At 67.8% G+C, this 54,653-nt stretch carries 57 protein-coding genes and 3 pseudogenes (1 of these 60 only partly in view); 31 read left to right on the top strand and 29 right to left on the bottom strand.

Translation table 11 applies throughout. From position 1 onward, the window contains the following. Nucleotides 1-163: 163 nt before the first annotated feature. Complete coding sequence (locus tag C5F75_RS28370; protein WP_180278287.1) at nucleotides 164-508, bottom strand: DUF4148 domain-containing protein; 345 nt, start codon at nucleotides 506-508, stop codon at nucleotides 164-166. A gap of 330 nt (nucleotides 509-838) precedes the next feature. Here C5F75_RS28370 and C5F75_RS28375 point away from each other — a divergent pair, with 330 nt between their 5' ends. Then, on the top strand, nucleotides 839-1,858 hold the full coding sequence (locus C5F75_RS28375; RefSeq protein ID WP_104013085.1) for an aldo/keto reductase: 1,020 nt from the start codon (nucleotides 839-841) through the stop codon (nucleotides 1,856-1,858). A gap of 125 nt (nucleotides 1,859-1,983) precedes the next feature. Here C5F75_RS28375 and C5F75_RS28380 read toward each other — a convergent pair whose 3' ends face one another. From C5F75_RS28380 to C5F75_RS28400, 5 genes are all read right to left on the bottom strand, one after another. Beyond that, the gene (locus C5F75_RS28380) at nucleotides 1,984-2,895 is read right to left on the bottom strand and encodes a LysR family transcriptional regulator (RefSeq protein ID WP_060009152.1); all 912 of its coding nucleotides are present in this window, start codon (nucleotides 2,893-2,895) and stop codon (nucleotides 1,984-1,986) included. Nucleotides 2,896-3,008: 113 nt separating this feature from the next. Continuing rightward, the gene (locus C5F75_RS28385) at nucleotides 3,009-3,791 is read right to left on the bottom strand and encodes an ABC transporter substrate-binding protein (protein ID WP_104013086.1); all 783 of its coding nucleotides are present in this window, start codon (nucleotides 3,789-3,791) and stop codon (nucleotides 3,009-3,011) included. A 40-nt stretch (nucleotides 3,792-3,831) separates the two neighbouring features. Further along, nucleotides 3,832-5,268: an FAD/NAD(P)-dependent oxidoreductase gene (locus tag C5F75_RS28390; RefSeq protein WP_104013087.1), complete on the bottom strand. Its 1,437-nt coding sequence runs from the start codon at nucleotides 5,266-5,268 to the stop codon at nucleotides 3,832-3,834. Continuing rightward, nucleotides 5,265-5,564, bottom strand: a complete 300-nt coding sequence (locus tag C5F75_RS28395; protein ID WP_104013088.1) for a (2Fe-2S)-binding protein — start codon at nucleotides 5,562-5,564, stop codon at nucleotides 5,265-5,267. Before C5F75_RS28395 ends, C5F75_RS28390 begins: the two co-directional genes overlap by 4 nt. Next, nucleotides 5,557-6,681: an NAD(P)/FAD-dependent oxidoreductase gene (locus C5F75_RS28400; protein WP_104013089.1), complete on the bottom strand. Its 1,125-nt coding sequence runs from the start codon at nucleotides 6,679-6,681 to the stop codon at nucleotides 5,557-5,559. Before C5F75_RS28400 ends, C5F75_RS28395 begins: the two co-directional genes overlap by 8 nt. 149 nt (nucleotides 6,682-6,830) lie before the next feature. Between C5F75_RS28400 and C5F75_RS28405 the strand changes: the two genes are divergently transcribed. Then, nucleotides 6,831-7,745, top strand: coding sequence for a LysR substrate-binding domain-containing protein (locus C5F75_RS28405; RefSeq protein WP_059579298.1), 915 nt, complete (start codon nucleotides 6,831-6,833; stop codon nucleotides 7,743-7,745). 86 nt (nucleotides 7,746-7,831) lie between these two features. Here the strand turns inward: C5F75_RS28405 and shc are convergent, their stop codons facing one another. Then, nucleotides 7,832-9,892, bottom strand: a complete 2,061-nt coding sequence (shc, locus tag C5F75_RS28410; RefSeq protein WP_104013090.1) for a squalene--hopene cyclase — start codon at nucleotides 9,890-9,892, stop codon at nucleotides 7,832-7,834. A gap of 52 nt (nucleotides 9,893-9,944) precedes the next feature. On the opposite strand from shc, the gene C5F75_RS28415 reads away from it, so the two are divergent. Next, on the top strand, nucleotides 9,945-10,631 hold the full coding sequence (locus C5F75_RS28415; protein ID WP_104013091.1) for a TetR/AcrR family transcriptional regulator: 687 nt from the start codon (nucleotides 9,945-9,947) through the stop codon (nucleotides 10,629-10,631). 44 nt (nucleotides 10,632-10,675) lie between these two features. Here the strand turns inward: C5F75_RS28415 and C5F75_RS28420 are convergent. Next, a pseudogene (locus C5F75_RS28420) lies at nucleotides 10,676-10,816 on the bottom strand (NADPH-dependent FMN reductase); the annotation flags it as partial. Here C5F75_RS28420 and C5F75_RS37400 point away from each other — a divergent pair. Further along, nucleotides 10,805-10,882 (top strand): annotated as a pseudogene (locus C5F75_RS37400) (transcriptional regulator); the annotation flags it as partial. The pseudogenes C5F75_RS28420 and C5F75_RS37400 sit on opposite strands and share 12 nt — an antisense overlap. A 48-nt stretch (nucleotides 10,883-10,930) precedes the next feature. On the opposite strand, the gene C5F75_RS28430 reads toward C5F75_RS37400, so the two are convergent. The 3 genes and pseudogenes from C5F75_RS28430 to C5F75_RS28440 all read right to left on the bottom strand — a co-directional run. After that, nucleotides 10,931-11,296, bottom strand: a complete 366-nt coding sequence (locus C5F75_RS28430) for a hypothetical protein (RefSeq protein WP_104013092.1) — start codon at nucleotides 11,294-11,296, stop codon at nucleotides 10,931-10,933. Further along, on the bottom strand, nucleotides 11,293-12,240 hold the full coding sequence (locus C5F75_RS28435; RefSeq protein ID WP_104013116.1) for an alpha/beta hydrolase: 948 nt from the start codon (nucleotides 12,238-12,240) through the stop codon (nucleotides 11,293-11,295). The genes C5F75_RS28430 and C5F75_RS28435 overlap by 4 nt, the downstream gene beginning before the upstream one ends. Nucleotides 12,241-12,303: 63 nt before the next feature. Beyond that, nucleotides 12,304-13,179: pseudogene (locus C5F75_RS28440) on the bottom strand (LysR substrate-binding domain-containing protein); the annotation flags it as partial. 168 nt (nucleotides 13,180-13,347) lie between these two features. Between C5F75_RS28440 and C5F75_RS28445 the strand changes: the two are divergent. From C5F75_RS28445 to C5F75_RS28465, 4 genes are all read left to right on the top strand, one after another. Further along, on the top strand, nucleotides 13,348-13,878 hold the full coding sequence (locus C5F75_RS28445; RefSeq protein ID WP_104013093.1) for a sugar ABC transporter: 531 nt from the start codon (nucleotides 13,348-13,350) through the stop codon (nucleotides 13,876-13,878). Beyond that, nucleotides 13,871-14,197 carry a hypothetical protein gene (locus C5F75_RS28450; RefSeq protein WP_059579280.1) on the top strand — a complete coding sequence of 109 codons (327 nt, stop codon included), beginning with the start codon at nucleotides 13,871-13,873 and terminating at the stop codon, nucleotides 14,195-14,197. The genes C5F75_RS28445 and C5F75_RS28450 overlap by 8 nt, the downstream gene beginning before the upstream one ends. Before the next feature lie 18 nt (nucleotides 14,198-14,215). Beyond that, a complete protein-coding gene (locus tag C5F75_RS28455; RefSeq protein ID WP_104013117.1) occupies nucleotides 14,216-15,061 on the top strand; it encodes an MBL fold metallo-hydrolase in 846 nt (281 codons plus the stop codon). A 312-nt stretch (nucleotides 15,062-15,373) separates the two neighbouring features. Further along, nucleotides 15,374-16,939 carry a methyl-accepting chemotaxis protein gene (locus C5F75_RS28465; RefSeq protein ID WP_104013094.1) on the top strand — a complete coding sequence of 522 codons (1,566 nt, stop codon included), beginning with the start codon at nucleotides 15,374-15,376 and terminating at the stop codon, nucleotides 16,937-16,939. A gap of 15 nt (nucleotides 16,940-16,954) precedes the next feature. On the opposite strand, the gene C5F75_RS28470 is transcribed toward C5F75_RS28465, so the two are convergent. From C5F75_RS28470 to C5F75_RS28485, 4 genes are read right to left on the bottom strand one after another with little or no spacing between them, the layout of a single operon-like run. Continuing rightward, entirely contained in the window at nucleotides 16,955-18,232 is a 1,278-nt protein-coding gene (locus C5F75_RS28470) for an MFS transporter (protein WP_104013095.1), read from the bottom strand. A gap of 28 nt (nucleotides 18,233-18,260) precedes the next feature. Further along, the gene (locus tag C5F75_RS28475; protein WP_104013096.1) at nucleotides 18,261-21,083 is read right to left on the bottom strand and encodes a molybdopterin-dependent oxidoreductase; all 2,823 of its coding nucleotides are present in this window, start codon (nucleotides 21,081-21,083) and stop codon (nucleotides 18,261-18,263) included. Continuing rightward, complete coding sequence (locus C5F75_RS28480; RefSeq protein ID WP_104013118.1) at nucleotides 21,064-21,918, bottom strand: FAD binding domain-containing protein; 855 nt, start codon at nucleotides 21,916-21,918, stop codon at nucleotides 21,064-21,066. The genes C5F75_RS28475 and C5F75_RS28480 overlap by 20 nt, the downstream gene beginning before the upstream one ends. Before the next feature lie 56 nt (nucleotides 21,919-21,974). Then, entirely contained in the window at nucleotides 21,975-22,652 is a 678-nt protein-coding gene (locus C5F75_RS28485) for a TetR family transcriptional regulator (RefSeq protein ID WP_059579268.1), read from the bottom strand. Between the two features lie 333 nt (nucleotides 22,653-22,985). Between C5F75_RS28485 and C5F75_RS28490 the strand changes: the two genes are divergently transcribed. From C5F75_RS28490 to C5F75_RS28500, 3 genes are all read left to right on the top strand, one after another. Beyond that, complete coding sequence (locus tag C5F75_RS28490; protein ID WP_089465948.1) at nucleotides 22,986-24,368, top strand: sensor histidine kinase; 1,383 nt, start codon at nucleotides 22,986-22,988, stop codon at nucleotides 24,366-24,368. A 297-nt stretch (nucleotides 24,369-24,665) separates the two neighbouring features. Beyond that, a complete protein-coding gene (locus C5F75_RS28495) occupies nucleotides 24,666-25,055 on the top strand; it encodes a BON domain-containing protein (RefSeq protein WP_059579260.1) in 390 nt (129 codons plus the stop codon). A 78-nt stretch (nucleotides 25,056-25,133) separates the two neighbouring features. Then, entirely contained in the window at nucleotides 25,134-25,601 is a 468-nt protein-coding gene (locus C5F75_RS28500; protein ID WP_060009116.1) for a DUF3331 domain-containing protein, read from the top strand. Nucleotides 25,602-25,606: 5 nt separating this feature from the next. Here C5F75_RS28500 and C5F75_RS28505 read toward each other — a convergent pair whose 3' ends face one another. The 3 genes from C5F75_RS28505 to C5F75_RS28515 all read right to left on the bottom strand — a co-directional run bounded on the left by C5F75_RS28505 (nucleotide 25,607) and on the right by C5F75_RS28515 (nucleotide 27,001). After that, a complete protein-coding gene (locus C5F75_RS28505) occupies nucleotides 25,607-26,056 on the bottom strand; it encodes a universal stress protein (RefSeq protein WP_258048608.1) in 450 nt (149 codons plus the stop codon). Nucleotides 26,057-26,137: 81 nt separating this feature from the next. Beyond that, nucleotides 26,138-26,674, bottom strand: a complete 537-nt coding sequence (locus C5F75_RS28510) for an RNA polymerase sigma factor (RefSeq protein WP_059579252.1) — start codon at nucleotides 26,672-26,674, stop codon at nucleotides 26,138-26,140. Nucleotides 26,675-26,770: 96 nt separating this feature from the next. After that, the gene (locus C5F75_RS28515; protein ID WP_104013098.1) at nucleotides 26,771-27,001 is read right to left on the bottom strand and encodes a DUF4148 domain-containing protein; all 231 of its coding nucleotides are present in this window, start codon (nucleotides 26,999-27,001) and stop codon (nucleotides 26,771-26,773) included. A gap of 480 nt (nucleotides 27,002-27,481) precedes the next feature. On the opposite strand from C5F75_RS28515, the gene C5F75_RS28520 reads away from it, so the two are divergent. From C5F75_RS28520 to C5F75_RS28535, 4 genes are all read left to right on the top strand, one after another. Continuing rightward, on the top strand, nucleotides 27,482-28,153 hold the full coding sequence (locus C5F75_RS28520) for a response regulator transcription factor (protein ID WP_059638998.1): 672 nt from the start codon (nucleotides 27,482-27,484) through the stop codon (nucleotides 28,151-28,153). A 145-nt stretch (nucleotides 28,154-28,298) separates the two neighbouring features. Further along, nucleotides 28,299-28,682: a response regulator transcription factor gene (locus C5F75_RS28525; protein WP_104013099.1), complete on the top strand. Its 384-nt coding sequence runs from the start codon at nucleotides 28,299-28,301 to the stop codon at nucleotides 28,680-28,682. A gap of 133 nt (nucleotides 28,683-28,815) precedes the next feature. Beyond that, complete coding sequence (locus C5F75_RS28530; RefSeq protein ID WP_060967196.1) at nucleotides 28,816-29,895, top strand: sensor histidine kinase; 1,080 nt, start codon at nucleotides 28,816-28,818, stop codon at nucleotides 29,893-29,895. Nucleotides 29,896-29,927: 32 nt separating this feature from the next. Beyond that, nucleotides 29,928-31,121, top strand: a complete 1,194-nt coding sequence (locus C5F75_RS28535) for an MFS transporter (RefSeq protein WP_104013100.1) — start codon at nucleotides 29,928-29,930, stop codon at nucleotides 31,119-31,121. 10 nt (nucleotides 31,122-31,131) lie between these two features. Here C5F75_RS28535 and C5F75_RS28540 read toward each other — a convergent pair whose 3' ends face one another. Continuing rightward, nucleotides 31,132-31,614 carry a cupin domain-containing protein gene (locus C5F75_RS28540; protein ID WP_104013101.1) on the bottom strand — a complete coding sequence of 161 codons (483 nt, stop codon included), beginning with the start codon at nucleotides 31,612-31,614 and terminating at the stop codon, nucleotides 31,132-31,134. Between the two features lie 307 nt (nucleotides 31,615-31,921). Here C5F75_RS28540 and C5F75_RS28545 point away from each other — a divergent pair, with 307 nt between their 5' ends. From C5F75_RS28545 to C5F75_RS28555, 3 genes are all read left to right on the top strand, one after another. Next, on the top strand, nucleotides 31,922-32,470 hold the full coding sequence (locus tag C5F75_RS28545; RefSeq protein ID WP_059639001.1) for an RNA polymerase sigma factor: 549 nt from the start codon (nucleotides 31,922-31,924) through the stop codon (nucleotides 32,468-32,470). Then, nucleotides 32,467-33,360: an anti-sigma factor family protein gene (locus tag C5F75_RS28550; RefSeq protein ID WP_104013102.1), complete on the top strand. Its 894-nt coding sequence runs from the start codon at nucleotides 32,467-32,469 to the stop codon at nucleotides 33,358-33,360. Before C5F75_RS28545 ends, C5F75_RS28550 begins: the two co-directional genes overlap by 4 nt. A gap of 306 nt (nucleotides 33,361-33,666) precedes the next feature. Continuing rightward, nucleotides 33,667-35,130, top strand: coding sequence for a catalase (locus C5F75_RS28555; protein WP_059639003.1), 1,464 nt, complete (start codon nucleotides 33,667-33,669; stop codon nucleotides 35,128-35,130). Nucleotides 35,131-35,249: 119 nt separating this feature from the next. Here the strand turns inward: C5F75_RS28555 and C5F75_RS28560 are convergent, their stop codons facing one another. Further along, nucleotides 35,250-36,155, bottom strand: a complete 906-nt coding sequence (locus tag C5F75_RS28560) for a ketopantoate reductase family protein (protein ID WP_104013103.1) — start codon at nucleotides 36,153-36,155, stop codon at nucleotides 35,250-35,252. A 254-nt stretch (nucleotides 36,156-36,409) separates the two neighbouring features. On the opposite strand from C5F75_RS28560, the gene C5F75_RS28565 reads away from it, so the two are divergent. Then, the gene (locus C5F75_RS28565) at nucleotides 36,410-37,702 is read left to right on the top strand and encodes an MFS transporter (protein WP_104013104.1); all 1,293 of its coding nucleotides are present in this window, start codon (nucleotides 36,410-36,412) and stop codon (nucleotides 37,700-37,702) included. A gap of 66 nt (nucleotides 37,703-37,768) precedes the next feature. On the opposite strand, the gene C5F75_RS28570 is transcribed toward C5F75_RS28565, so the two are convergent. Next, entirely contained in the window at nucleotides 37,769-38,665 is an 897-nt protein-coding gene (locus C5F75_RS28570; RefSeq protein ID WP_059579224.1) for a LysR substrate-binding domain-containing protein, read from the bottom strand. 132 nt (nucleotides 38,666-38,797) lie between these two features. On the opposite strand from C5F75_RS28570, the gene C5F75_RS28575 reads away from it, so the two are divergent. After that, a complete protein-coding gene (locus C5F75_RS28575) occupies nucleotides 38,798-39,430 on the top strand; it encodes an FMN-dependent NADH-azoreductase (protein WP_059579222.1) in 633 nt (210 codons plus the stop codon). On the opposite strand, the gene C5F75_RS37700 is transcribed toward C5F75_RS28575, so the two are convergent. Continuing rightward, entirely contained in the window at nucleotides 39,330-39,539 is a 210-nt protein-coding gene (locus C5F75_RS37700) for a hypothetical protein (protein ID WP_407641365.1), read from the bottom strand. The genes C5F75_RS28575 and C5F75_RS37700 overlap by 101 nt on opposite strands. Nucleotides 39,540-39,585: 46 nt before the next feature. Continuing rightward, on the bottom strand, nucleotides 39,586-40,203 hold the full coding sequence (locus C5F75_RS28580) for a LysE family translocator (protein ID WP_059579219.1): 618 nt from the start codon (nucleotides 40,201-40,203) through the stop codon (nucleotides 39,586-39,588). 67 nt (nucleotides 40,204-40,270) lie between these two features. On the opposite strand from C5F75_RS28580, the gene C5F75_RS28585 reads away from it, so the two are divergent. The 3 genes from C5F75_RS28585 to C5F75_RS28590 all read left to right on the top strand — a co-directional run bounded on the left by C5F75_RS28585 (nucleotide 40,271) and on the right by C5F75_RS28590 (nucleotide 42,066). After that, the gene (locus tag C5F75_RS28585; RefSeq protein WP_059579216.1) at nucleotides 40,271-41,194 is read left to right on the top strand and encodes a LysR family transcriptional regulator; all 924 of its coding nucleotides are present in this window, start codon (nucleotides 40,271-40,273) and stop codon (nucleotides 41,192-41,194) included. 202 nt (nucleotides 41,195-41,396) lie between these two features. Next, nucleotides 41,397-41,753, top strand: coding sequence for a hypothetical protein (locus C5F75_RS36505; RefSeq protein WP_146075227.1), 357 nt, complete (start codon nucleotides 41,397-41,399; stop codon nucleotides 41,751-41,753). Continuing rightward, on the top strand, nucleotides 41,734-42,066 hold the full coding sequence (locus C5F75_RS28590) for a cupin domain-containing protein (RefSeq protein WP_059579214.1): 333 nt from the start codon (nucleotides 41,734-41,736) through the stop codon (nucleotides 42,064-42,066). Before C5F75_RS36505 ends, C5F75_RS28590 begins: the two co-directional genes overlap by 20 nt. Before the next feature lie 174 nt (nucleotides 42,067-42,240). Here the strand turns inward: C5F75_RS28590 and C5F75_RS28595 are convergent, their stop codons facing one another. After that, nucleotides 42,241-42,540 carry an H-NS histone family protein gene (locus C5F75_RS28595; RefSeq protein WP_059579211.1) on the bottom strand — a complete coding sequence of 100 codons (300 nt, stop codon included), beginning with the start codon at nucleotides 42,538-42,540 and terminating at the stop codon, nucleotides 42,241-42,243. Between the two features lie 226 nt (nucleotides 42,541-42,766). Between C5F75_RS28595 and C5F75_RS28600 the strand changes: the two genes are divergently transcribed. The 3 genes from C5F75_RS28600 to C5F75_RS28615 all read left to right on the top strand — a co-directional run bounded on the left by C5F75_RS28600 (nucleotide 42,767) and on the right by C5F75_RS28615 (nucleotide 45,488). Next, nucleotides 42,767-43,255: a RidA family protein gene (locus C5F75_RS28600; protein WP_059579208.1), complete on the top strand. Its 489-nt coding sequence runs from the start codon at nucleotides 42,767-42,769 to the stop codon at nucleotides 43,253-43,255. A 621-nt stretch (nucleotides 43,256-43,876) separates the two neighbouring features. Next, the gene (locus C5F75_RS28610) at nucleotides 43,877-44,128 is read left to right on the top strand and encodes a hypothetical protein (protein WP_059579205.1); all 252 of its coding nucleotides are present in this window, start codon (nucleotides 43,877-43,879) and stop codon (nucleotides 44,126-44,128) included. A 325-nt stretch (nucleotides 44,129-44,453) separates the two neighbouring features. After that, complete coding sequence (locus C5F75_RS28615; protein WP_230951162.1) at nucleotides 44,454-45,488, top strand: helix-turn-helix transcriptional regulator; 1,035 nt, start codon at nucleotides 44,454-44,456, stop codon at nucleotides 45,486-45,488. Between the two features lie 35 nt (nucleotides 45,489-45,523). Here the strand turns inward: C5F75_RS28615 and C5F75_RS28620 are convergent, their stop codons facing one another. Then, nucleotides 45,524-45,718 (bottom strand): hypothetical protein, encoded by a 195-nt coding sequence (locus C5F75_RS28620; RefSeq protein WP_081075293.1) that lies wholly within the window; start codon nucleotides 45,716-45,718, stop codon nucleotides 45,524-45,526. A gap of 545 nt (nucleotides 45,719-46,263) precedes the next feature. Between C5F75_RS28620 and C5F75_RS28630 the strand changes: the two genes are divergently transcribed. From C5F75_RS28630 to C5F75_RS28650, 5 genes are all read left to right on the top strand, one after another. Continuing rightward, nucleotides 46,264-47,250, top strand: a complete 987-nt coding sequence (locus C5F75_RS28630; RefSeq protein ID WP_059579198.1) for a TRAP transporter substrate-binding protein — start codon at nucleotides 46,264-46,266, stop codon at nucleotides 47,248-47,250. Beyond that, entirely contained in the window at nucleotides 47,247-47,819 is a 573-nt protein-coding gene (locus tag C5F75_RS28635; protein WP_059579196.1) for a TRAP transporter small permease, read from the top strand. Before C5F75_RS28630 ends, C5F75_RS28635 begins: the two co-directional genes overlap by 4 nt. Before the next feature lie 4 nt (nucleotides 47,820-47,823). Beyond that, nucleotides 47,824-49,176, top strand: a complete 1,353-nt coding sequence (locus tag C5F75_RS28640) for a TRAP transporter large permease (RefSeq protein ID WP_059579193.1) — start codon at nucleotides 47,824-47,826, stop codon at nucleotides 49,174-49,176. 94 nt (nucleotides 49,177-49,270) lie between these two features. Then, nucleotides 49,271-50,362 (top strand): lactonase family protein, encoded by a 1,092-nt coding sequence (locus tag C5F75_RS28645; protein WP_059579190.1) that lies wholly within the window; start codon nucleotides 49,271-49,273, stop codon nucleotides 50,360-50,362. Between the two features lie 169 nt (nucleotides 50,363-50,531). Beyond that, nucleotides 50,532-52,091, top strand: a complete 1,560-nt coding sequence (locus C5F75_RS28650) for a methyl-accepting chemotaxis protein (protein ID WP_089465932.1) — start codon at nucleotides 50,532-50,534, stop codon at nucleotides 52,089-52,091. 154 nt (nucleotides 52,092-52,245) lie between these two features. On the opposite strand, the gene C5F75_RS28655 is transcribed toward C5F75_RS28650, so the two are convergent. The 4 genes in view from C5F75_RS28655 to C5F75_RS28670 are tightly spaced (at most 37 nt apart) and all read right to left on the bottom strand, a layout consistent with a single transcriptional unit that may run on beyond the window. Next, nucleotides 52,246-52,497, bottom strand: a complete 252-nt coding sequence (locus C5F75_RS28655) for a hypothetical protein (protein WP_059579186.1) — start codon at nucleotides 52,495-52,497, stop codon at nucleotides 52,246-52,248. Between the two features lie 32 nt (nucleotides 52,498-52,529). Further along, nucleotides 52,530-53,948: an FAD-binding oxidoreductase gene (locus C5F75_RS28660; RefSeq protein ID WP_104013105.1), complete on the bottom strand. Its 1,419-nt coding sequence runs from the start codon at nucleotides 53,946-53,948 to the stop codon at nucleotides 52,530-52,532. Between the two features lie 2 nt (nucleotides 53,949-53,950). Beyond that, a complete protein-coding gene (locus tag C5F75_RS28665) occupies nucleotides 53,951-54,493 on the bottom strand; it encodes a permease (RefSeq protein ID WP_104013106.1) in 543 nt (180 codons plus the stop codon). A 37-nt stretch (nucleotides 54,494-54,530) separates the two neighbouring features. Continuing rightward, nucleotides 54,531-54,653, bottom strand: the final stretch of a protein-coding gene (locus C5F75_RS28670; protein WP_060009074.1) for an ABC transporter permease. It continues 957 nt past the right edge of the window; the window shows 123 of its 1,080 coding nt (coding positions 958-1,080); its start codon lies beyond the right edge, outside the window; its stop codon occupies nucleotides 54,531-54,533.

Below are 54,653 nucleotides of genomic sequence, written 5' to 3' on the forward strand. Positions count from 1 at the left end.
GGCGACGGGCCAGCCTGTTTCGAGGAGCAGGGCGAGGGAGCTGAAGTGCAGTGACGACGCGCGGCCCGAATGCCTGTTCAGGCGATCCGGGCCGGCCATGCGGAGGGGAAGGGCGAGCGGTTGCGCGTATCGAAAGGCGTGCTCTCTTGCGCGCCGACGGGACTCAATGACCGCGATAGATCGAGTCGCGACCGTTGACCATCATCGCGCGGCCGGATTCGTCGGTGGTGCGGGCTTCGTTGCCGTAGCCGGTTTTGTCCGCGGCCGAGGCGGCATTCGGCGCGCCTTGTGCGACGGCGTTTTCACGCACACGCTTTTCGGCGGCGAGAATCGCGGCCGGATACTGGTTGTGATCCATCGCCGGGGTGTAGCCGACGGCCACGAGGCGCGCCATTTCGGCCTTCACTTCGGCGCGGGTCAGTTGATGGTCGGCCTGGTGCGCGAACGACAGCGCCGGTGCGGAAAGGATCAGTGCGACAAGCGTGGAAGTAACGAGCGTTTTCATCATGGGTACCTGTCTGGTCGAGTGAACCGCAACCAACGTCGACGACGTCGATGTCGTTGCGTGTGCAGCCAATATAGGTACGGCGGCGTCGCGGAAAAACGACTGTCGGGCTAAATCATTTTTGATCCCGAGTCACGAATCGAACGTGAATTCGGTCGGCCGCGTTGCGGGCCGGGCGTCTCGCCCGAACAGGCGCCGCGGCTCGCGATCGAAACGGGCCGCGAATCGGCCTATCAGACCTTGCGGGACTCAACTGTGTCGAATTCCGTCTTGGACAGACTTAACCCGCTTCCCTAGACTGAACCCGCTTTCCCTCGTTCCCTGGAGAAAATCATGAGTCTCGCGCTGCCCGGCCACAAGATCCTCGGTTTCGGTACCGCCCCGCTCGGCAACATGTTCCGCAACATCCCCGACGCGGAAGCCGCGGCCACCGTCGAAGCCGCGTGGCAACACGGCATCCGCTATTTCGATTCGGCCCCGTTCTACGGCGCCGGCCTCGCGGAAATCCGCCTCGGCGACGCGCTGGCGAACCATCCGCGCGACGAATACGTGCTGAGCACGAAGGTCGGCCGCGTGATTCTCGACGAAATCGAAGACGTGTCGGCGCGCGACCTCGGCGAAAAGGGCGGCCTGTTCGAACACGGCCGGCCGAACCGCATCGTCAACGACTACTCGGCTGACGCGACGCTGCGCTCGATCGAGGACAGCCTGAAACGCCTGCGCACCGACCGCCTCGATATCGTGTGGGTGCACGACATCGCGCAGGACTTCTACGGCGACGAATGGCTCGCGCAATTCGAAGTGGCGCGCAAGGGCGCATTCCGCGTGCTGAGCAAGCTGCGCGAAGAAGGCGTGATCAACGCATGGGGCCTCGGCGTGAACCGCGTCGAACCGATCGAGCTGGTGCTCGACCTCGCCGAGCCGCAACCGGACGACATGCTGCTGGCCGGCCGCTACACGCTGCTCGATCACGAACGCGCGCTGCAGCGCGTGATGCCGGCGGCGGCCGCGCGCGGCGTCGGGATCGTCGTCGGCGGCCCGTACAGCTCGGGCGTGCTCGCGGGCGGCACGCACTTCGAATACCAGAAGGCGTCGCCGGAAATCCTCGCGAAGGTGGATCGGATCAAGGCGATCGCCGCGCGTTACGACGTACCGATCAAGGCCGCCGCGCTGCAGTTCTCGATGTCGCATCCGGCCACCGTCGCGGTGATCCCGGGCGCGAGCCGTCCGGAGCGGATCGCGGAAGACCAGGCGGCGCTGAACGCGGCGATTCCGGCCGACTTCTGGCGCGAGATGCGCGAACAAGGTCTGATCGCGGCCAATGCGCCGCTGCCGGCCGATCGTCGATCCTGAAAGGCGATGACCGGAAGCGGAAGCCGCGCAAGGCGCGAGGACAGTCAGGGTCGCGAAGCGATCGTCACACTCGCGACAGGCGCGTAAGGCGCCGTGATGCAACGACGCCCCGCGCGTTCGCGCATTTATTTCGCCGCTGTCTCGACGACTTCCTCGCCGGTCAGGATCTCGCGGAAGATTCCGACCAGCGGCCGCAGATTGACCTTGTGCCATGCGGCCCACAGCGGCGTGCGGTAGCTGAACCACGGCAGCTCGCGCAGCACGACGCCTTCCGGCACCTGGTGACGCAGGCTCTGCTGGATCATCGTCACGCCGAGCCCGGCCGCGACGAGGCCGAGCGCGGCGAGCGGCTCGGTCGCTTCCACTGAAATGTCCGGCGAAAAGCCGGCCTTCGCACAGGCCGCGACGAACGCGCCGTGACGCGGCGCGCTGTCCTGCTGCGTGACGCCGATCCACGCCTGCGCGGCGAGATCGTCGGCGACGAGCGTCTTCTTCTTCGCGAGCGGATGCCCGTCGGGCATCGCGAGCAGCATCGGATCGTCCAGCACCTTCGTCGAATCGAGTTCGGGATCGTCCGGCGCGGGCGGCTCGGTGACGAGCGCGATGTCGAGGCTGCGCTCGCGCAAGCCTTCGAGCTGCGCGGCCGATTGATAGTTGTACAAAGCGATGTGAACGGACGGGCGCCCGGCGCGCAGCGTTTTCAACGCGCGCGGTAGCACGCCCGAGTGCGTGGCCGTTTCGAGGTAGCCGATGCAGAGGCCGCCTTCGTCGCCGCGACCGAGCCGGCGCGCGAGCGATTCGAGCCGGTTCGCATGGCGCAGGAACGCGCGCGTTTCGCCGAGAAACGTACGCCCGTCGCGCGTCAGACGAATGCGCTGCTGGCTGCGCTCGAACAGCGTAAGGCCGAGCTTTTCCTCGAGCTGCGCGATCTGGCGGCTGAGCGGCGATTGCGAGATGTGCAGGCGCTCGGCGGCGCGGCCGACGTGTTCCTCTTCCGCGACCGCGATGAAATATTGAAGCTGGCGGATGTCGAGCATGTCAGACCTTATCGGACTCAAGATTGGAAGATTGTGTCCCAAAGGGGACTTTCTCATGCAACCCGGACCGGATCCACTTGCCTGCGCACGACGCGGCGCGCGCACGCGTGTCGTCAATTCCCGTACATGTCGAAGTCGAAATATTTCGACTGGATCGTGTCGTAGGTGCCGTCGCTGCGAATCTGCGCGATCGCGCGGTTCAGCGCGTCGCGCAGGTCGGTGTCGGCCTTGCGCACGCCGGCCGCATCGCCGTTGCCCATGATCTTCGCGTCGTACACCACGCCGCCCGCGAACGAGAAGCCCTTGCCGCGCGGCGTCGCCAGGAATCCGAGCTGGCCGTGCACCGCATCCATCAGCACGCCGTCGACGCGCCCGGTGGCGAGATCCGCGTACGCCTGGTCGTAGCTCGGATACGGCACGACCTCGACCTTCGCGGCCGCCCACTTCTCGCGCGCATAGGTTTCCTGGACCGTGCCCTGCTCGACCGCGACGCGCTTGCCGGCGAGCTTCGCCGCGTCCGGCAGCAGCCCCGACCCGGTACGCGCGATCAGCCGCGTCTGGTTGCGGTACAGGCGGTCGGTGAAGTCGATCTGCCGGCGCCGCTGTTCGGTCGCGGCCATCGACGACAGGATCACGTCGAACTTGCGCGCTTGCAGCCCCGGAATCAGCCCGTCGAAACTGCTCGACACCCACACGCATTTCGCCTTCAGCTTCGCGCACAGCGCGTTGCCGAGATCGATGTCGAAGCCCTTCACGCTGCCGTCGGTCGCGGTCGATTCGAACGGCGGGTAGGTTGGATCGACGCCGATGCGGATGGTCGTCCATTCCTTCGCCGACGCAGGCGACGCGACGGCCATCGCGGCGGCGGCAAGGAGAATCGTGATGCGCGTCTTCATGGTCAGGCTCCGTTCGTGTGGGGAAGAGTGGGCATGCGCGTCAGCTCGGGAATTCGCCGCGCTGAAAATCGTTCGACAGTTCGAGGGCGTCGGCCATCTCGGCGACGGTGACCGGCTTGATCGGCGCGCGGATCCGGTAGTGCCCGACGTCGCCGACGCCGCGTTGCTGCACGTCGGCGATCAGCTCGCCGACCGTCGTGCCGCACCAGCGCCCCTGGCACGGACCCATGCCGCAGCGCGTAAACGCCTTCATCTGGTTCGGCCCCTGGCAGCCGAGCGCCGCGAGCTGGCGGATCTCGCCGGCCGTGACTTCCTCGCAGCGGCACACGATCGTGTCGTCGCCGGGGCGGCGCAGCGCGGCGGGCGGCGTGTACAGCGCATCGAGCAGCGGGCGCACCGCGAGGTGGCGGCGCAATGCGTGCAACGCCGGGCGTTCGCGTGCGGCCTGCCGTTGCGCATCGAGCGCACCGAGTTGCACGGCGATGTCGAGCGCTGATATTTCGCCGGCCAGTGCCGCCGCCCGCGCGCCGCCGATGCCGGCGCCGTCGCCCGCGATCCACACGTGCGGCACGCTGCTGCGGCCGCGCGCGTCGCACCGCGGCCGCCAGCATGCCGACGACTCGTCCCATTCATACGCACAGCCGAGCGAGCGCGCGAGCTGCGTCGACGGAACGACGCCCTGATGCAGCAGCACGAGCGACGTGTCGAGCGCTTGCGCGACGCCGTGCGCGTCGCGAAAGCGGATGCGTTCGGCGCGCTCGTCGCCGTCGATGCGGACGTCGGTCGCGCCGCGATAGACGGGAATTCCGGCGTGGCGCACCGCGCGCAGCATGCGCCAGCCCTTGAGCAGATAGTCGGCGCCGCGCAGTGCCGGCAGCGCATGCGGGAGCGCGCGGCGCCACGCATCGCGCGGTGTCGTATCGACCAGCGCGCGCACGCGCCGGCCGGCATTCAGCAATTGCGCGGCGAACAGCCACAAAAGCGGGCCGCTGCCCGCGAGCACGGCGTCCGTCGACGGCGCGAGCCCCGACGCTTTCAGCAGCGTCTGCGCGGCGCCGACGCCCATCACGCCGGGCAACGTCCAGCCGGGTACCGGCCACGGCCGCTCCTGCGCGCCGGTCGCGATCAGCACCGCGCGCGCGCCGATGTCGAGCGTGCCGCGCGACGGGCCGCCTTGCGTGAGCATCGCGACGGGTTCCGGCTCGAACGCGATTTGCCACACGACGCTGCGCGGCAGGTAATGCGCGCCGCTGGCGAGCAGGCCGTCGACGAGCGGGCGGCCGGCCGTGTAGTCGGCGCCGAGCCATTGCGCGAGCGGCGCCGGCGCATCGGCCACGTTGCGGTAGATCTGGCCGCCGGGCGCGCGGCCCTCGTCCGCGACGACCACCGACAAGCCGGCCGCGCGCGCGGCAGTTGCCGCCGCCATTCCGGCCGGCCCGGCGCCGACGATCAGCAGGTCGCACTGGCGGCGCGTCATGCGAGCCTCGCCTTGCCGTGCATCGTGCGCACCTGCATGCCGTCGGCGACGGGCGTCATGCAGCCTTGCACGTTCGGCACGCCGTCGATTTCGACGAGGCAGTCGAAGCACACGCCCATCATGCAGAACGGGCCGCGTGGCGCGCCGCTCACGGCGCTCGTGCGGCACGCGGCCGAACCGGCGGCGAGCATCGCGGCCGCGACGCTGTCGTGCGCGGGCACGTCGTGCGGCGTGCCGTCGATATGGATGCGCACGCGGTCGAGCATCGCGGCGGCGGGAATGAGGGATTCAAACATGCCGGGCTTCCGTGAGCGCGGCGAAGCGCGCGGTGGTAAAGGCGGACAGGTCGGCCGGCGCGGCGCCGCCGGCGATCCACGGCGCGACGAGATCGGCGTGGGCCGCCGCGAGCGTCACGCCGCTGTGGCAGATCGCGATGAATGCGCCGGGATACGTGGCCGACGCTTCGTAGACGGGCAAGCCGTCGGGCGTCATGATGCGCAGCGCACCCCACGCGCGCACGATGCGCGCATGGGCCAGCGCCGGGAACGCGGTGCGGGCGCGGCGCGCGATGTCGACCATCGCCGGGCGCGTCTGGCCTTCGTCGAAGCCGACGTCTTCGGCGGAGTCGCCGAGCAATACCGACCCTTCCGAGGTCTGCCGGACGACGAGCGTCGGATAGTCGAGAAACGGCGCGAGGCGCTCGGTGACCATGATCTGGCCGCGCAGCGGCGAGATCGGCGCGCGCAGGTCGACCATCGGCGCGAGCCGCGCGTTGTCGAGGCCGGCCGCGAGCACCACGCGCGCGGCTTCGAGCCGCGCATCGCGCGTGTCGATCTCGAAGCGCCCGGCGCGCGGGCGGATCTCGGCGACTTCGCTGCGCGGCAGATAGATGCCGCCGCACTGCTGGAACGCCTGCAGCATCGCGCGCAGCGTGGCGAGCGGATTCGCGTGACCGTCGTTCGGCGACCAGAGCGCGCCCGCGAGCGACGGCGATGCCGCGGGAACGAGACGGCGCAGCGCCGCCGGATCGAGTACTTCGTACGACAGCGCGGCTTCCTGCCGGCGCAGCGATTCGAGCAGGTCGGTCGCGCTGTCCAGTTCCGCGCGATGTTCGAACAGCTCGATGCCGCCCGGGCGCTCGAACGCGCAGTCCACGCCCGTTTCGCGCTGCAACTGCGCGGCGAACGCATGCCAGCGCTCGGACGATTCGCGTGACCAGCGCGCATACGGCAGGCAGCGGCCGCCTTTGCCCTGCACCCACACGAGCCCGAAATTGCCGCGCGCCGCGCGAAACGCGATGTCGTCGCCGTCGCACACCGCGACGCGTTGGCCGAGACGCGCGAGGCCCCACGCGATGGCCATGCCGACGAGGCCGCCGCCGGCCACGACGACGTCGAAGCGGCGCGCGGTCATGCGCGGCTCCGTTGTCGCGGGTCAGGCGGTTGCGTGTTATATCCCATGGCGGCGCGGCTCCTTGCTTTCGGTACGTTGCGAAACCGATGTTCGGACAGGCAAAATGGGCTGTCCAATACAGCTTGATCAACGATCCATAATCCAATGTTATGACCACGCCCTCGCTCAGGATTCGCCAGATCGAAGCGTTTCGTGCGGTGATGCAGCGTCATACCGTCACGCGCGCGGCGCGCGAGCTCCATATCTCGCAGCCGGCCGTGAGCCGGCTGATCGCCGATCTCGAGGCGCGGATCGGCTTCGTGCTGTTCGAGCGGCAGCAGGGCCGCTTCACGCCGACCGCGCAGGCGCGCGTGCTGTACGAGGAAGTCGAGCGCGCGTTCGTCGGCCTCGATCGCGTCGCGCAGGCCGCCGAGCAGATCCGCGCGATGCGGCGCGGCACGCTGCGCGTGGCCGGCTCGCCTGCCGTCGCGCTCGATCTGCTGCCGGAGCTCGTCACGCGGTTTTCGCACGCGCATCCGGGCGTCGACATCACGCTGCTCGCGCACAGTGCGTCGACCGTCGTCGACAAGGTCGCGTCGGGGCAGTGCGATGTCGGGCTGATCGCCGAGCCCGTTCCGCATCCGGCCGTGCGCGGCGAGCGGCTCGCGGAAAGCGCGATGCGCTGCATCGTGCCGCGCGGGCACCGGCTCGCGCGCAAGCGCGTCGTGCGGCCGGCCGATCTGCGCGGCGAACCGTTCATCTCGTTTCCGCCGAGTTTCGAGGCGCGCAGCGCGATCGACCGCGTTTTCGTGGAAGCCGGCGTGGCGCGCGTGCTGTCGATCGAGGCGCAACTGTCACGGACGATCGTCGCGTTCGTCGCGAACGGCGCGGGCGTCGCGCTGATCGATCCGGTGACGGCCGCGTATGCGGGCGAGCGCGTGGCCGTCAAGCCGTTCGAGCCGGCCGTGCCAGATCACTTCTACCTGGTGACGTCCGCGTCGCAGCCGCTGTCGATGATCGGCGATGCGTTCTGCGCGGATTTGCGCGACGCGTTCGCGCGGATGCGGACGCCGCGCGACGCGTGAGCGGGGAAGGGGGACGAAACGTGTGTCGAGCACGCCGGACGCCGGCGGGCGTGCCGGCGTGTTGCCGTGTCGGCCGGGGTTCCGGCTCAGGCGAGCGCGCTGTCCGTTGCGCGTGGGGCGGGCGCGCCGGACGCGGACGACGTGGTTGCACCCGCATCCTTCGCGCCCGCAAGCCGCCGATAACGCGCGAGTGCCCACAGCGGGAAGTACGCGGTATAGCCGTGATACTTCAGGTAGAAAATGCGCGGAAAGCCCGGCGCATTGTGCGAACGGTGCCACCAGAAGCCGTCTTCCTGCTGCACCGACAGCAGATACGCGATGCCGCGCCGCACCGAATCGGATTCGCAGTCGCCGAACGCCATCTGTGCGAGCAGCGCCCACGCGGTGCAGTTCGACGTGCTTTCGCCGCCATTCGTGCCGGCTAGTTTCGGGTCGATGTAACTGTCGTTCGTCTCGCCCCAGCCGCCGTCCGCATGCTGCCGCGCGCGCAGCCAGTCGAGCGCGCGTGCGATATAGGGCTGTGACTTGTCCTCGCCGGCGAGCGCGAGGCCGGCCAGCACGCTCCACGTGCCGTACAGGTAGTTCGTGCCCCAGCGGCCCCACCAGCTGCCGTCGGGCTGCTGCGTGCGTTTCACGTAGTCGATGCAGCGCGCGAGCGACGCGCGGTCTGCCGCGCGTTTCGTCACGCCGAAGCACAGCAGCACGCGGCCCGATACGTCCTCGGTCGGCGGATCGAGCAGCGCGCCGTGATCGGCGAACGGGATCGCGTTCAGATACATGCGGTCGCAGTCGGCATCGAACGCCGCGAAGCCGCCGTTGCGCGATTGCAGCCCGCGCATCCAGTCGAGCGCGCGCGCGACGCGCGACGCGTACGGATTCGTGCTGTCCGCGTGGCGATGCGTGCGGCCGCGGCGATCGAGCATCGCGGTGACGACCGCCGTATCGTCGATGTCCGGGTAGTACGGGTTCGCGTACTGGAACGCCCAGCCGCCCGGTTCGACGCCGGCCGGTGCGTTCTCGATCCAGTCGCCGCGCAGGTCGTTCACCTGCCGCCCGGCCAGCCAGTCGTACGCGCGAGCAATGCGTGCATCGAGCTCGCGCAGCGCGCCGGCCGATTCGCCGGCTTCCGGCGCCGCGACGCCGCGCGCCTGTTCGAGCGCCATCGTGCTCCACGCGGTGTCCCACACCGGCGACAGGCACGGCTGGCAATACATGCTGCCGTCCGGCCGCGTGACCAGCAGCTTCTCCAGCGCGTTCTCGCAGTCGCGCCGCAGCGGATGATCGTCCGGGTAGCCGAGCACCTGCATCATCTGGTAGCTGTAGACGATCGGCGGGAAGATGCCGCCGAGCCCGTCCTCGCCGTTCATCCGTTGCGCGCACCACGCTTCCGCGTGCCGGATCGCGCGCTGCCGCAAGCGCTTCGGCAGCAGCGGCTCGATAGGGCGGACGGCGCGGTCGAGCGCGAGGAACAACCGGCGCATGCCGCGCGCGGGCGGGAAGTACTGGCGCTCTTGCTCCGGCGGCGTGACGAACAGCTCGCGGATCGACACGTTGCGCGGATTGCGCGCACGCGCCTTCAGCGAGCACAGCACCAGCAGCGGCACCATCGTCGTGCGCGCCCAGTACGCGACCTTGTACATCGAGATCGGCACCCACTTCGGGAACAGCACGAATTCGACCGGCATGAACGGCGCCGCGCGCCACGGCACCTGGCCGAACGTCGCGAGCAGGATGCGCGTGAACACGTTCGCGCGCGCCGCGCCGCCGAGCGTCAGGATCGCGTCGCGCGCGCGGATCATGTGCGGCGCCCGTTCGCTGTCGCCGGCCGCCTTCAGCGCGAAGTACGCCTTCACGCTGCACGACACGTCCGGCGCGCCGTCGACGTACAGATCCCATGCGCCATGCGTGTCGAGCCGCTGGTTCGCGCGCAGGTAGCGCGCCATCTTCTCCTGGCGCACGTCGTCGATCTTGTCCATGAAATGCATCATCAGGATGTATTCCGCGGTGATCGTCGCGTCGGATTCGAGTTCGAAACACCAGTTGCCGTCGGGCTGCTGAAGGCGCACGAGTGCGTCGCGTCCGCGCGCGATGGCCGTGTCGAGCGCGGACCAGGGGGAGGGGGCGGTCTTGTTCATGCGGCGGATCATACCATCCAGCCGGAATGTTTATGTCGAGACGCGCGGTGCTACCATCCGCGTCATGAAAAAACGCCTCGAACCCACGCCGCGCGACGTGTCCGCGCCTGTCGAACCGGCTGGAACGCCCGGTGCACGCGCGCCTGTAGGATCATCGGCACCGCCCGCTACCGCTGTGGCCGGCGTGCGGCGAAAAAAAGCGCCGGACCAGGTGCGCGCGCAATTGCTGGCGGCTGCGTCGGAGATTGCGACGCATCACGGCGTGGCCGCATTGACGCTCGATGCGGTGGCCGAGCGTGCCGGCGTGACGAAAGGCGCGCTGCAATATCACTTCGCGAACAAGCAGGGGCTGCTGGATGCGCTGTTCGGGCAGGCGACCGAACGGTTCGGCGCGCAACTGGCCGAGCGGATGGCGGCCGATTCCCGCGGCGACGGCGCGGCGGCGCGCGCGTATCTGCACGCGGTGCTCGATGCCGCCAATCCGGCTGCGAGTATCGACGTGCTGCGCGTGCTGGTCGCGTCGATGATCACCGAGCAGGACACACGCGCGCGCTGGTCGGTGCCGATGCGCGAATGGACGCGGCCCGACCCGGTGCCGCTCGAGCGGGCCGCGACGCTGATGATCTGCCGGCTCGCCGCCGACGGGTTGTGGATTTCCGAACTGCTCGACAGCGTCGAGCTGTCGGCCGAATTGCGCGCGGAGATCGTTCGACAGCTCGATGCGATGAGCAAGGGTGTGCTTCCGAAGTGATGCGCGGCGCGGGAATCGGTCGTCGAATTCGGAGAAGCCTGGCGTCAGTCGCCGCGTGACTGGCCGGCACGAAGCTGGCCGGCAATCATCGCGACGCGTGCGCCATAGCGGCGGGCCGTTTCGAGATCGCCCGGCGACATTTCTTCAGGCGACGCATCGGCCGGCGTCTGCGCCATCGGCGCAATCTTTCGCCGCGCGTGCGGGCTTTCATGGACTGGATCGGGGGTGTGTTGGAGCCCTATCTGGATTAGCGGAGGGGAGCGGCGGTTCGAAGTACCGGCGGATGCGATCGCTTTGCGTCACGCAAACTTGCCGAAATCCACGGGTTCGTTGATGAATCTTCCAGTCGCCAGCAGCGCCCGCTCGATGTCCGCGACGATGACCCGGTTGTTCACCGGCGCGGTGGCACACCAGCCCCAGATATCGTCGTCGATTTCATAGTCGCCGCGATCATACGTCCAATAGCTGAAATAGCGGTCCTGCGACAAGGCGACGTGCGGGTCGTCGAGGCCGTCCGGATGCGCGAGCCGGACGGCATGCAGCGCATCCCGGAGGATCTCGGCGATATCCGGAAAGTCGGCTGCGCGGTGGTCATCGAGTATTTCGACCAGCAGATCGCTACCGTGATAAACAGGCCGAACCCGGAATCGAATCAGGTGCGTCATCGCGCGTTTTTCCGTTGCGAAAGCGCAGGATGACCCAGGCCGCCGCCATTCGACTCCCGAACGAATGCCGAAATGGCTTCCACCACACCGTTTGTCAAAGGAAGATCCGGGTTCGAATACGCGGCAAGGTTGTCGTCCAGCGTGTCCGTGTGAACGGTCTTGAGCACGTGATTGGCGTTTGCGACAATTGCCAGCCGGGCGCGTGGATTGGCGTCCTTCAACCGCTGCGCGTCCTGCACGCCCACCTGAATATCCCGCGCGCCCTGCACGATCAGCACCGGCTTCGTATAGCCAGTGAGAAGGGCGGCCGGATCGATGGCCAATTCGCTCATCAGGAACCGCTGAACCTGCGGCCTGAACAACGGCATCAGAGCGGGACCGATGTCGGCCGCGTCGACCGTCTTCCCGGCTTCGAGCGATTCGAGTATCGACATCGCGTTGCTCAGTACACCGGCATTCGCGGGGTTCGACTGCAGCTGCTGCGCCAATACCTGTCCGAGCGGCCGTCCCGGTGTTGACACGAGGATCAGACCGCAAATATCGGCGGTCTGCCGCGCCGCTGACAACGCGACCCATCCTCCCTCGCTATGCCCGAGCACCCATACGCGGCGCGCACCGGTCCGCGTCCGAATGGCGGCCACCCACGCGCCGACGTCTGCTGCGTAGTCGTCGATCGTGACGTCGTTCGCATCCGCGACCGCCGAAGCGCTACCGTACATGCCGCGCTTGTCGATGCGAACCGACGCGATGCCTCGATCGAGCAATCCTTCGGCTAGCAAACGATAGGTCGATGCCCGAATGCCGTAGGGATTGTTGCCGTTCCGGTCAGTCGGGCCCGATCCCGGCACGATCAGCACCACCGGAACATCGGCCGTCGCAGGAGACAACAGCGTGCCGCGCAGCGGGCCGGCGGGCCCCGGGGCTTCGATATCGGTCTGCATCATCCGTAAAGAGCTTTCCTGATCCGTGTCGCGATGAACGTCGGGCGCGGCATCAACGCACCAACCCGCCTCGCCCAGCACCCACTCCGCAAACGCCCGCACCGGCGCCGCGCTCAATTCGATCGGCTCGGGCAGCACGAGGCAGAAGTGCTTGGTAATCGCATTGCCGTCGGGCCAGGGCGCGACCAGCCGCCCTTGTTCAAGTTCGGACCCGACGTAAAGGCGCGGCACCAGGGCGACGCCCAGCCCGGCCAGCGCGGCCTCTATCAGCATCGAATGGAGATCGTATCGTGGGCCGACCGCCGAATTGGTCAGCTCGATGCCGGTCTCCTGCGCATAGATTTGCCACGCGTCGGGATTCTGCCGCCGGTGAAGGCGCGGCAGCGCATCCAGCGACGGGTGCGCGCCGACGCCTTCGAGAAGCGCCGGACTGCAGACGGGTACCAGCACCTCTTCCAGCAGCGGATGCAGATGCATGCCGGCCCAGGCCGGATGTTCGAAATGAATGGCCGCGTCGAATCCGCTGCCGGCCAGGAGGAAGGGCTCCATCCGTTCGGCGATATGCACGGTGACGTTCGGATGGCGATCCTGAAAGCGCTTGAGCCGCGGGATCAGCCAGCGGGTCGCGAAGGTCGGAATCGCGGCGATGTCGATGCTCGCGCCTTCGACGGGCTGCCCCATCAGATACAGGCTGTCCCGTTCGAGCCGATCCAGAATCTCGCGCACCTGTACCGCGTATCGCGTGCCGTTGGGCGCGAGCCGCACCCGGTTGCCGACGCGTTCGAACAGCGTCACGCCGAGGAATGCCTCCAGCCGGCCGATCTGGCGACTGACGGCGCCCTCGGTGCGCGCCAGCTCGTCGGCGGCGCGGGCGAAGCTGCCGTGTCGGGCCGCCGCCTCGAAGGCCAGGAGCGCGGAATTGCTCGGGATCTTGCGTCGCATCGGAGTCTCGCGGTCGGAGCGCGTTCGACCGTCAGCTTGAACAAATATCACTGAAGGCTGACTTTAAGTCGATATCTGCGCGGAAAACAGCAGATTAGCATTACGTCACTGCACTGAATATCCCGCATTCGAAGCGCGGGATGCCGATCCGTCACACAGGACAATCCGATGATCTACACCGTGGAATGCACCTTCGCCGACCCTGCCGGCGAAGCCGAATGGAACGACTTCTACAGCCTCGAAAAGCTGCCGGCCCTCATCTCGGTCAGCGGCTTTCACACGTCGCAGCGTTTCAAGGCGATCGGCGCCGGCTGCCCCGTTTATCTGGCCGTTCACACGATCGATGGTCTCGGCGTGCTGACCGGCGATGAGTATCGGCGCAAAGGCGGCGGCAATTTCGCGCGCTGGCAGCAACACATCACCGACTGGCACCGCAATCTCTACAGCGATATCGGTCGTGCGCCGGCGGTCGATGCCGACGAACTGCTCGCGCTGAGTGCCAGCGGACCCGACCCGTTGATCGGATTGGGCCTGAAGCCGCTGGCCATGCGGGCCGTGGCGCTGGAGCGGTATCCGGCGCGCCGCTGGCTCGCGGTCGTGCCGCGGAGCGATGCCCCCGTCGCCGGGAACGTGCCGGCCGGCCTCGACCTGTACGCGCCGATCACGGAGCAACTCGCAAAAGGGGCCCGCGATGCCTAACGTGACTTTCCATATCGATGCACGGCGCATGCCGCCTGACGCACGCCTTGACGAACTTTCCGGCGACTGCATCGAACTCTGTACGGATGTTCTTCAGGCGGAGCCGCGGAACGTCCACGTCATCTACGTGGCGGTTCGGCACGGATGCGGGCATCCCGTTTTCGCGGAAATCCGGTATCGCGAGGCGTCGCTTCGCTCGCCCGCGGTCATGCATGCATTCATGGAGGCGCTGGATCGCGCCGTCGTGCGCCGCACGGGCCTGACGGCACGCATCCGTTGTTTCGGTCATGCCGAGCCGAACCTTCACGCCCGAAACTAGCCACTCCGGAGAAGCATGGTGTCCAACATGACGTTTCCCGGCCGGCGTGTCGGGGATTTCACGATCACCGCGATCAGCGACGGCTACCTCACGGCCGGCCTCGATGTCCTGTCGAATATCGACGTGGCCGATGCTGCCGGGATGCAGCGTGCGGCCGGCCAGCAGCAGCCGTCCGCCGTGCATATCAATTGCTACGTGGTGCGCGGCGCGGGCCGCACGATTCTCGTCGACGCAGGGGCTGGCGGCATCAAACAATGGGGCGGCCGCCTGAAGGACAATTTGCGGCTCGCCGGTTTCGAGCCTGCCGCGATCGACACCGTCCTGCTCACGCACGCCCATCCCGATCACGTCGGCGGGCTCGTGAATGGGGCCGGACAGGTTGCGTTTCCGAATGCGGAGCTGGTCGCGCATCGGCGCGAGGTCGAATTCTGGCGGGACGACGGCAACCTGAGCCGCGCCAGCGAGCGCGCCCGCGGCAATTTCCGGATCGCGCGTCAGGTATTCGACGCTTACGGCGACGCGCTTCGGGTCTTCGATGCAGGCGAGGTGCTGCCGGGGATCACGGCCCTGCCGCTGCCGGGGCATACCGACGGACATACCGGATACGTGCTCGAATCCGGCGATCAGGGCCTGCTCGTGTGGGGCGATATCGTGCATTTTCCGCACATCCAGATCAAGCGGCCGGACGTGTCGATTGCGTTCGACCACGATGCGTCGCAGGCGGTGGCGACGCGTTCGCGGCTGCTCGACCGGGTCAGCTCGGAACGGCTGCTGATCGCCGGCATGCATCTGGGAGAAGCGGGGTTCGCGCGAATCAGGAGAACGAACGGCGAATACGGCCTGTTTTACGAGACCGACGCGTGACGCGATGCCGGCGACCGGCGGGCGATGGTGAAGGACGCGTGGGAAAACGTTTGGCGGACCGCCGCGCACCCGCGCGACCCGTCGGCCGACGAGATCCGTTCGAGGTCCGGCGACGGCCGGTAGCCGTGCTGCATCCGCCTCTCTCTGTCGCAATCGTCCAGATTCGCGTCGCGTGCGGATAAAAGCCGCCCGTTTCCCGCGCCGTTAACGTGTTCGCAGCCCCGCGCCGCGCATTGCTCGATGGCGCGCGTCGTTCGTGTTCCGGAATTCACCTCCGCCGCTGGCCGTGCCGGGCCGGCTCAAGGGAACGTCATGCGAAAACAACTCACTATCCGTGGTGGCCTCCTCGCGACCATCGCCGGCTATACCGTGCTGCTCGTGCTGGTGGTCGGCGCCTGCATCGCGGCCCTCTACATGGGCAACGGCTCGCTCGAGGCGATGTATCGCGACGATACCGCGTCGCTGCTGCACCTGAAGACCAGCTCCGAGCGCATGCTCGTGCTGCGCGAACGCATGAGCGACGTCGCGCAGATCATCAGCGCCGGCCAGCCCGCGAAGGCCGAAGTCGCGCAGCTCCACACGCTGCTCAGGCAGAGCAACGACGAACTGGACGCGTACGCGCGTCTGCACGCGCGCGACGCCGGCGAACAGGCGCTGTTCGACACGCTGCAGACCCATCGTCGCGCGCTGCTCGACCGCGTGTTCCTGAAGGCGCTGTCGCAGCTCGACGGCGACGACGCATTCAACTTTCTCGACACGCAGCGCACCGCGCCGCCCGCGCTGTTCGCGGCCTACCAGGCGGCGATCGACGCGCTCGAATCGTTCCAGGTCACGCGCCAGAAGGCGCGCTACGATGCGGCCGGCGTCAATTTCCACCGAATCGTGTGGGGGATGGGCGCGGTCGCGGTGCTGGCGCTCGTCGTCGGCTTCGTTGCGCAGCGCGTGCTCGCGAAGGCGATCATCGAGCCGATCAACCTCGCGGTCGACCAGTTCGAGAAAATCTCGAAAGGCGACCTGACCGGCGCGGTCGTCGTGCCGGGCGAGAACGAAATGGCGTATCTGCTGAACGCGCTGAAGCGGATGCAGGACGGCCTCGTCGATACCGTGAGCCAGGTGCGCGCGAGCACCGAGACGATCGTCGGCGACGTGCGCACGATCGCGAGCGGCAACGTCGACCTGTCCGCGCGCACCGAGCAGCAGGCCGTATCGCTGCAGCAGGCAGCCGCGAGCGTCGAGCAACTGACGGCGGCCGTGCGCCAGAACGCGGACAACGCGCGCGATGCGCGCACGTACGTCGAGGGCGCGGCCGGCATCGCGTCGCGCGGCGGCGAAGCGATGCAGCGCGTCGTCGAGACGATGTCCGAAATCTCGCAGAGCTCCACGCGCATCTCCGGCATCGTCGGCGTGATCGAGAGCATTGCGTTTCAGACGAACATTCTCGCGTTGAACGCCGCCGTCGAAGCCGCGCGCGCGGGCGAGCAGGGGCGCGGGTTCGCGGTCGTCGCGACCGAGGTGCGCGGGCTCGCGCAGCGCTGTGCCGCCGCGGCGAAGGAAATTCGCGAGCTGATCGGCCATTCCGCGCGACGCGTCGAAGACGGCAGCGGCCTCGTCGCGCTGGCCGGCTCGGCGATGGCCGAGCTCGTCGCGGCGGTCGAGCGCGTCAACGCGATCATGGGCGAAACCAGCCAGGCATTCGACGAGCAGTCGTCGGGCATCGAACAGGTGAACACCGCGGTGATCCAGATGGAGCAGACGATGCAGCGCAATGCCGCGCTGGTCGAGGAGGCGGCGGCCGCGGCGCTGTCGCTGGACGAACAGGGCGCGCGGCTGAGCGCGGCGGTCGCGCAGTTCCGTCTGCGCGAAGCGGCGCTCGCGTGACGGGCCGCCCGGGACTCAAAGCGACCGGGCCTTCGTCTCCGGCAGCAGCAGCACCGCCAGCAGCACCACGCCATAGGCCGCGCCGGCGAAGATCGCGATCGCCGACGCGAGCCCCAGCGAATGGCTCAGCATGCCGACGAGGCTCGGAAACAGCGCGCCGATGCCGCGGCCGAAGTTGTACGTGAAGCTCTGCGCATTGCCGCGTACGGTCGATGGATACAGTTCCGTCAGGTATGCGCCGACCCCGCTGAAGATCCCGCAGGACGAGAAGCCCAGCGGAAAGCCAAGCCACAGCATCTGCGCATTCGAAAGCGGAAGCGTCAGGTACAGGCACACCGACGCGAGCGACAGCACCGAGAACAGCATGAAGTTGCGTCGGCGCCCCCACCAGTCGGACAGATACGCGCCGACGACATAGCCGCAGAACGACCCGACGACGATCACGAACAGATACGCGCCGGTGTCGAGCACGGACAGGTGCCGCTCGATCTTCAGGAAGGCCGGCAGCCACGTGGACATCGCATAGAAACCACCCTGGATGCCGGTGCACAGCAGCGCGGCCAGCACGGTGCGGCGCGCGTGCGAACGCGAGAAGATCGTCCACACCGACGGCTGGCCCGCGCCTTGCCGGCGCGCGGCGTCGGCCTGCACGAACGCTTCCGGTTCCGCCACGTGCTTGCGCACATACAGCACGAGCAGCGCCGGCACGATGCCGACCCAGAACAGGCTGCGCCACGCGAGCGACTCGGGCAGCACCGAGAACGCGATGCCGTAGAGCACCGCCGCGCAGCCCCAGCCGACGGCCCAGCCGCTCTGCACGAGGCCGACCGCCTTGCCGCGATGGGCCGGTGCGACGGTCTCGCCGATCAGCACGGCGCCCACCGCCCATTCGCCGCCGAAGCCGAGTCCTTGCAGCGCGCGCAGCACGAAAATCTGTTCGAAGTCCTGCGCGAAGCCGATCGCGAGCGTGCAGACCGAGAACCACAGGATCGTGCCTTGCAATACCTTGACGCGCCCGTAGCGGTCCGCGAGGATGCCGGCGATCCACCCGCCCACCGACGAGAAGATCAGCGTCACGGTGCTCAACAGCCCGGCCTTGCCGCGATCGAGGGCCCAGAGGTCGATCAGCGAGGCCAGCACGAAGCTGAACACCATGAAATCGAACGCGTCGGTCGCCCAGCCGGCGAATGCGGCCTTGAAGGCGCGCTTGCCGGCCGGATCGAGTTCCGCGTACCAGGACGAGCGCCGTGCGGCGCCCAGCGATGCTTGATCGGCTTGTCTCGTTGTCGTCATCGTTCTTGTTCGCCAGGTAGGAACGCCGCTATCGAAGCGCGGCGGCCGAGGTGCGGGCGGCGAGCGCGCGCAGCACGACGTCCGGCGTGGCGGGGGCTTCGCGGATGCGCACGCCGGTTGCATGATGAATCGCATTCAGGATGGCCGCCGCCGTCGGAACCAGCGCCGGCTCGCCGATGCCTTTCGCGCCGTACGGGCCGATGGCCGTCGGCGCCTCGATGAAGATCGACTGCACGTCGGGCATGTCGTGCACCGTCGGAATCACGTAGTCGTGCAGATTGTTGCCCTCGCCGGGGCGGTACTTCTCCATCAGCGCCATGCCGATGCCTTGCGCGACCGCGCCTTCGATCTGGCCTTCGAGCAGTGTCGGATTCACCATCCTGCCGACGTCGTGCGCGGCTACGACCTTCACCACGCGCACGCGCCCGCTGTCGCAATCAACCGCGACTTCCGCCATTTGCGCGCCGAACGCGTAGGTCGCGTACGGCGTGCCTTGCCCCGCCGCATCGAGCGACGTGGTCGGCGGATCGAAGCTTTCCTCGGCCGCGATCGCGTAGCCATGCGCGTCGACCGGCAGCGCACGCAGATCGAGCGGACGGCCGTCGACGGCGATGCCGCACGCATTGGCCGAAATGCGCGCATCGGAAGCCGCGCCGGCGAACGCGAGCAGCCGGCGGCGCAGCATCGTGCCGGCGAGAAAGGCGGCGCGACCGGTGACGAGGGTCTGGCGCGACGCCGACGTGCGGCCGCAATCCGGCGACAGCGCGGTGTCCGGCCCGATGAAGTGCAGGCGGTCGACCGGCACGCCGAGCGCATCGGCGGCGATTTGCGGAATGACGGTGTTCGCGCCCTGGCCGGCGTCCACCGCGCCCTGGTGCAGGACGATCGTGCCGTCGGGCCGGATGCCGAAGCGCACGGTCGACGGGTTCGGCAACGCGGTGTTGCCGCAGCCGTAGAAGAAGGCGGCCACGCCGACGCCGTGGCGCAGATGCCCCGGCGACGCCGCATTGAGCGTCGCGAGCCGCGCGTGTGCGTCGCGCCACGCGGGGCGCAGCGCATCGAGGCACGCGACGAGCCCCACGCTGTCGTCGAGCACCTGGCCCGTCGGCAGCGCGTCGCCGGGCCGCAGCGCGTTCATCGCGCGGAATTCGAGCGGATCGATGCCGGTCGCGAACGCGAGCTCGTCGATCAGCTGCTCCTGCGACATCGTCGTCTGCGGCACGCCGAAGCCGCGAAAGGCGCCGGCCGGCGTGACGTGGGTATGAATCGCGCGCGAGCGCGCCGTGTAGTGGGGAATCACGTACGGCCCGCCGGCATGCACGGGCACGCGGTTCGCGATGGCCGTTCCCCACGACGCGAACGCGCCGGTGTTGTAGTCGCCGTCGAACGTCACCGCGCGCAGCCGGCCGTCGGCATCGGCCGCCATGCTGGACGTGATGCGCGCCGGATGGCGCTTGGTCGACGTGGCCATCGATTCCTCGCGCGAGAACACCATCGCGACGGGCCGCCCGAGATGCCACGCCGCGATCGCGAGCAGCGGCTGGACCGTCATGTCCAGCTTGCCGCCGAAGCCGCCGCCGACCGCGGTCGCGACGACGCGCACCTGTTCGGGCGGTATCGCGAGAATGCGCGCGAGATCGGCGCGATGCGGATGCGGCGCTTGCGTCGACGAATGAATCTCGACGGTGTCGCCCACGCGCCTCGCCCAGCCGGCCTCCGGTTCGAGATACGCATGCTCGACGAAACTCGATGCGAACGTGGCCGTGACGACGTGGCGGGCGTCCCGTAACGCGCGCTCGGCATCGCCGCGGCGCACGAGCCCCTCGATCAGCACGTTGCCGGGGCGATCGGCGTGCAGTTGCGGGCTGTCGTCACGCCTCGCATCGTCGACCGCGAGGACCGGCTGCAGCGGTTCCCACCGCACCGGAAAGCGATCGAGGTCGAGCGCGGCGATCGCCGCGCGCTCGCCGACCACCAGCGCGACCGCTTCGAGATGGTGGCGCGCCTCGTGCTCCGCCAGCACGGGCTGGTCCGCATACGGGGTCGCGACGCCGTGCACGTTGAGGCCGGGCACGTCGGCGTGCGTGAGGATGCGATGCACGCCCGGATGCGCGTCGACGAATGCGGCGAGGTCGCCGAACGTGAAGCGCGCGCGGTGATGCGGACAACGCACGGCGCGCAGGAACAGGCTGTCGGCCGGATATGCATCCGCGCCGAAGCGCTGGCTGCCGTCGACTTTCCCGGGGCCGTCGAGGCGCGTGAGCGGGACGCCGACGGACGGCCCTTCGGCCGGCGCGGGCGTCCGGCCGCGCGCGGCCGCCCCGCAGCCGACCTCGGTCACGGCATCGACGATCTTCTGGTAACCCGTGCAGCGGCACAGCACGCCGTCGATCGCGGCCCGCGCGCTCGCACGGTCGGTGACTTCGCCGGCGTCGATCGCTGCCGCCGCCGCGGTGAGCATGCCCGGCGTGCAAAAACCGCATTGCACCGCCTGATGGGCGAGCAACGCGTCCTGCAGGCGGCTGCCGCACCGCGTGCCGTCGGCCAGGCCTTCGACCGTGACGATGCGGCGCCCCGCGACCTGCGCGACGGGAATCAGGCACGCGTAGCGCGCCTCGCCGTCGACGATCACCGTGCAACTGCCGCAATCGCCCTGACGGCACCCTTCCTTGGTGCCGAACTGGCGCAGGTCGGCGCGCAGGTGGTCGATCAGCCGCTGCGCGCGGTCTGCCGGCAGGCCGCGCCGCGTACCGTTGAGTTCGAACCAGTCCGGCTCGGGGCGAGCCGGAGCGCTGTCGTCCGCTGTCGTATCGCGTACGTCGGCAAGCGGGTCAGGCGGGGAGTGGGCCACGGGCGTTCTCCTCGATGCAGCATGTGAAGGCGCGCGACACGGCCAGCCGCGCGAGATGAAGGCGATGCACTGCCGTCGCGCGGCAGTCGTCGACCGGCGTCAGCTCCGCGAGCGGCGCCGCTGCGATCGTGTCGGTAAGGTCGTCGCACCGGCGGCCGGCCAGCGCGGCCTCGAGCGCCCGCATCCGGCGCGCGACGCCGGATGCGCCGCCCACGGCGACGGCCGCTGCCGCTATCGTGCCGGCGGCATCGACGCGCAGCCGCGCGGCGGCCGATACGACGGCGATCGCCGGGCCGTCGCGATTCGTGTATTTGATGAACGACGTGCGATCGTGCGCGGGCGGTTGTACGAACAGCACGGCAACCAGCAGTTCGTCCGCATCGCGCGCGACCACGCGATTGCCGAGCAGGAATTCGGCCAACGGCAAGCGGCGCACGCCGCGCACGCTCGCCAGTTCGACGTGCGCGTCGAGCGCGAGCAGCGCGGGGATGCCGTCCGCGACCGGCGACGCGTGGCACACGTTTCCGCCGATCGTTCCCTGCACCCGAATCTGCCGCGGCCCGATGGTGGCGGCGGCTTCCGTGAGTGCCGTCGGCAGCCATGCCGTGCGCGCGATCGCGGCCCACGTGCTGGCCGCGCCGATCCGGACGACGCCGTCGCGCAGCGCGATGCCGTGCAGCGCGTCGATGCGGCTGACGTCCAGCCATGACGACCGGGCAGGCACGAGCGCGAGCTCCGCGAAGAGGTCCGTGGCCCCGCACACGATGCGCGGCCGCGGTTCGGCGGCGAGCGCGCCGAGTACTTCGTCGAGGGTGTGGGCGCGAAGATAGTTCATCACGACGGTGTGGGAATCTTCATGATTACGCGCGCCGATCTCGGCACGCAACGCATTCAATCGCCGGTCGATGCATCCTTGCGGACGACCCGCAGCACGCTGTCGATCACGAACGCTTCCCAGCGGCGCATGGCATCCGGCGCATTCAGTTCCTCGCCGAGGAATGCGGACAGCGTATAACGGTTCGACGTATAAAAATACGCGGCCGAAATGATCAGCAGGAATACGTCGCGTGCGTTCAACCCGCTGCGGAACAACCCCTGTTCGACACCGCTGTCGAGAATCCGTGTGACGATCTGCACCGCGTGCGACGAATATTCGCCGCGCCGCTCGAGCTTCGACAAGTGCTTGCCCTGGTGCAGGTTCTCGGTATTGAGCAGCGTGATGAAATCGGGATTGCGCCAATAGTAGTCCAGTTTGAAGCGGATCACGGACTTCAGCGCTTCGACGGGATCGGAAGGATCGGGCGCCATCCTGAGCTCCGCCTCGTCCATCCGCCGGTAGATGCCCTCGAGCACCGCGACGAACAGCCCCTCCTTGCTCCCGTAGTAGTAGTAGATCATCCGGTCATAGGACTTCGCCAGCCTGGAAATCCGCTCCACGCTGCCGCCTTCGTAGCCGTAGCGCGCGAACACCTTGGTCGCCGCGCGCAGGATCTTGTCGCGGGTTTCCTGTGCCGCTGCCTCCCGGACACCGGTTCCGCGCACCGCCTTGCCTTTTGCTGCCTGAGTCATACCGTTCCTACACCGGCACGGCCGCATGGCCATGCCGCATGAAAATACCCGAGATGGCGGCATTCCTTGAATTTGATACAGGGAACGCTACATGAATGTGAGGATTCTACTGATCTCGCGAGCGGTGCGCAACAAAAGATAAATATCGATATAAATCAATGCTTTATCGTTGTGGTTTGGGGGTGGTTGGCCGCCGGACAACGCACCGTAAACGTATCTTCACATTTTTATTTCGAGAAAGTGCTGCTAACATTCGTTTGTGGAGTACTCACTACATGAAACATAGAATTCAGGTCGGACGAGGCCGAAATCCGGTACGCGGGAGATAGACGCATGAACAACGAACTCGACGATTCCTGCAGCGCTTTCGCTGCGCGGACGGTGTGGAAATCGGCCGCCGACGCGGCCGGTCCCGACATGAGCCCGGTCCTCGACGAACTGATGGGTCGATCGCTGCTCGCGCCGGACATGCACGTGTTGCGTCACGTGTCGCGCGCGATGGCCGACGAGGTGCCGCCGGCGGCGCGCATCGGCGCGCTGCTCGATGCCGCGATGCACGGCGCGGCGGCCACGTGGGGGGCGATCGCGGTCCTGCGCGAAGGCGGCTGGGAGCGGGCCGCCGACGCGACCGCGCCGAATGCGCCGCGCCGGGAGCGACCGCCGGCCGATCGACTGCCGGTTCCGATCGTCGCCGCCGCCGTGCACCTGCGCAACGGGCTCGTGCTGCGCGATGCCTGCGCGGCCGACCAATGGCGCACCGACGACTACGTGCGCCGGCGCAAGCCGCGCGCGGTGATCTGCGTGCCGATCCGATGCAACGGCGCATTGCTCGGTGCGCTGTATCTCGAACACGGCGACTTGCCGGGCATCTTCACGCCGGCGAAGGTCGCGCTCGTGGAGATGATCGCGCTGCACGCGGGGTTCGTCCTGGAGAACCTGCGGTTGCGCGACGAGCTTGCCGTGCAGCACGCGCGGCTGTCCACGATGGAAGCGGCGATGCGTGACGCACAGTCCGAGATGGATCGCGTCGGCCGGCTCACCGCGTACGGCGAGCTGGCGGCGTCGATCGTGCACGAGGTCGCGCAGCCGGTCACGGCGATCGACACGTCCGCGCGCGCCGGGCTGAACTGGCTCGATCGCGGCGTGCCGAATATCGACGCGGCCCGCGAGATGCTCGCGCACATCTGCGCATGCGCGGTGCGTGCGCGGACCATCATCAGCGCGTTGCGCGCGAAGGCGCGGCAGGCGGCGCCGGTGTTCGCCGAGTTCGATCTCGCGGATGCACTGCGCGAGACGGCCGACATCCTGGAAAGCACGCTCGACGCGATGAAGGTGCGTTTGCGGATCGACGGATGCGCGGCGCCGCTGCCGATGCACGGCGAACGCACGCAGTTGCAGCAGGCGATCATCAGCCTGCTGATGAACGGCGCCGAGTCCATGCTGCGCACGCCCGAGCACGAGCGTGTCATCGTACTGACGTGCGAGTCGGACCGGAACCGGGTGTGCATCCGGATCGACGATCGCGGCGACGGCTTCGATCCGCAGCTGGCCGCGCGTCTCTTCGAGCCGCTGTTCACCACGAAGCCGCACGGAATGGGCATGGGATTGTCGATCTGCAAATCCATCGTCGACGCGCATCACGGTCAGCTCGCGCTGACGCCGCGGCAGGACGGCGGAACGCGGGCAACGGTGACGCTTCCGCTGTTTCCGATGTGAGCGCGCCTGGTTCGACTGCGAGCGGATGCACATGAACGGACCGGATGCCTATACCAACGTATGCGATACCTCATGCCGATGCATCACCCCGAACACCTGCAGATGCTATGGAGCGCGTCGACACATCCCCTTATGCTGGATCCACCGGTACACGGATCGCAACGACGACGGTTTCGCGGCATGCGTCGCGCCTGATGCGCGAAGCTGCGCACGCGCGATCCGCTCGCATCGTGACGATGCAGGTCACCGGCACATGCGTAGTGGTCGACTCGATACCAGACATCCAAGGAATCCATCATGAAACTCCGACACATCGTCGTAACCGGCGGCCTGGCCGTCGTCCTGATCGCAGGCGTCAACCTGCGCGCGTTCGCCGACGAGCGGCTCGATACCGCCGGCGCGAACGCCGCGGTCACGTCCACGCCGGCGGCCGGCACGTCGAAGAAGGCGGTGCGGGCAGCCAACCGCACGTTCTCGCGCACGGTCGAGAAGGCGTTGTACCGGACGAAGGGGCTGGAAGGCATGCCGATCGCGGTGTTCGGCAACGCGGCGACCGGACGCGTCACGCTGTCGGGCCAGATCACGAGCGAAGACCAGGATCGTCTGGCGGTCGAGGCGGCGCGCAAGGTGCGCGGCGTTACGTCGGTCAACAGCCGGCTCACGCTGCGCGAGGAAGGCGGCGCCTGAGCGACGCGCGGGCGCATCGCCGGCGGCATGCGTGCGCCCGCTTTCATACGACTGACCCGATCGGTGGGAGAAATGGTGATGGCGACACTGCCTGAAGCAGACATCATGATTCGCACGTTGATCAATGTCCTCCATCCTTCGCTGGAGCAACGCGACGTGTGCCTGCAGGCGCAGCGCACGCGATACAAGTCGCGTCGCCTCGGCTTGCGCCTGGACGACGACGATCGCGCATTCGCGCGAGACGAGCCGCTTTCCGCGATCGCGGTGATCGAGCGCCTTTCGTCGTCGTTGATCAGCGTGTCATGGAGCGATGCGCGTTCGGGGCGATACACCGAGCAGATCTGGTGCAGGAGCCGCGCACGCGCGCCGGCGGTCTGCGCGTTGACGGGGCGCGCGATCGAGCGCGGTGACCGCGTGTTTCGTCCGCGCGCGAGCGATGTCTGCCTGAGTGCCAATCGGCAGCGCATGATCCTCGCCGCGACCATTGCGCCATGCAGCGACGCACCGGTGCACGACGCGGTCGAGCGGGTCGAGGCGGCCGCGTGACGGGCCTACGCCGCATCGACCGTCACGACGATCAGGGACACGCCGCGAAGGCGCTCGGCCAGATCGAAATGGACGGGGCGCCCGCGCCACCAGCGCGCGATTCCGCTGCGGGCCCGGTGCCCGACGACGACGAGGTCGGCGCGCGTCGTCATCGCATGCGCGGCGACGGCATCGGCCGCACGTCCGAAGCGCACGAAGCCGCGCGCGACGATGCCGTCGTCGGCGAGCGTGCCGAGCGCGCGTTGCAGATCGTCCCGGGCGAACTCCTCGAGACGACGGTGCGCGAGATCGCTGAGCAGCCCGGCCGACTGCGCGTTCGCGGTTGCCGGGTCGACCACGGCCACGACGTCGACCGCCGCGGACAGCGCGCGCGACAGCGCCGAACATCGCGCAAGCGCGGCCTGAGCCTCATCGGTTCCGTCATAGACGAGTAGCATCCTGGAAAGCGCTGACATGTGGGTTTCGAGTCGTGAAGGGCCGGGTGCCTCCGTCGTCGCGGAAGCGCTTGCCTACACTGAACACGCGACGCGCGCGGTTTATTCCGCGGCCGGTCGTGCAAGCCGCGCGTGCGCCGTGCCGGATGCATCGAGCGCGACGCGAATCGCTTTGCGCGCCCGCGATATCCGGCTCATGATGGTGCCGACCGGGACGTCCAATGCGGCGGCGGCTTGCCGATAGCTGAGTCCGTCGATGCTGACGAGCAGCAGCGCGCTGCGCTGCGATGCCGGCAACCGCTCGACGGCGGCGAGGATCTGGCCGACGGCGACGCGCGTCTCGGATGCGGCGCGCGGATCGGCGACCGTCTCCGCCGCTGCGTGGCTCCATTCGAGCAGCAGGCGATCGCGATGATTGCGCCGGCGCAGTTCGTTGAGCCAGATCGAATGGATGATCGAGAAGACCCAGCTGACGGGCGATGTGCCGGCCCGCAACTGATGCGCGCGTTCGAGGGCGCGAAGGCAGGCGCGCTGCACGAGCTCGTCCGCGTCGTGTCGATTCGCGGTCAACCGCATCGCGAACGACCGCAGGCGCGGCAGCAGGTCGGGAAGCATCGTTGCAAGTTCGGTTCGCTTCATGGGAAGGCGGCGTGCCCGAAGTCGCGGGGGCAACGCGGTTACGGCGCGGATGCCGGCGGTGCGCGCCGGTACCCGGCCGGTTGGCAGGACGGGCGATCAATGCCCGGAATAGAGCTTCCTGAGCGCGTCGAGCTCGCCGTTCCGACGCGCGAGCGCGAGCTCATGGCGGACTTCCGAGCGGGTCTTCGGCATCGCGGCGACGGGCGCCCATTGCGTGACAGCCGGTGCGTCGTAGCCGGCGGCGGCCGACTCGGCGGGGGACGCCGCGTACACCGATGCGGTGGTTGCAAGGGCGGCGAGCACGAAGGTGATTTTCGAGGCATTCATGTGAATCTCCTGGAGCGGGATGGATCGGAACGGAGTCGCGGCACCCGATGGCGACGCCCGCATGGGGCCGCCGCGTCGTGGTTGGCGTCAGGTGCCGCCGTGTGTGTATTGAGCGCCTGGCAGGTATCTCGCATGTGTCCGGTGCGCGCCGTTTTGCAAGGTCATGTATCGATGCGAAAACCCGATACATGCGGATACAGATGCGCGCGACGGCGGGCGCAAGCGGAGCGGGTCGGGCAGGCGACGTTCGCGTTCGTCTGCGCGCCGGCGCCGCCGTACGCGCGAGTGCCGCGCGCGTGACGAAGTCGAGGCGGGGCATGAACCGCGGGTGCGCGGCCCGCGGTTGCCGCGGCGGAGGGCGGCTGGAATAATCCGCGGGGGGTGCGTGTTTTCAAGGGTGCCGCGCGCCGCGCGGCGTGCGTCGCGATGCCGTCGAACCGACCGCGGCCGCTCCAGCACATTCACAAGCGAAGAATTGCAATGCCCGAGATCAGAATGCCAAACGTGGCGCCTTCATCCGAAGACCAAAGCGGCCGTGTCGTCTACGTCGTCGACGACGACGAATTCGTGCGGGCCGCGTTGACCGGCCTGCTGCGCTCGATCGACCTGGAGGTGCACGCATTTGCGTCGACCGAAGCATTTCTCGCGGCGCCGAAGGGCAGCGGCCCGTCGTGCCTCGTGCTCGACGTGCGGTTGCGCGGGCAAAGCGGGATCGCGTTCCAGAAGTCGCTGGTCGAGAACGGCGGTCCGCAGATGCCGATCATCTTCATGACGGGGCACGGCGACATCGCGATGACGGTGAAGGCGATGAAGGCGGGCGCGGTGGATTTCCTGACCAAGCCGTTTCACGACCAGGAAATGATCGATGCAGTGGTGGCGGCGCTTGAGCGCGACGCGAAGCGCCTGGAGGCCAGCCAGTCGCTGCTCGACCTGCGCGCATGCTGGGAATCGCTGACGCCGCGCGAACGCGAGGTGCTGCAACACGTCGCGACGGGGCTGATGAACAAGCAGGTGGCGGGGAACATGGGCATTGCGGAGATCACGGCGAAGATCCATCGCGGCCAGGCGATGCGAAAGATGAAGTGCCGTTCGGTCGCCGAACTGGTGCGCAAGATGAGTGCGCTCGGCATCGAGCTGCCCGCCGGCGATTAGCGTGAACCGGCCCGGGCCGAGCGCGGTCGGCGCAAGGCCGACCCATACGTAGATATGGTGGCGGCGCGGCAGCGCGCGGGTATGCTGGCGATCTGGATCGCAGTATGTGGGACGGGCCGGTCCGTTCCCCTCGCCATCAGCACGGATGCCTCTTTCACTCTCAGCCACCGATCTCGTAGCGATTGTCGACGACGACCCGTTCGTGCGCGCCGCCGTGAGAAGCCTCGTGCGGTCGCTGGGCGGGAACGCGTGCGAGTTCGCGTCGGGAGCGGCATTCCTCGCGTCGGACGTGTCGCGCCGCGCGGGTTGCCTGATCTGCGACGTCCAGATGCCGGTGATGGACGGCATCGACCTGCTGGCGCGGATCGACGCGCTGGGCCTGCGCATTCCCACGCTGTTCGTCACGGCGTTCGCGACGGCGCGCGAACGCGAGCGCGTGCGCGCGAGCACCGCGCTGTGCCTGCTGGAAAAGCCGCTCGATGCGCGGGAGCTCGAAACGTGGCTCGCGCGTGCGCTCGGTTACGTCTGATCGGCGGCCGTGCCGCGCTGCCAACCTAAACCTTCGTAGGGGATGAATGGCCGCTTGTTTGATGGTGCGCGGCCCCGCTGCGTGTTTTCATCTGTCTCGTACCGTCCGCGGCGACGGCGACAGGAGAACCAAGATGGCGAACTTTCCGACTTTATCGTCAGAAGCCTTGTTTGAGTCCAGGCTCACGCGCGCGCTGCGCACCCTCGTCCGCACGATCTTCGCGCATGCGCGCGAGTTCGTCGTCTGGCCGGTGCGCTTCATGCTCGCAGCCGGTGTGCTGCTGGCTGCGGCGGCGATGTACGACGTGCGCGCGATGCTCGCGCGCGCGTGGCAGACGGCGGCGACGCACGAGCTGTTGATCGCCGCTGCATTCGCGGGCCTGGTGGCACTGGTCGCGGCGGTACTGGGGCTGAAGCTGCTCCGCCTGATGAGACTGGACGCGACCGTCGGCCGCCTGGCCGATGCGATCGGGGACAACGGCATCGAATCGCTGCCCGACACGTTGATCCAGCGCGGTGCGCCGTCGGTGGCGAAACTCGCGCGCGCGATCGACGGCGCGCACCGCCAGCACGCCGAGCGCATGACGGAATTGCTGCACGTGCTGGCTGCCTATGCGCATGACCTGCGTACGCCGCTCACCCGGTTGATGCTGCGCAGCGGGATGCTGGAGGACGGCGCGTTGCGCGACGCGATCGAGCGCGATCTGGCGGAGATGAATGAGCTCGTCGAGGCGAGCCTTGTGTGCGCACGGCTGCAATGCAGCGTGCCGGAGCCGCCGCGCCGCGTCGACGCCGATGCGCTGCTCGGTGCGCTGGTCGGCAACTATCGCGACGCCGGCCAGCGCATCGGCCTCGACGGACGCGTGGGCCTTCCGCTCGTGACCTTCCCGCATGCGCTGCGCCGTGTGCTCGTCAACCTGATCGACAACGCATTGCGTTATGGGGACGACGTTCGCGTATGCGTGCAGGTCGACGCGCGGCGCGTGATGCTGACGGTCGTGGATTCCGGGCCGGGCATCGTGCCGGCGGAACTCGAGGCGGTGTTCAAGCCGTGGTACCGCGCGCCGCAGACGGCCGCGCGTGCGCCGGGCTCGGGGCTCGGGCTCGCGATCGCGCGTCGGTTGACGCAGGCGATGCAGGGCGAACTGCAATTGAACAACCGCAGCACCGGCGGCCTCGAGGCGACAGTGACGCTGCCGCTTGCGGTCGCGTGAGCCGATACGGCATGTCGAAACGAACAGGGGGCGTGATGGCCGGTGCGGATACGATGTCCCCGCGCGTTGCGTCGTTCGTGCTGCTCGGCGCGCTGCTGACCGCGTGCGGATACGGCGCGACGTTCCTGCTGTCGATGCATTTCCGTTCGGCGGGCGGGGGCGAGATCGATACCGGCATCGCGCTCGTCCAGGCGCTGGTCGGTGCGCTGCTCGGCCTGCCGCTCGTCGCGTGGCTGGCCCGCTGGATCGGCACGGCTCGCACCACCGCGCTGGCCGCGCTCATCGTCGGCGCGGGCGTCGTCGGCTTCGCGCTGATCGGGCGCACCGGCTCGTTGAGCGCCGTGCCCGGGCTGCTCGTCGGAGTCGGCTGGGGCGGCTTCTACCTGGCCGCGCCGATGATGCTCGCCGAGCGCACCACCGATCACGAGCGCGAGCGCTGGTTCCTGCGGTTCGGGTCGTTCCAGATGGCCGGCGTCGGCGGCGGGCCGGCGGTTGCGGCGCTCGCGATACGCAACTGGCACTGGACGACCGGCACCGTGTTTTGCGCCGTCGGCGGCTTGTGCGCGATGGCCGCGCTGATGCTCGAGTATTTCGGCCGCCTGTCGCCGGCGTCGCCGCCGGCCGCACGGCCGGCGCGCGACCGGTGGGTTCGCGAGATGGCGGCGATTGTCCGCACGAACGCGATCTATCCGATCGCCATCATCGCGCTCGGCTCGAGCGTGTTCTCGGGGCTGATGACATTCCAGATGTCGATGGCGACGGAAACCGGCGTGAAGGCCGGAACGTTCTTCGGCCTGTATTCGGCGACGGTCGTCATCATTCGCTGGCTGCTCGGCGCGCTCGTGATCCGGATGCGCGTCGACGCGACCACGCAGATTCTCCTCGGCTTCATGATCCTGAGCGTCGCGGTGACGTTCGCGGTGCCGCACAACGCGCTGCTTCACTCGGCCAGCGCCGTGCTGCTCGGCACCGGCTACGGCCTGATCTATCCGATCGTGCAGGCGCAAGCCGTCAACAGCGCGCACACGCGGCACCGGCACGCGGTGCTCACGTGGTTCGTCGCGTCCTATTTCGTCGGCGTGTTCGGCTTCCCGGCGCTCGGCAGCCTGGTGCTGGTCAACCTGGGCCGGACGATGCTGCTCACGCTCATCGCCGCATGCGGATTGGCGGCGCTGATACTTTCCATCGTCGAACACCGGAAGCGGATGGCGCCGGCGGCGTGCTGAGCCCCGTGCGCTATCGCGCCGCTGCCGGAGGTTGCGAGGCGGAGGGGGCGGGTTTCGCGTCGTCGGGGTTGTACGTGGCGTAGAGCTTCGTATAGCCGGGCGTGTCGAAATGCCCGGTCCATCCCTTCGGCAGCGTGACCGCTTCGCCGGTCTTCACGACCATCACCGAACCGTCGGACGACGTCAGTTTCACGCTGCCGGACAGGAAGTACAGGAATTCGTTGTACGGCAGCCCCTGCGGACCGGCGATTTCCTCGTGCGAGGGCCCGGATCGGTACACGCCGGTCTGGAAGGCCGTGTCGGAGGACGTGAACGTCACGGCATCCGCGTCGTGCCCGGGAGCGGCATCCTGCTTCGCCGCGTCGCCGCGCGCGAAGATGGCGCCGGCCAGGTCGGAGGCCGACGCCTTGATCGGCTTGATGGTCTGCGCGCACGCTGCATTCGAGATCGCGATGCCGGTGAAGACCAGCGTGGCGAGTGCATGTCGGTACATCGGTAGTCTCTCCGTGGAAGTTGTCCTGGACGAACACGCGAAAGGGTGCTCGCCGTTGCAGCGCCATTCTCCTGGAAAAACCTGCGCGTGGGCGAGCCCGTGTCGGACGCGTGCCGACCGATTTGTATCGTATTGCGTACGTGCGCGGCATGGATACATCGCGATGCAGATGGAATATCCGGGCCGTCCAGCTGTTTACGGGCTGGAGGGGCGCTGCCCGGTCAATTTCGCCAACACCCATGCACACACGTCAGATACTGCAGTCGATCGAAGCCGGCCCGGCGCAACCGCGGGGGGCTCGACGTCGATGACCGCCGCCGAACTGTCCGCGATGCTCCCCGCAATGCTGCCGCGGCTGTGGATTTTCGCGCTGCGCCTCGCCGGCGATCGGCACGATGCCGAGGATCTCGTGCAGTGTGCGTGCGTGCGCGCACTCGAACGCGCCCATCAGTTGCAGCCGGAAACCGCGCCGCTCAGCTGGATGTTCTCCATCGTCCAGTCCACGTGGCTCAACGAGCTTCGCGCGCGCAGCGTGCGGCGGCGCGCGGGCATGGACTGGGACGATGAACTGCTGGAAACCGTGGCCGATCCCGCGGCGTCAACCTTCGAGCAGCAGGCGCTCGATGCACAGATCGTCCGGGCGGTGCAGCAGTTGCCGGAAGCGCAGCGCGTCGTCATGTTGCTGGTCGGCGTCGAGGGTTTCACGTACAGGGAAGCGGCCAACGTACTCGACGTACCGCTCGGCACGGTCATGAGCCGGTTGTCACGTGCACGCCAGGCGATCGGTGCGCTGTTCGGCGAGCAAGGCGCACCGCGTGCAACGCGCGCGGCGAATGCCGAAGACCAGGGGGCATGAAAATGGACGACATCCTGCTCATGGCATACGTGGATGGCGAACTTGCGCCGCATGAACGCGCCGAAGTCGACAGGGCGATCGAAACGTCGGCAGAGATCGCCGCGCGCGTTGCGTTGTTCGAAGCGTCGGTGTTGCCGTATCGGCGTGCGTTCGAGCGACAGCCGGTGCCGCCCGTGCCGCCGCGCCTCGTCCGCGAGGTCGACGGGCTCGCGCACGCGCATGCCGCGCCGGCGGCGCCGTTCGCGAACGCAGACGATCGGCGCGCCGCGGTGCCGGCCTCGCCGCCCGGGCGCCGCGGGCCGTCGCCGCGGCCCGGGCGCTCACGCGTGCGCGCGATGGTGCCGTGGCTCGCGGTGGCCTTCGTCGCCGGCGCGTTCAGTTGCGGCGCCATCCTGAGCTACGCCCCGGACACGGCTGTGCGCGGTGTCGCGGCACAGCGCGAATCCGTGACCGCGCAGGCGACGATGTCGCCATGGATCACGGCGGCCGTGAACTACCAGCAGCTTTACACGCGCGATACGGTGGCGTCCGACGCATCGAATCTCGCTGCCGTCGCGCGTACGGTCGACAGCATTCACCGTGTCGACGGGCTGCCGATCCGGATTCCGGACTTGCGCGCGGCCGGTCTGACGTTCAAGCGCATCCAGCGCCTGAACTTCAACCGCAAGCCGCTCGTGCAGATCGTCTATCTGCCGGAGAAGGGCCTGCCCGTCGCGCTGTGCGTGATGAAGGACGAACGACCCGATACCGCGCCCGGCCGTCGGCAGGTCGGCAACATGGACGTCGTGACCTGGCGCCGGGCCAGCCTGGCCTATGCGCTGATCGCGGCGTCCGGCGAGACGGACCTCGGCGCGCTCGGCGAGCGGATCGCCGACGATGAACGATCGTAAGCAACACGAATGGGCACGCCGAGGTTGCCGGCACCGCGATGTCGCGATGAGGCGATCCCGTGCGGCGCGCGACGATGCCGCTACGGCTTCACCGCATTGCGGGTGCGTGCCGGCATGGTCCGAACAGGCGTGACGGCGCGGCGCGTACAAACGGATACACGCCAGACAAATCCCGGATACATCGCCCGTTTCTAATCGATGCATGGATCGGCCGACGGCCGTCCTCACGACGCGCGATACCTGAACCCGTGGCGGGATGCGCGCGACCGACGAATCGAAACCGCAGACGGTTGGGGGAAACTGGACATGTCAGAGAATCGGGTTCCGCGCGAACTTGCGCATGCGAACGGCGCACCAGTCAGCAACAACGTGAACATCCAGACGGCCGGCCCGCGCGGCCCCGCGTTGCTGCAGGACGTCTGGCTGATCGAGAAGCTCGCGCACTTCGATCGCGAAGTGATCCCGGAGCGCCGGATGCATGCGAAGGGCGCCGGCGCATACGGCACCTTCACCGTGACGCACGACATTTCGCGGTATACGAAGGCGAAACTGTTCTCCGGGATCGGCAAGCAGACGCCGATGTTCGTCCGCTTCTCGACGGTGGCCGGCGAGCGCGGCGCGGCCGATGCGGAGCGCGACATCCGCGGCTTCGCGCTGAAGTTCTACACCGAGGAAGGGAATTGGGATATCGTCGGCAACAATACGCCGGTGTTCTTCTTTCGCGATCCGCTGCGCTTTCCCGATCTCAATCATGCCGTCAAGCGCGACCCGCGCACGGGCATGCGCAGCGCGGAAAACAACTGGGATTTCTGGACGCTGCTTCCCGAGGCGCTGCACCAGGTGACGATCGTCATGAGCGAGCGCGGCATTCCACGCTCGTACCGGCACATGCACGGCTTCGGCAGCCATACCTACAGCATGATCAATGCGTCGAACGAACGGACGTGGGTGAAATTCCACTACCGCTCGCAGCAAGGCATCGAGAACCTGACCGACGCGCAGGCCGAGGCGCTGATCGCGAAGGACCGCGAAACCCATCAGCGCGATCTGTACGACAGCATCGAGGCCGGCAATTTCCCGCGCTGGACGCTGTACATTCAGGTGATGACCGATGCGCAGGCGAAAGCGTTCCGGTTCAACCCGTTCGACCTGACCAAGGTATGGCCGAAGGCCGAATTTCCGCTGATCGAGGTCGGCGAATTCGAACTGAACCGCAATCCGGACAATTTCTTCGCCGAGACGGAGCAGGCCGCGTTCTCGCCCGCGAACGTCGTGCCGGGCATCGGCTATTCGCCCGACCGGATGTTGCAGGCGCGCCTCTTTTCCTACGGCGATGCGCAGCGATACCGGCTCGGCGTGAACTTCGCGCATATTCCGGTGAACGCGCCGAAGTGCCCGTTCCACAGCTACCACCGCGACGGCGCGATGCGCACCGACGGTAATCTCGGCGGCGCGCCCGCGTACTGGCCCAACAGCAGCGGCGCGTGGTCGGACCGGCCGCAACTGGACGAACCGCCGCTCGAACTCGACGGCGCGGCCGCGCACTGGGATCATCGCGTCGATGACGACCATTACCAGCAGCCCGGCGATTTGTTCCGGCTGATGGACGCACGGCAGCGGCAGCGTTTGTTCGACACCACCGCGCGGCAGATTGCCGGCGTGTCGCCGGCGGTGCGGCAGCGTCACATCGACAACTGCTCGCGGGCGGACCCGGCGTACGGTGCAGGCATCGCCGCCGCGCTCGAGCGATTGTTCGCCGAACGGGAATGACCGGCGGTATCCGGCGGTGCGCAACGGCAAACGCCGCGACCCGGTGACGAAGCGGGCAGACCGGGGAGCGGTGCGGCGAACCTGCACCGCGCAAGCGCGTTTGCATCGACCGCCGCCCGTCACGCGCGGGCGGCGGCCTTCGCTTCGAGCATCTTCACGAGCAGATGGAGCGTCCGGTTGACCGGCGTATCGATGCCCGCGGCCAGCCCGCGCCGCACGATCGCGCCATTCAGGTGGTCGATCTCGCACGGTTTGCCACGCGCGAGATCCTGCGCGGTGGACGAATACTGGCCGGCGGGAATCGTCGCTTCGATTTGCGCGACGATCTCCGCCGGCCCCTCGGTGAAATGGACGCCTTCGGCGGCCGCCACGGCGAGACACTCGGCGACGGTCGCGCCCATCGTCGCGCGCAGCGCGTCGCGATGGGGCATCTCGCCGAGCGGCAGATGCACGATCGCGGAAATTGCGTTGTACGCGCAATTCAGCATGAACTTGCGCCAGAGCGTCGCGCGCACGTCGTCGTCGATCCGGGTCGGAATGCCCGCTTCGCGCAGCACGTGCGCGAGCCGCTCGCTGGACGGCGACGCCTCGATCGCGAGATCGCCGCGGCCGTGGTGCAGCAAATAACCCGGGCCGGCCATCTCGCTCGCCACGTAGACGGCAGCCGAAATGACGGGGCGGTCGAGCTCGGCGCGCAGCAGCGCGGCGTTGTCCACGCCGTTCTGCAGACTGACCACGATCGCGTGCGGGGCCAGCACGTCGCGCAACGCGCGTGCCACGTCGGCCGTATCGCCGGACTTCACGCAGACGAGGACGACCTCGGCCGGTCGGGCCGCGTCGGTCTGGATCGATGCGTCGACCGGCACGCGCTGGTCGAACGTGCGCGTGTGCAGGCGCAGGCCGTGGGCGCGGATCGCGTCGACGTGAAGCGGCCGGCCAATGAACACGACATCGTGGCCGTGCAGCGCGAGCATGCCGCCGAAGTAGCAGCCGACCGCGCCGGCGCCGAGAACCGCAAACCGCATGATTGCTCCAGAGGGGAAACCGTCGACGTGTCATGCATGCGGTATCCGCATGTGACGGGCCGGGCCAACGGGCCCACCCATTGGTATAGAACACGCGAATCGCGCCAACTATTCCCGATGGGGCGGCGATCGATCTCGAACGGTGCGCCGAATCATCGCCACGCAATGGAATGACCGCTACTGCTCAGGTGTTGTTAGCCAGTAGCACGCCATCGGCGTCTCCCGCTTCCCCTTCCTCCGGACCTTTTCAGAAGATGAATTCCACCCATCCGCTTTCGCTTCCGGCCGTACCGAACCGCCCGCTGACCGGCAGCGATCACCGAACGCTCGTGCTCGCGGCGCTGGGCGGCGCGCTCGAGTTCTACGACTTCGTGATTTACGTGTTCTTCGCGGCCGTCATCGGCCAGCTGTTCTTTCCGCCGGCGATTCCCGACTGGCTGCGCCAGTTGCAGACCTTCGGCATTTTTGCCGCCGGCTATCTCGCGCGGCCGCTCGGCGGCGTGGTGCTGGCCCACTTCGGCGATCTCGTCGGCCGCAAGCGGATGTTCACGCTGAGCGTGATGCTGATGGCGCTGCCGACGCTCGCGATGGGCCTGCTGCCGACCTACGCGTCCCTCGGGATCGCCGCGCCCGTGCTGCTGCTGGTGTGCCGGCTGTTGCAGGGTGCGGCGGTGGGCGGCGAAGTGCCCGGCGCGTGGGTGTTCGTGGCCGAGCACGTGCCGCCGCGCCATGTCGGCTACGCGTGCGGGCTGCTCACGGGCGGCTTGACGCTCGGCATCCTGCTCGGCTCGCTGATCGCGTCCGCGATCAACCATCACTATTCGCCGGCCGCGATCGACGCGTATGCGTGGCGGCTGCCGTTCGTCGTCGGCGGGCTGTTCGGCGTGCTGTCGGCGCTGTTGCGGCGCTGGCTCGACGAAACGCCCGTATTCGTCGAAATGAAGCGGAACCGGGCGCTCGTCGCCGAGGCGCCGTTGAAGACGGTACTGCGCGACCACGGCCGCGCGGTGGCCGCGTCGATGATCCTCACCTGGACGCTCACCGCGGCGATCGTCGTCGTGATCCTAATGACGCCGACGCTCGTCGCCAAGCGCTTCCATATCACGCCCGCGCTCGCGCTGCAGGCCAATTCGGCCGCGACGTTCTGCCTGACGATCGGATGCGTCGTCGCCGGGTCGATCGCGGGGCGAATCGGCACGGCGCGCACGATCTTCGTCGGCTGCCTGTTGCTGGGTGCATCGTTCTGGTTGATGGCCGCGCGGCTCGCCGTCGATGCGTCGCTGCTGCTGCCGCTTTACGCGGCGTGCGGCTTCTTCGTCGGTGCGGTGGCGGCCATTCCGGTCGCGATGGTGCGCGCGTTTCCGCCGGCCGTACGCTTTTCCGGCATCTCGTTTTCGTACAACGTCGCGTATGCGCTGTTTGGCGGCCTCACGCCGGTGTTCGTGTCGTTGATGCTGAAAACGAATCCGCACGCGCCGGAATTGTACGTAGGCGTGCTCTGTGTCGCCGGCGCGCTGACGGGTTTCGCGTTGCGTCCCGCGCGGTAGCACCGCGGCCGCGCCACGCACGACGCGCGGCCTTCCGCATGTGCCGGCGCCGCGGCCCGTGGGCGTTCATGCAGGCGTGACACCGTGACGATGGCGACGCTTGCCGGCGCCCGTACGGGCCGCCGTCTCGTCCAGAATCGTCGCGGCGAATTCGACGGCCGCCGGCATCCGCGGGTCGTGCATCATCACGAATTCCATATCGGGCAGCCGCGGCAAGCCCTCGGGCGGCCCCAGTTCCCGCAGCGTGTCGTCGATCGCGCTGCGCGGCATCGGCGCGATCGCGATGCCGGCCCGTGCGAACGCCAGCACGCCGGCCACGCTCGGGCTTTCGCACGCGATCCGGTAGCGCATGCCGGCCAGCGCGAGCGCCTTGATCGCGGCGCCGCGGTATGGGCACGGATCGGGGAAGCACGCGAGCGGCACGTCGCCTTCCGGAAGCGGCTCGTGGCGCGCGAATGCCCAGGCGAGCGGCTCTTGCCACAACGTCGTGCCGTGGCCCGCGTGCGAGCAGCGGCTCCCGATCACGACATCGAATTCGCCGCGTGCGTGCCGGCGAAACAGGCTGTCGCCGATATCGACGGCGAGATCCAGCCGCAGGCCGCGCCGCGCGGCGCCATGGCGGCGCATCAGGTCGGGCAGCCAGCCGCCCGCGAAGTCCTCCGATACGCCGATCCTCAGCTTGACGTCGGCCGCTCGATCCGTTCCGAGCCTTGCCCGCGCTTCCTCGCTCAGGTTGAGCATCGCCCGCGCGTAGCCGAGCAGCGTTTCGCCATGCCCGGTCAGCGTGACGCTGCGCGTATTGCGCACGAGCAGCGCCTGGCCGACCTGTTCTTCGAGGCGAACGATCTGCGCGCTGACCGCGGACTGGCTGAGATTCAGCCGGCGCCCGGCGCCGGTGAAGCTGCGCACGTCGGCGACCGCGACGAAAGTATGAAGCAGCGCCGTGTCGAGGGGAGGATTCATTCATCACCCGTTTGGGTTAATTCGATCAATTAATATCGTTTCCAGATTATAGGCTCACCCGCTAGGCTGCGAAGCACGGTGGGCGAGCGCGCATGGGGCGCGCCGCCGTCACTCCTGACAAGGACCGGCTCCATGACACGCGTGCTCTATATCGAAGGCTCACCCAACAAGGCCTATTCGGCATCCATCGAGGTGTGCGATGCATTTCTCGATACCTACCGGCAGGCTCATCCCGATCACGAGATCCGGAAGCTCGACATCTGGGATCTGCCGATGCCCGAATTCGACGGGGCCGCGCTCGCCGCGAAATATGCGGGATTGAGCGGCACGGCGTTGACGCCGGAGCAGGCGGCCGCGTGGCGGCAGATCGAACGGCTCGCGGCGCCGTTCCACGACGCGGACAGGTTTTTGTTCGGCGTGCCGCTGTGGAATTTCAGCATTCCGTACAAGCTCAAGCATCTGATCGACGTGATCTCGCAGAAGGACGTGTTGTTCACGTTCGACGAAACGGGTTTTACCGGCAAGCTGGCCGGAAAAAAGGCGGCGGTGGTCTACGCGCGCGGGCTTGCCTATCAGTCGCCGGGGTCGTTTACGCCGGCCGCCGAGTTCGATCTGCAGCGCCCTTACATGGAAACGTGGCTCAAGTTCGTGGGCGTGACGGACATCACCGGGATCGTCGTCGAGCGCACGTTGTTCGGCCCGGACGGGAAGGTCGATCGGAGCCGGGCGATCGACGAAGCACGGGCGATCGCGCGTACGTTCTGAGGTTGCCGGCGCCGTGCATACGGGTGCCGTGCATACGGGCGCCGTGCACACGGGCGCCGTGCATACGGGCGTCGTGCATACGGGCGTCGTGCATACGAGCGCCGTGCATACGCGCGTCGGGCAATCGGCGCCGCGTATGCGCCGAGGGGCGAGCGTCAGCGCGCGCCACGTGCGATGGCGAGCGCGACGCCGAAGCCCACCAGCAGGCATCCGAACGTGCGGTCGATCCAGTGCCGCAGCGACAGCAGGCGATCGCGAACACGCGCGGCCGAGAAACAGATCGCCACGAGGCTGAACCAGCCGGCGTGTGCACCCGCGATGAATGCGCCGTAGCCGATCTGCACGATCAACGGCGTGTCGGGCCGGACGGCCTGCATGAACAGGCTGACGATGAATACCGTGGTTTTGGGGTTCAGCGCATTGGTCAGGAAGCCCGTGCGCAGCGCGGCGAGATCGGACAGCGGCGCGACGGCGGCGTCGGCTCGCGCATCGCCGGCTTTCGCCATGAGCATTCTTGCGCCGAGGTAGATCAGATAGATCGCGCCGATCAGCTTGACGGCATTGAAGAGCCACAGCGACTGACGGATCAGGAGCCCGACGCCCAGCAGCGTGTAGCTCACGTGGACGATCACGCCGAGCCCGATCCCGCATGCGGTGAGCACGCCGGCACGACGCGACAGCATCAGGCTGTTGCGCGTGACCATCGCGAAGTCCGGGCCGGGGCTGATGACGGCCAGCAGCGTAATGGTGACTACGACTATCAATTCGGTCATGGCGTCGCTCCCGCGATCGATGTCTTGGTGGCACAATCCTACCCACCATGATTCATCGGGAAAAACGATGATTTCTGACCGGAATGGTGAGTCTGAATCACAATCGATCCGTACCGGCCTGCCGTCGCTGATGGCGCTGCGTTGTTTCGAGGCGGCGGCGCGCCACGAGAATTTCACCCGCGCGGCCGACGAGCTGTGCCTGACCCACGGCGCGGTCAGCCGCGCGGTGCGTCTGCTCGAGGACGATCTGGGCGTGGCGCTGTTCGAGCGGCGCAGTCGTCGCGTGTTCCTGACCGAGGCGGGCCGCACGCTCGCCCAGGCCGTCCACGATGGCCTGGGCCTGATGCGTCACGCCGCCCACACGTTGCGCGCCGAGGCCGCCCGTACGCGGCGGTCGGTCCTGTCGTGCGAGCCGACGCTGCTGATGCGCTGGCTGATTCCGCGCTGGCCAGATTTCCAGGTGCGGCATGCAGGCGTCGACATCCATCTGGCCGCCGCGGGCGGGCCGTTCTCGTTCGACGGCGGTATCGACATGGCGATTCGTCGCAACGATTTCGCGTGGCCGGCGGCGTATCACGCCGAGCATCTGTTCGCCGAACGGGTGGGGCCGGTTTGCCGGCCGGACAAGGTCGGCGCGTGGTTTGCGTCGCGTCGCGGCGCCCGTGCGCTGAAGCACGACGCAGTGCTGCTGCATGCGCGGACGCGGCCGGACGCGTGGAATGCATGGGCGGTGGCCGCGAATCAGCCGGCCGCGGGCCGGCGCGGGCAGCGGTTCGATCACTTCTACTTCAGTTTGCAGGCGGCCGTCGCGGGGCTCGGGGTGGCGATCGGGCCGTGGCACCTGGTGCGCGACGATATCGAAAGCGGTGTACTGGTTGCCCCGATGGGATTTGTCGAGGATGGATCGGATTACTACCTGTTGACGCCGGCGCCGGTGGCGGACGGGAGTGCGCAGGCGGCGTTGCTGGGGTGGTTGAGGGGGATGGTCTGACGCGAGCCGCCGGGCGGGATTTCAAACGACCGGCGAAGACGCGTGCCCGGATGCGCGACGCGCCAATCGATGCCGGGCGCCGCGAGGGCCGGCATCGATTGGCGCCCGTATCGATATCGACGGCCCGGACAATATCGTCGCTGATCGAACAAACGCAACCGCGAATCGAAATAAAGAATGAATGTCGGGCCGATACTTGCTCATGCCGGCCAGCGAACGGAAAATGCGTCGATCGACACACGTTCGCAAGCCCGTTATTCGCGTGAACAGCCCAGGCCCGACGCTGCGCAGGCCGGCCGGATGTCGGCCCGCTTTAACCGAAATGGCCCGTGGTGACATGCACGTCGCTAAAAGAATGCCGGTGCGTGCTTTATCGCTGCAACGAATGAGCGCCGGTGAAATCGCCGTCATTCTTCATCTTTTTGACGCGGCTTTTAACGACATTCGTGCAAACCCGGGCGACGTCAGCGTGCAGCGGACATTGCCCGGCGCCTTTAAACCCGCATCCTTTACCCGACAGTCAACGACGAGGCGAAGCCATGCCACTTCAAACCGGTAATTTATTCAGCGTCGAAGGGCGGCGCGGCGGCGACGAGCGAATCGACATGCTCGTCACGGGCGCGCGCGTGAATGTCGAGCGAATCGTATCGATGGGGCACGCGAGCCCGGACGGATTCTGGTATGACGACGCGCGGGCCGAATGGGTCGTGCTGCTGTCCGGTGCGGCCGTGCTCGAATTCGAAGAAAATGCAACGCGGCTCGACATGCACGCCGGAGATTACGTGCTGATCGAGCCGCATTGCCGCCATCGTGTCGCGTGGACGCATGACGAAGTGCCAACCGTCTGGCTTGCCGTCTATTACGAACGCTGAAGAAAAGGATTGGCGTGCGGCACGCGCGGTCGATAGACCGGTGCGCGACACGCCGATCGGGCAAAAACCTCGTCTACCGGTGCGGCCTGGGAATACCGCCGGTATCGATGCCCCAATCAATGCCGCAATCGCCGGACAGCGCGTTCAATCGCGCGCCGGCACAGGGCGGGAATCTTATTCCTGGATCAGGAATCGATTGCGATTCTTCGCATCCTTGATCCATGCGGGCGCGCGACCGCGGCCCGACCAGGTCGCCCCGGTCTTCGGATCGCGATACTTCGCCTGCACGGGGGCGCCCGCCTGTTTGGACGGCCGACCGCGGCGCGTACCGAAAATGTCTTTTTCGGTAATGCCGTATTCCGCGACTTTGGTACGGATGTCGTCGACGATCGCCTGGAATTCCGCGACGCGCGCTGCTTCGGCTTTTTCGGCCAAAGCATCCATTTGGGCTTTCAGTTCCTTGTAAGTTGCCATATATCACTCTTCAGGTTGTGTCCATACATGATAGCGGTTTCAGCCCGAATGATGAAGAAAATTGCGCCGACTACGAATTCCATTGTCGATATGGCAATGCGCGACTGCTTCGAACACCTGAGAAGTGGTTCGATTGGATCGTTTGCGTCCGATCCTCTCATGCGGGACAAGCTTCTGAGACTCAATTATTCTTTATCTCTTTTCAGAAGGATTGGGGAATTCACTGATGAACAGGGATGACAGACTGAAACAGGTCGCCGCCGATTTCGGATTCGATCCGGACGAAACGATCCGCATTGGCGGAAAGTACACGCCGGTTCTGGTCGATGGCAGGACGGCCTACATTGCCGGCCAGATTCCGCGAATCGGGGAAGTCGTGCATTTCGTCGGTATCGTGGGCGAATCCGTTTCGCTGGACGACGGCCGCCGCGCGGCCGGTATCTCGGCGCTGCGTGCGCTGTCGCTGATCCGCAACCAGTGCGGCACGCTCGATGCGATCGCGACGGTGGCGCGCATGACCGTGTACGTGCGAAGCGCACCGGGCTTCACGATGCAAAGCGAAGTGGCCGACGGCGCGTCGGACGTGTTGTACGCGGTGCTCGGCGACGCCGGTGTCCATACGCGCTCGTCGGTCGGCGTGCTGCAATTGCCGAAGGGCGCGGCGGTCGAAGCCGATTTCATCTTCGGGCTGAATCGCGGCGCCGCTGCCGGTTGATCCGGAGTGGCCGGGCCGACGGAACGAGCCGCTTCGCGGCGATCATCCACCCTTCGCGCTCGGCAACCGTCTTCGAATACGAACAGGGTTGACGGCGCAGCGGCGAACCGGTGTTCCCAGGTTGCTTCGGTGAACACACCATCGGACGTCGCCGCGAGATCGGCGTTGTCGCCGGAGATCGCGGCGCAACTGCTGGTCGGCACTTGCCGGCGCCCCATTCGTCAGATGTGAAACCCGCGCGATTCGCCGCAACGCGCGCCATCGTGTTGCCGGGAAACGATCCGTCGCGCCGTGACGCACGCGCCGTCTTCCACCGTTTTTCCACCCCGTCATTTCCGGAAGCCGTTCCCGGCCCATATCGGCCGGCATCCCCACTTTTGGGGATGCCGGCGCCGAGCGGTACGCCTACGATGCTCAACAAGGCACCGGAGACCGGATATCACCAGAACAATCGAGCAGGCCTGCCGTTTCGCGTCGATCGCCGTGAGCGTCCGCACGGTCGATCGACACGGTTGCCGCGTACGCCGATGCGCAACGTGTTTCGTGCGTGGTTGGCGCCGCGGGCGATCTCGCGTGGATGGCGGAAGGCCTGATGTCGCATTTCGGGGAATTTCAATCACTATGCTCGCACGAGACTATGTGGAACGAGAGCTCTCTCACATCCAGAGAATGGTGGCGCTGCTGGACAGCGAGCCGAACGTCGGCGACGTGTCGATGTCGGGCCCGGGTCGCGTCAGGCATCCGCGCTACTGGCGCGGGCGTATCGAGGAACTGCTGTCGACGCCCAACGTGCCGCGTCACGTCAGAAAGCTGAGCGAAGCCGTGCTCGCGAAGATCGACGCGATGGAAGCACGCTTCGCGGCGATGAAGTAAGTACATGGTCGGGCCGGGCGGCGAAACGCGTTCCATCGCGTGGGCTGCGTCGTTTCACCCGGGCGCCGCCCGCCATCCCGCGCCGCGCGGGCCGCCTGCGTCAACATGGATTTTTGCGCCCTGTCGAAAAATAACGATTTCGTTTGACAAGAAGCAGTAACCAGCGTGGTATTTCGACCAAACCCGCATCGCCGATTTGAACAATCAGACCGATTGAGTAAGATGCGCGAACGGCGTTCGACATAAACGCACGGCGCGGGGTGGTCAGATGCAGACGAACGGGTTGATTCCATCGGCATGGATCGATGACGTCTACGCCGCGGCGTTGGGCGATCAACGATGGGAAGCGGTGCTGGACGGGCTGCGTTTGTCGGTCGGCGTACGCATGGCGACGCTGCTGTCGTTCGACGATGCGGCGCGGGTGCCCGCGATCGAGCGGGCGGCCGGCGACGATTCGTCATGGGTGGCCGCGTGCCATCGCAGCTACAACACCGAGTTCTACCTGTACGACCCGGTCGTGCCGGTTGCCGCCGACTGGCCGGCAGGGCGCTGGTTCGAGGACGTCAAGCACCTGTCGGTGCGGCAGCGCACACATGGCGTGTTCTATCGGGAATTCCTGCAACCGTTCGGGCTCGGCAGCATCTCGGGCCTGTACATCCACCGCGGCGAGGGTGCCGGCGCGTTCCTCAGCGTACAGAGCGGGCCCGACGCGCAGGGCCTGTCCGACGACCAGCGCCGCACCATCGAAATCATGGGCGCGCACATCAGCCGCGCGCTGCGGATCCACGCACGCATCGGCGAGCTCGAGGCGCGCGTGGCCGCCGCGGAATCGGCGCTCGACGCGGTGCCGGTGCCGGTGTTCCTGCTCGGCGCGCGACGCGAGTTGCGTTATACGAACCGCGCGGCCGATCAGCTGATCGCCGCGGAACCGGCGCTGCGGATCGTGAACGGGCGCTTCGCGCCGGAAGGCTGCGTCGACGATGCGCAATGGCGACATGCGTTCGCGCGCGGCGGGCTGTTGCTGCGGCGCGCGACGGGCGAGCCGCTGCCGCTCGCGCTGATTCCCGTTCCCGAACAGTCGCGCCTCGCGCGTGAGCGGCCCGGCGTCGCGGCGCTGATGACGGCCGCCGACCTGCGCTCGCCGGCGGCGCGCGCGCAGCGCTTGCGGGTGTTCTACGGGCTGTCGTCGGCCGAGGCCGATCTCGCCGTGCTGCTGTGCTGCGACGGACGCTCGCCGCAGGAGTGCGCGGCGCTGCGCGGCGTGTCGATCGGCACGGTCCGCGCGCAGATCAAGTCGATCTACACGAAAACCGACGTGGCCCGCGCCGCGCAACTGACGTCGCTGGTCATGCAGACCTGAGCGACCGATGCGCGCCGGCGCGGCCGCGTCGGGCTCTATCCGCCGCCGATTCCCTGAAGTATCTTGCCGGTCCCGCCGCAGACGGTGCACGGCTGGCCTTCCACCCGGCCGGTGCCGCGGCACACGCGGCACGTGTCCTCGCCGACGCCCGGCGCGTCCGCCGGGCCTTCGTCGCCGGCGTCCGGCGGGATAGCCGGGTCGGGTATCGCTGATGGCTTCGTGGTCGACATCACAGGCTCCTTTCGCGTGGCACGCTGTCCGGGCGAGCATCGCGCGTACCTGCCTGCCGGGCCGCGCGCGACGGCGACGGATCGCTCGCGTGTCATAGCGCCGCTCCGGCGTCGATCCCGTACGGATTCGGCCGATCCATTCCAGGTGGCCCCACGAGCGTCGCGCTGCACCAAGCACGCCGGCCGGATCGATCGAACGCGGCGCGTGATCAGTCATCCTATGACATTGGAAACGAAGCGAAAGAAGGCCGTCGGATGCGGGGAAGCTGCGGCGCAGGCGTCCGACCGCCTGCTGATGGGCTCCCGGAAAACGTTTCTCGAAACAATTGAGATACTGGGAATACAGTTCCCCGATTTCTGCAAAAGACCCGTGATGGTAAAGGTTATAGGGGTATGCACCGAGTGAGTTAAACGATTAACCGACGTACATTCGCTCAACACATCATACGACGTATGACTCCGCGGTCCGACGAAGCGCCCCGGCGACGCAGGTGCGTGCCGACGGATCGCCGCACAACAACGATCGACCATCAAGGAGACTCACCATGAAGCACCGATTCACCGGCTCCCGTACCGCCCTGGCCGTTGCGCTGATGACCGGCTTCGCGATGTCCGCGCACGCGCGCGTGTTCCGCTCGGCGGACGTGCACGGCGACAACTTCCCGACCAACATGGCCGTGAAGTTCATGGGCGAGGCATTGTCGAAGCAGACGGGCGGCAAGGATTCGATCAAGGTGTTCGGCAACAGCGCGCTCGGTTCGGAGAAGGACACGGTCGACCAGGTGCGGATCGGCGCGATCGACATGGCGCGCGTGAACGGCGCGTCGTTCAACGAGATCGTGCCGGAATCGCTGATCCCGTCGTTTCCGTTCCTGTTCCGCGACGTCGACCATTTCCGCAAGGCGATGTACGGCCCGGCCGGCCAGAAGATCCTCGACGCGTTCACCGCGAAGGGGATGATCGCGCTGACGTTCTACGAGAGCGGCGCGCGCTCGATCTACGCGAAGCGCCCGGTGCGCACGCCGGCCGACATGAAGGGGCTGAAGGTGCGCGTGCAACCGTCCGACCTGATGGTCGACGAGATCAAGGCGATGGGCGGCACGCCGACGCCGATGCCATTCGCCGAGGTGTACACGGGGCTGAAGACGGGCCTCGTCGACGCGGCGGAAAACAACCTGCCGTCGTACGAGGAAACCAAGCACTACGAAGTGGCGCCCGATTACTCGGAGACGCAGCACGCGATGACGCCCGAAGTGCTCGTGTTCTCGAAGAAAGTCTGGGACACGCTGTCGCCGCAGGAGCAGGCGGCGATCAGGAAGGCGGCGGCCGATTCGGTACCGTACTACCAGAAGCTGTGGACCGCGCGCGAGGCGTCCGCGCAGCAACTGGTGACGAAAGGCGGCGCGAAGATCCTGCCGGCCGCGCAGGTCGACCGCGCGGCGTTCGTGAAGGCGATGCAGCCGCTGTGGACGAAGTATGAGAAGACGCCGCAGATGAAGCAGATCGTCGACGAGATCGAGGCCACCAAGTGACGCGTCGCACTTCCCTGAACGGCGCGGCGGCAGCGGGCTCGCCGGCCGCCGCCCCGGACGGCGCGGGGCCCGCGCGGCCGCACGCCGCGCCGCTGTTGCGCTGCGTGAACGACGTGCTGTTCCGCGTGCTGGCGGGAATCGCGTCGGCGTGTCTCGCGGTGCTCACGGTGCTGGTGTTCTACGCGGTCGTGATGCGCTACGTGTTCGACAACGCGCCGGATTTCGTCGAGCCGATCGCGCTGTTGCTCGTGATCGTGATCGCGATGTTCGGCGCGGCGATGAAGGTGCGCGACGGCGGGCATATCGGCCTCGATTCGCTGGTGCGCCGGCTGTCGCCGAAGGCGCGCACGGTCGTCATCGCGATTCAGCACCTGAGCCTGATCGCGTTCGCGATCATGATCGTGATCGGCTGCGGCAGCATGGCCGCCGAGACGATGGGCGACCGCATCCCGATCATCGGGCTGCCCGAAGGCGTGCGCTACCTGATCACGATGCCCGCGGCGGTTGCGATCATCCTCTTCTCGCTCGAGCACCTGCTCGCGCTTCGTCGTTCTTCGTCGGGACAATAACGCCATGGAACTCGCGATCCTGTCCGTCAGTTTTCTGATTTTTCTCGTCCTCGGCGTGCCCGTGTCGTTCGCGCTCGGCATTGCGTGCGTACTGACCTACATGGTCGAAGGCCTGCCGATCGCGACCGCGATGCAGGCGATGATCTCGGGGATGAACGCGTTCTCGTTCCTCGCGGTGCCGTTCTTCATCTTCTCCGGCGAACTGATGCTGCACGGCGGCATCGCGGACCGGATCCTGCGCTTCGCGCAGGCGACCGTCGGCCACTTCCGCGGCGGCCTCGGGATGGCGAACGTCGTCGCGTGCACGCTGTTCGGCGGCGTGTCGGGCTCGCCGACCGCCGATACGTCGGCGATGGGCGGCGTGGTGATTCCGCTGATGAAGCGCGAAGGCTACAGCGCCGCGTACGCGGTCAACGTGACGACGCATGCGTCGCTCGCCGGCGCGCTGATGCCGACGTCGACCAACATGATCATCTACGCGTTCGCCGCGCAGGGCATCACCGGGATGCTGCACGGCCAGCCTGTGAGCGGCGTGTCGATCGGCGACCTGCTGTTCTCGGGCCTGTTGCCGGTGTTGTGGGTGATGGGCTTCGTGCTCGCCGCCGCATACTGGCAGGCCGTGCGTCACGGCTATCCGCGCCGCGAGGACGGCTCGTCCGCGCTGCCGCGGTTTCCCGGCTGGTATGCGGTGCTGCGCAGCTTCGTCGGCGCGGTGCCCGGGCTGATGGTGATCGCGATCATTCTCGTGTGCGTCGCGAAGGGCATCGCCACCGCGACCGAAGCGGCCGCGATCGCCGTGGTCTACTCGCTCGTGCTGACCGCGGTGGTCTACCGCACGCTGACGGCCGAGAAGCTGCGCCGCGCGCTGTCGCATGCGGCGCGCACGACGGGCGTCGTGCTGCTGCTGATCGCGGTGTCCAACATGCTGCGCTTCCAGATGTCGTACCTGGAGATTCCGGATGCGATCGAAGGGCTGCTGAAGCAGTCGACCGCCGCGCCCTGGCTGATGCTGCTGTACATCAACATCATCCAGGTGTTCCTCGGCACGTTCGTCGACATGGCCGCGCACATCCTGATCACGACGCCGCTGTTCCTGCCGATCGCGATGGCGTGCGGGGTCGGGCCGGTGCAGTTCGGCATCATGCTGCTGCTGAACTGCTCGCTCGGCCTCGTGCACCCGCCGATCGGCTCGGTGCAGTTCGTCGGCTGCGCGATCGGCAACGTGTCGATCGGCGAGACCACGAAGATGGCGTGGCCGTACTACCTCGCGATCTTCAGCGCGATCAATATCGTCACGTACATGCCGTTCTTCTCGACGTGGCTGCCGAGCGTGATCAGCGGGCACGCCGTGTTCTGATCGCACGCTTCGCCCGTCGCGGCGCCGGACGACCGAGGGTGTCCGGCGCCGCGGTCGCATCCACGGTTCACTTTCTTCACTTCACGTCACTTCCATGAAAACGACTCTCCTGCGGCGCGCCGTGGCGGCGGCCGCGTTGACGATGGTGGCTTCGTTGGCACACGCGGCGACGTATGCGTACGTGTCGAACAGCGACAGCCGCGACATCTCGGTGTTCGGCGTCGATACGGCGACCGGTGCGCTGACCGCGATCGAAACCGTGCCGGTCGGCGGCGCCGTGATGCCGATGGCGCTGTCGCCCGATCATCGGCGCCTGTACGCGGCATTGCGTTCGACGCCGTATCGCGTCGTCAGCTTCGCGATCAATCCGCTCGACGGGCGGCTGAGCGAGCTGGGCCGCGCGCCGCTCGCGGACAGCATGGCGTACGTGTCGACCGATGCGTCGGGCCGTTACCTGTTCTCGGCGTCGTATGGCGGCAACCTGCTCGCGGTGAACCGGATCGGCGCGGACGGCGTGGCCGGCGACGTGCAGCAGACGGTGAAGACCGGCCCGATGGCGCATGCGATCCGCCCGTCGCCGGACGGCCGCTATGCGTTCGCGTCGGTGCTCGGCGCCGACGCGTGGCTGCGCTTGCCGTTCGATGCGTCGACCGGCACGCTGACCGACACGGGCGAGCCTGCGTATCGGCTGCCGGAGAAATCCGGTCCACGCCATTTCGTGTTCTCGTCGAACGGGCGGTTCGCCTACCTGATCGACGAACTCGACGGCAAGCTGCACGTGCTCGCGCTGTCGCACGGCGGCGCCGATGCGCGGGCGATCCAGACCGTGTCGATCCTGCCGCCCGATTTTCACGGCGACAAGCCGTGGGGCGCCGACCTGCATCTGACGCCGGACGGGCGCTTCCTGTACGCATCGGAGCGCACGTCGAGCACGCTCGCCGCGTATCGCGTCGATGCGAAGTCGGGCACGCTCGCGCGGATCGGCACGTTCGCGACCGAACCGCAGCCGCGCGGCTTTGCGATCGATCCGTCGGGCAGGTATCTGCTCGCGGCCGGGCAACTGTCGCCGACGTTGGCCGTGTACCGAATCGATCGCGTTACCGGGCATCTCGACGCAATCGGCAAGTATCCGGTCGGCAAGGGCGCAAACTGGGTCGAGATCGTCACGTACGACGGGACGAACTGATTCGGTGTGCGGCGCAACGGGCGGCATCGATCGCGTGCCGCCCGTTTCGCGAACGGAATGCAACCGCACTCGCACACTCGCCCGCGCCGCGAACTACCGGTCGATCGACTCAAGTTGGAGCAGCCGCCGTCGTTAACCGATAAGGGATAACTTCGGGAGTCGATTCGCCATGCGTGATCTGAAAGTGAAAAGCAGTCTGCTTGCCGTGCTCGCCGCGTTCGCCGCGATGATCGTCGTCGGCGGCATCGTCGGGATCGTCGCGCTCGGCAGCGCGAACACGAACGCGAAGCGCCTGCACGAAATCGCGACGCAGACGTCGCTCGTCAACGACGCTTACAAGGACAGCACGCGTACCCGCTCGGCGCTCGTCCGTGCGTATTCGGCGCTGAAGGAGCACGACGATCCGGCGCAGCGCGACTCGGCGCTGCAAAGCGCGCAACGCACGTTCGATCTTTCCGCGAAGGAAACGCAGGCGTTCAAGGATGCCGCACCGGTCGGCAACCTCGGCGCGGACCTGAAGCAGGCGCTCGTCGAGTCGTCGACACATCTCGCGAGCGTGCTCGCGCGTGCGGCCGACGCGCTACGCAACGGCGACACCACCGCGTATGCGGCGATCAACGACAAGGAGATCACGCTCGCCGGTCAGGTGTATTCGGCGAACGTCGAGAAATTCCAGCGCATCGCCAACCAGCTCGCGCAAGACTCGATCGACGCCGACAACGCCGCCTATACGCGCATCATCGCGATGGTCGGGATCGGCGTCGCGCTGGCGCTCGCGCTGATCGTCACGACGCACTTCGCGCTGCGCGCGATCGTGTCGCGGCCGCTCGCGAACGCGGCCGCGCTGCTCGACCGCATCGCGTCGAACGACCTGACCGTGACGGTGCCCGATGCCGGCCGAAACGAAATCGGCCAGCTGTTCGCGGCGATGAAGCGGATGCAGGCGGGGCTCGCGGCGACCGTCACCGGCATGCGCGACAGCAGCGATGCGATCCATACGGCCGCACGCGAGATCGCGGCCGGCAACCTCGACCTGTCGAGCCGTACCGAGCAGCAGTCGGCGTCGCTCGAGGAAACGGCCGCGAGCATGGAGCAGTTGACGTCGACGGTGCGCCAGAACGCGGACAATGCGCAGCAGGCGAGCACGCTCGCGGCAAGCGCGGCGGACCTCGCGCAGCACGGCGGCGAACTGGTCGGCCGCGCGGTCGACATGATGGGTGTGATCAACGCGAGCTCGCAGAAGATCGCGGAGATCACCGGGATGATCGACGGGATCGCCTTCCAGACCAATATCCTCGCGCTCAACGCGGCGGTCGAATCGGCTCGCGCGGGCGAACACGGGCGCGGCTTCGCGGTCGTCGCGGGCGAGGTGCGCACGCTGGCGCAACGCAGCGCGAGCGCCGCGCGGGAGATCCGGCAGTTGATCGGCGCGTCGATCGACGACGTGCGCGACGGCAACGCGCTCGTGACGCAGGCAGGGCGAGCGATGGACGAGATCGTGTCGTCGGTGCGACGCGTGGCGACGATCATGACCGAGATCACGACGGCCACCGTCGAGCAGAGCGCGGGCATCGACCAGGTCGGCCAGGCCGTCACGCAGATGGATCAGATGACGCAGCAGAACGCGGCGCTGGTCGAACAGGCCAGTGCCGCCGCGACGGCGCTTGAGCAGCAGGCCGGGTCGATGCAGGTCGCGATGTCGGTCTTCCGGGTGGCGCGGGCGGGGTGAGCCGCCTGCCGACGCGGCCGTGTTCGGCGCACCGCGTGAAGCGGTGTGGGTCATCGGCATCGGCGCCGGTAGCAGCAGTCCCGCTTGTATCGACATCGACGACGACCGCGTGCGGCCGCTCGTCACGACCGCACGGAGCGACGCGAACGCTCACCTAACCCGGTGGTGCATCGCGCTCGGCATCGCCGTCCGATGCGTCATCGCCCGACCGATCGTTGCGCCAGTGCGCAAGCTCGCGCCACAGCGCCGGCCGCGCATGGTCACGCGGCGGCAATTCAATGACATACGCGACGCCACGTACGTTGACCACCGCACCCGAGTCGGGCAGCGCGGGAATGCCCGCGGACGACGGATCGTCGTCCGGCTCGGCGGCGACGGTTGGGCAGGGCGGGCATGGCGACATCATGCGAATTCTCCGTGGGGTGTCGAAGCGGTGCATCAGTAACGGACCCGCCCGACCAGGCCGAGCGGGTCGATCGCGTGCTGGACGGCGCCGGCGAGTTGCCGTTGCGCGGCCGGCACGTGCTTGCGGTAGTACGCGATATTGACCGGCCCGACGCCATGCTCGGCGCTGAAGCAGCCGCCTGCCTGCATGACGCGGTCGTACAGCGCGCCGCGCAGCGCCACCTGCTGCAGCGGCCCGTAGCGATGCGCGTCCGCATGCGGGATCGACACGACGAGATGGCAGCCGCCGTCGCCGAAATGGCCGAATGCATGACAGCGCAGCGACGGATGCGCGGCGGCGAGCCACCGCTCGGCGTCGGCGACGAATCCGGCCAGCGCGCCGCGCGGAAACGACACGTCGAACGACAGCGGCACGCCGTCCTGCGCGACCGCGGCCGGCAGCGCGTCGCGAATCCGCCAGAACCGTTCCGCCGGCGCGCACGCCGCGTCCAGCACCGCGCGATCGCTTGCGAGCGCGTCGAGCGTCGCGACGGCGCGCTCCTCCAGCAGCGCATCGAGGCCCGGCATGCCGGTCGCGATCTCGACGAGCGCGTAGCAGGCAGCCGTGCCGGCCTCGAACGGCGCGCGCAATGCGGGAAACGCGGCGGCGACGCAACCGACCGCCGCCGCCGACATGAATTCGAACGCCGACAGCATCTCGCCGAATGCGCGTTCGAACGCGAGCAGGCCGGCGAGCGCCGCGTCGTACGACGCGAACGCGACGAACACCGCGCACGACGACCGTTCGAGCGGCGCGAGCGCGAACGACACGGCGGTGACGAGCCCGTTCGCGCCATTCGCGCCGATGAAGCATTGCGCGACGTCGAAGCCCGCGTTGCGCTTGCGCAGCGGCGCGAGCGCGTCGATCACGGTGCCGGCTTCATCCGCCAGCACGACTTCGACGCCGAGCACGTGACGGCGCACGTCGCCGTACTTGATCAGGCGGCTGCCGCCCGCGTTCGCGCCGACGAGGCCGCCGGCCGCCGGATCGCTGCCGAGATCGATCGGCACGCAGAGCCCGGCGTCGCCCGCGACGCGATTGATGTCGGACAGCCGCACGCCGGCCTCGACCGTGATGCTGCGGTTGGCCGGATCGAACGCGCGAACGGCGCGCATCCGCTCGAACGACACCACGCATTGCGTGCCGCTGCGATCGGGCACGGCCGCGCCGACGAGGCCCGTGCGCGCACCTTGGGCGACGAGCGCGATCCGGTGCGCGACGGCGGCGCGAACGAGCGCGCGCACGTCGACGGTCGATGCCGGCCGCGCGACGCCGAGCGGCACGCCGCCGTGATGCATGACGTCGGTCGCATACGGCTCGCATGCGGCGCCTTCGAGCCAGCCGTCGCCGAGCGCCGCGGCGAGCGCGTGCCGCGGCGCGGCGTGTGCCGCGTGTGCGGGCAGCGCGTTCATCGTCAGCTTGCCCGCGTGAGCTGCTTGCGCAGCCGGCCGCGTACGACGACCAGCGCGATCAGCGGCACGACGCCGCCCCACAGCGGGCTGTGGCGCATCGCGATCGACACCGCGAGCGCGACGACGGTGACGGCGAGCAGCACGAGCGACAGCGAACGCGCCCGCGCGCGATCGACGAGCGTGCCGTCGACGAACCCGCCGTCCGACCACGCGGTATGCACGATGCCGACCACCAGCACGCAGACGAGCATCGCGGCCGGCCCGAGTTCCTCGCCCCACAGACGGCTACCTGTCGGCGAGACCAGCGCGAGCACCGCGCCGATCACGAGGAACAGGTCGACGCCGAGCGCGATGCTGTTGCGCTCCGCGCGGCGCATCAGCCACGCGCCGTGCACGAGCGCGAGCACGCCGCCGATCAGGAACGCGTGGGTCCAGCGCAGGTCCGGCTGTTCGGGGCCGAGCCGGCCGTAGAACAGGAACACGATCGCCGGCAGGAAGTTGCTCGCGTGCAGCAGGTAGCCGGTTATGGGATGGGTCGATTTCATCTGTGTCTCTCCTTCGTCGAAACAGCGGGGCGACGCGTCACGCGTCGTGCCACCGGAACAGCCGCGCGGCGGCGAACAGGAACAGCGCGGTGCACGCGGTCATGCCGAGCAGTTGCGGCGCGAGCTGCGCGTACGGCGCGCCGTCGACCAGCGCGCCGCG

The organism is Burkholderia anthinoferrum (assembly GCF_002925705.1).
Lineage (GTDB): Bacteria > Pseudomonadota > Gammaproteobacteria > Burkholderiales > Burkholderiaceae > Burkholderia > Burkholderia semiarida.

Coding starts and splice junctions, on each gene's coding strand:
- C5F75_RS28370 (WP_180278287.1), bottom strand. CDS start 508: ATGATGAAAACGCTCGTTACTTCCACGCTTGTCGCACTGATCCTTTCC.
- C5F75_RS28375 (WP_104013085.1), top strand. CDS start 839: ATGAGTCTCGCGCTGCCCGGCCACAAGATCCTCGGTTTCGGTACCGCC.
- C5F75_RS28380 (WP_060009152.1), bottom strand. CDS start 2,895: ATGCTCGACATCCGCCAGCTTCAATATTTCATCGCGGTCGCGGAAGAG.
- C5F75_RS28385 (WP_104013086.1), bottom strand. CDS start 3,791: ATGAAGACGCGCATCACGATTCTCCTTGCCGCCGCCGCGATGGCCGTC.
- C5F75_RS28390 (WP_104013087.1), bottom strand. CDS start 5,268: ATGACGCGCCGCCAGTGCGACCTGCTGATCGTCGGCGCCGGGCCGGCC.
- C5F75_RS28395 (WP_104013088.1), bottom strand. CDS start 5,564: ATGTTTGAATCCCTCATTCCCGCCGCCGCGATGCTCGACCGCGTGCGC.
- C5F75_RS28400 (WP_104013089.1), bottom strand. CDS start 6,681: ATGACCGCGCGCCGCTTCGACGTCGTCGTGGCCGGCGGCGGCCTCGTC.
- C5F75_RS28405 (WP_059579298.1), top strand. CDS start 6,831: ATGACCACGCCCTCGCTCAGGATTCGCCAGATCGAAGCGTTTCGTGCG.
- shc (WP_104013090.1), bottom strand. CDS start 9,892: ATGATCCGCCGCATGAACAAGACCGCCCCCTCCCCCTGGTCCGCGCTC.
- C5F75_RS28415 (WP_104013091.1), top strand. CDS start 9,945: ATGAAAAAACGCCTCGAACCCACGCCGCGCGACGTGTCCGCGCCTGTC.
- C5F75_RS28430 (WP_104013092.1), bottom strand. CDS start 11,296: ATGACGCACCTGATTCGATTCCGGGTTCGGCCTGTTTATCACGGTAGC.
- C5F75_RS28435 (WP_104013116.1), bottom strand. CDS start 12,240: ATGATGCAGACCGATATCGAAGCCCCGGGGCCCGCCGGCCCGCTGCGC.
- C5F75_RS28445 (WP_104013093.1), top strand. CDS start 13,348: ATGATCTACACCGTGGAATGCACCTTCGCCGACCCTGCCGGCGAAGCC.
- C5F75_RS28450 (WP_059579280.1), top strand. CDS start 13,871: ATGCCTAACGTGACTTTCCATATCGATGCACGGCGCATGCCGCCTGAC.
- C5F75_RS28465 (WP_104013094.1), top strand. CDS start 15,374: ATGCGAAAACAACTCACTATCCGTGGTGGCCTCCTCGCGACCATCGCC.
- C5F75_RS28470 (WP_104013095.1), bottom strand. CDS start 18,232: ATGACGACAACGAGACAAGCCGATCAAGCATCGCTGGGCGCCGCACGG.
- C5F75_RS28480 (WP_104013118.1), bottom strand. CDS start 21,918: ATGAACTATCTTCGCGCCCACACCCTCGACGAAGTACTCGGCGCGCTC.
- C5F75_RS28485 (WP_059579268.1), bottom strand. CDS start 22,652: ATGACTCAGGCAGCAAAAGGCAAGGCGGTGCGCGGAACCGGTGTCCGG.
- C5F75_RS28490 (WP_089465948.1), top strand. CDS start 22,986: ATGAACAACGAACTCGACGATTCCTGCAGCGCTTTCGCTGCGCGGACG.
- C5F75_RS28495 (WP_059579260.1), top strand. CDS start 24,666: ATGAAACTCCGACACATCGTCGTAACCGGCGGCCTGGCCGTCGTCCTG.
- C5F75_RS28500 (WP_060009116.1), top strand. CDS start 25,134: ATGGCGACACTGCCTGAAGCAGACATCATGATTCGCACGTTGATCAAT.
- C5F75_RS28505 (WP_258048608.1), bottom strand. CDS start 26,056: ATGTCAGCGCTTTCCAGGATGCTACTCGTCTATGACGGAACCGATGAG.
- C5F75_RS28510 (WP_059579252.1), bottom strand. CDS start 26,674: ATGAAGCGAACCGAACTTGCAACGATGCTTCCCGACCTGCTGCCGCGC.
- C5F75_RS28515 (WP_104013098.1), bottom strand. CDS start 27,001: ATGAATGCCTCGAAAATCACCTTCGTGCTCGCCGCCCTTGCAACCACC.
- C5F75_RS28520 (WP_059638998.1), top strand. CDS start 27,482: ATGCCCGAGATCAGAATGCCAAACGTGGCGCCTTCATCCGAAGACCAA.
- C5F75_RS28525 (WP_104013099.1), top strand. CDS start 28,299: ATGCCTCTTTCACTCTCAGCCACCGATCTCGTAGCGATTGTCGACGAC.
- C5F75_RS28530 (WP_060967196.1), top strand. CDS start 28,816: ATGGCGAACTTTCCGACTTTATCGTCAGAAGCCTTGTTTGAGTCCAGG.
- C5F75_RS28540 (WP_104013101.1), bottom strand. CDS start 31,614: ATGTACCGACATGCACTCGCCACGCTGGTCTTCACCGGCATCGCGATC.
- C5F75_RS28545 (WP_059639001.1), top strand. CDS start 31,922: ATGACCGCCGCCGAACTGTCCGCGATGCTCCCCGCAATGCTGCCGCGG.
- C5F75_RS28550 (WP_104013102.1), top strand. CDS start 32,467: ATGAAAATGGACGACATCCTGCTCATGGCATACGTGGATGGCGAACTT.
- C5F75_RS28555 (WP_059639003.1), top strand. CDS start 33,667: ATGTCAGAGAATCGGGTTCCGCGCGAACTTGCGCATGCGAACGGCGCA.
- C5F75_RS28560 (WP_104013103.1), bottom strand. CDS start 36,155: ATGCGGTTTGCGGTTCTCGGCGCCGGCGCGGTCGGCTGCTACTTCGGC.
- C5F75_RS28565 (WP_104013104.1), top strand. CDS start 36,410: ATGAATTCCACCCATCCGCTTTCGCTTCCGGCCGTACCGAACCGCCCG.
- C5F75_RS28570 (WP_059579224.1), bottom strand. CDS start 38,665: ATGAATCCTCCCCTCGACACGGCGCTGCTTCATACTTTCGTCGCGGTC.
- C5F75_RS28575 (WP_059579222.1), top strand. CDS start 38,798: ATGACACGCGTGCTCTATATCGAAGGCTCACCCAACAAGGCCTATTCG.
- C5F75_RS37700 (WP_407641365.1), bottom strand. CDS start 39,539: ATGCACGGCGCTCGTATGCACGACGCCCGTATGCACGACGCCCGTATG.
- C5F75_RS28580 (WP_059579219.1), bottom strand. CDS start 40,203: ATGACCGAATTGATAGTCGTAGTCACCATTACGCTGCTGGCCGTCATC.
- C5F75_RS28585 (WP_059579216.1), top strand. CDS start 40,271: ATGATTTCTGACCGGAATGGTGAGTCTGAATCACAATCGATCCGTACC.
- C5F75_RS36505 (WP_146075227.1), top strand. CDS start 41,397: ATGCCGGCCAGCGAACGGAAAATGCGTCGATCGACACACGTTCGCAAG.
- C5F75_RS28590 (WP_059579214.1), top strand. CDS start 41,734: ATGCCACTTCAAACCGGTAATTTATTCAGCGTCGAAGGGCGGCGCGGC.
- C5F75_RS28595 (WP_059579211.1), bottom strand. CDS start 42,540: ATGGCAACTTACAAGGAACTGAAAGCCCAAATGGATGCTTTGGCCGAA.
- C5F75_RS28600 (WP_059579208.1), top strand. CDS start 42,767: ATGAACAGGGATGACAGACTGAAACAGGTCGCCGCCGATTTCGGATTC.
- C5F75_RS28610 (WP_059579205.1), top strand. CDS start 43,877: ATGCTCGCACGAGACTATGTGGAACGAGAGCTCTCTCACATCCAGAGA.
- C5F75_RS28620 (WP_081075293.1), bottom strand. CDS start 45,718: ATGTCGACCACGAAGCCATCAGCGATACCCGACCCGGCTATCCCGCCG.
- C5F75_RS28630 (WP_059579198.1), top strand. CDS start 46,264: ATGAAGCACCGATTCACCGGCTCCCGTACCGCCCTGGCCGTTGCGCTG.
- C5F75_RS28640 (WP_059579193.1), top strand. CDS start 47,824: ATGGAACTCGCGATCCTGTCCGTCAGTTTTCTGATTTTTCTCGTCCTC.
- C5F75_RS28645 (WP_059579190.1), top strand. CDS start 49,271: ATGAAAACGACTCTCCTGCGGCGCGCCGTGGCGGCGGCCGCGTTGACG.
- C5F75_RS28650 (WP_089465932.1), top strand. CDS start 50,532: ATGCGTGATCTGAAAGTGAAAAGCAGTCTGCTTGCCGTGCTCGCCGCG.
- C5F75_RS28655 (WP_059579186.1), bottom strand. CDS start 52,497: ATGATGTCGCCATGCCCGCCCTGCCCAACCGTCGCCGCCGAGCCGGAC.
- C5F75_RS28660 (WP_104013105.1), bottom strand. CDS start 53,948: ATGAACGCGCTGCCCGCACACGCGGCACACGCCGCGCCGCGGCACGCG.
- C5F75_RS28665 (WP_104013106.1), bottom strand. CDS start 54,493: ATGAAATCGACCCATCCCATAACCGGCTACCTGCTGCACGCGAGCAAC.